The sequence below is a fragment of the Flectobacillus longus genome, assembly GCF_030056705.1.
GTDB classification, from domain to species: domain Bacteria; phylum Bacteroidota; class Bacteroidia; order Cytophagales; family Spirosomataceae; genus Flectobacillus; species Flectobacillus longus.
Genome location: NZ_JASHIC010000011.1, coordinates 57,672 through 115,342, shown reverse-complemented (window position 1 = coordinate 115,342; position 57,671 = coordinate 57,672). Strand labels below are relative to the sequence as shown.

The 57,671-nt window shown below is 36.2% G+C and carries 53 protein-coding genes (1 of these 53 only partly in view); 17 read left to right on the top strand and 36 right to left on the bottom strand.

Features of this window, described 5'->3' with window-relative positions; translation table 11 throughout:
* Positions 1–108 precede the first annotated feature (108 nt).
* The 3 genes from QM491_RS09375 to QM491_RS09365 all read left to right on the top strand — a co-directional run bounded on the left by QM491_RS09375 (position 109) and on the right by QM491_RS09365 (position 2,993).
* A complete protein-coding gene (locus QM491_RS09375; protein ID WP_283327246.1) occupies positions 109–1,143 on the top strand; it encodes an acyl-CoA reductase in 1,035 nt (344 codons plus the stop codon).
* A gap of 390 nt (positions 1,144–1,533) precedes the next feature.
* Positions 1,534–2,352, top strand: a complete 819-nt coding sequence (locus tag QM491_RS09370; protein ID WP_283327245.1) for a helix-turn-helix domain-containing protein — start codon at positions 1,534–1,536, stop codon at positions 2,350–2,352.
* 71 nt (positions 2,353–2,423) lie between these two features.
* A complete protein-coding gene (locus QM491_RS09365; RefSeq protein WP_283327244.1) occupies positions 2,424–2,993 on the top strand; it encodes an NAD(P)H-dependent oxidoreductase in 570 nt (189 codons plus the stop codon).
* Between the two features lie 139 nt (positions 2,994–3,132).
* On the opposite strand, the gene QM491_RS09360 is transcribed toward QM491_RS09365, so the two are convergent.
* From QM491_RS09360 to trpS, 3 genes are all read right to left on the bottom strand, one after another.
* A complete protein-coding gene (locus QM491_RS09360; protein ID WP_283327243.1) occupies positions 3,133–3,567 on the bottom strand; it encodes a DUF2147 domain-containing protein in 435 nt (144 codons plus the stop codon).
* A 16-nt stretch (positions 3,568–3,583) separates the two neighbouring features.
* On the bottom strand, positions 3,584–4,153 hold the full coding sequence (locus tag QM491_RS09355) for a phosphatase PAP2 family protein (protein WP_283327242.1): 570 nt from the start codon (positions 4,151–4,153) through the stop codon (positions 3,584–3,586).
* Positions 4,154–4,273: 120 nt separating this feature from the next.
* Entirely contained in the window at positions 4,274–5,248 is a 975-nt protein-coding gene (gene trpS / locus QM491_RS09350; RefSeq protein ID WP_283327241.1) for a tryptophan--tRNA ligase, read from the bottom strand.
* A gap of 164 nt (positions 5,249–5,412) precedes the next feature.
* Between trpS and QM491_RS09345 the strand changes: the two genes are divergently transcribed.
* Together QM491_RS09345 and dnaE are read left to right on the top strand one after the other, a co-directional pair.
* Positions 5,413–6,099 carry a DUF2461 domain-containing protein gene (locus QM491_RS09345; protein ID WP_283327240.1) on the top strand — a complete coding sequence of 229 codons (687 nt, stop codon included), beginning with the start codon at positions 5,413–5,415 and terminating at the stop codon, positions 6,097–6,099.
* 66 nt (positions 6,100–6,165) lie between these two features.
* Entirely contained in the window at positions 6,166–9,738 is a 3,573-nt protein-coding gene (gene dnaE / locus QM491_RS09340) for a DNA polymerase III subunit alpha (protein WP_283327239.1), read from the top strand.
* A gap of 274 nt (positions 9,739–10,012) precedes the next feature.
* Here the strand turns inward: dnaE and hmpA are convergent, their stop codons facing one another.
* From hmpA to QM491_RS09310, 6 genes are all read right to left on the bottom strand, one after another.
* Positions 10,013–11,200, bottom strand: a complete 1,188-nt coding sequence (gene hmpA, locus QM491_RS09335; protein WP_283327238.1) for an NO-inducible flavohemoprotein — start codon at positions 11,198–11,200, stop codon at positions 10,013–10,015.
* A 185-nt stretch (positions 11,201–11,385) separates the two neighbouring features.
* Positions 11,386–11,820 (bottom strand): RrF2 family transcriptional regulator, encoded by a 435-nt coding sequence (locus tag QM491_RS09330; protein WP_283327237.1) that lies wholly within the window; start codon positions 11,818–11,820, stop codon positions 11,386–11,388.
* 125 nt (positions 11,821–11,945) lie between these two features.
* Complete coding sequence (locus QM491_RS09325; RefSeq protein WP_283327236.1) at positions 11,946–13,310, bottom strand: APC family permease; 1,365 nt, start codon at positions 13,308–13,310, stop codon at positions 11,946–11,948.
* A gap of 226 nt (positions 13,311–13,536) precedes the next feature.
* Positions 13,537–14,604, bottom strand: a complete 1,068-nt coding sequence (locus QM491_RS09320; protein WP_283327235.1) for a mandelate racemase/muconate lactonizing enzyme family protein — start codon at positions 14,602–14,604, stop codon at positions 13,537–13,539.
* A 9-nt stretch (positions 14,605–14,613) separates the two neighbouring features.
* Positions 14,614–15,654: an N-acetyltransferase DgcN family protein gene (locus QM491_RS09315; protein ID WP_283327234.1), complete on the bottom strand. Its 1,041-nt coding sequence runs from the start codon at positions 15,652–15,654 to the stop codon at positions 14,614–14,616.
* Positions 15,655–15,744: 90 nt separating this feature from the next.
* On the bottom strand, positions 15,745–18,270 hold the full coding sequence (locus QM491_RS09310) for a serine hydrolase (RefSeq protein ID WP_283327233.1): 2,526 nt from the start codon (positions 18,268–18,270) through the stop codon (positions 15,745–15,747).
* A 149-nt stretch (positions 18,271–18,419) separates the two neighbouring features.
* On the opposite strand from QM491_RS09310, the gene QM491_RS09305 reads away from it, so the two are divergent.
* The 7 genes from QM491_RS09305 to QM491_RS09275 all read left to right on the top strand — a co-directional run bounded on the left by QM491_RS09305 (position 18,420) and on the right by QM491_RS09275 (position 27,258).
* Complete coding sequence (locus tag QM491_RS09305) at positions 18,420–18,875, top strand: Lrp/AsnC family transcriptional regulator (RefSeq protein ID WP_283327232.1); 456 nt, start codon at positions 18,420–18,422, stop codon at positions 18,873–18,875.
* A gap of 58 nt (positions 18,876–18,933) precedes the next feature.
* Positions 18,934–20,565: a M28 family metallopeptidase gene (locus tag QM491_RS09300; RefSeq protein ID WP_283327231.1), complete on the top strand. Its 1,632-nt coding sequence runs from the start codon at positions 18,934–18,936 to the stop codon at positions 20,563–20,565.
* Positions 20,566–20,778: 213 nt separating this feature from the next.
* Entirely contained in the window at positions 20,779–22,155 is a 1,377-nt protein-coding gene (locus tag QM491_RS09295; RefSeq protein WP_283327230.1) for an MBOAT family O-acyltransferase, read from the top strand.
* Between the two features lie 54 nt (positions 22,156–22,209).
* Complete coding sequence (locus tag QM491_RS09290; protein ID WP_283327229.1) at positions 22,210–23,193, top strand: SGNH/GDSL hydrolase family protein; 984 nt, start codon at positions 22,210–22,212, stop codon at positions 23,191–23,193.
* Positions 23,194–23,329: 136 nt separating this feature from the next.
* Positions 23,330–24,475: a hypothetical protein gene (locus QM491_RS09285; RefSeq protein WP_283327228.1), complete on the top strand. Its 1,146-nt coding sequence runs from the start codon at positions 23,330–23,332 to the stop codon at positions 24,473–24,475.
* Between the two features lie 204 nt (positions 24,476–24,679).
* The gene (gene trxA / locus QM491_RS09280; RefSeq protein WP_283327227.1) at positions 24,680–25,003 is read left to right on the top strand and encodes a thioredoxin; all 324 of its coding nucleotides are present in this window, start codon (positions 24,680–24,682) and stop codon (positions 25,001–25,003) included.
* Between the two features lie 341 nt (positions 25,004–25,344).
* Positions 25,345–27,258 carry a YgiQ family radical SAM protein gene (locus QM491_RS09275; RefSeq protein WP_283327226.1) on the top strand — a complete coding sequence of 638 codons (1,914 nt, stop codon included), beginning with the start codon at positions 25,345–25,347 and terminating at the stop codon, positions 27,256–27,258.
* Between the two features lie 236 nt (positions 27,259–27,494).
* On the opposite strand, the gene QM491_RS09270 is transcribed toward QM491_RS09275, so the two are convergent.
* The 4 genes from QM491_RS09270 to scpC all read right to left on the bottom strand — a co-directional run bounded on the left by QM491_RS09270 (position 27,495) and on the right by scpC (position 33,335).
* Positions 27,495–29,075, bottom strand: a complete 1,581-nt coding sequence (locus QM491_RS09270; RefSeq protein ID WP_283327225.1) for an efflux MFS transporter permease — start codon at positions 29,073–29,075, stop codon at positions 27,495–27,497.
* Between the two features lie 25 nt (positions 29,076–29,100).
* Positions 29,101–30,150 (bottom strand): HlyD family secretion protein, encoded by a 1,050-nt coding sequence (locus tag QM491_RS09265; RefSeq protein WP_283327224.1) that lies wholly within the window; start codon positions 30,148–30,150, stop codon positions 29,101–29,103.
* Between the two features lie 83 nt (positions 30,151–30,233).
* Positions 30,234–31,589: a TolC family protein gene (locus QM491_RS09260; protein ID WP_283327223.1), complete on the bottom strand. Its 1,356-nt coding sequence runs from the start codon at positions 31,587–31,589 to the stop codon at positions 30,234–30,236.
* Between the two features lie 240 nt (positions 31,590–31,829).
* Positions 31,830–33,335, bottom strand: a complete 1,506-nt coding sequence (scpC, locus tag QM491_RS09255) for a succinyl-CoA:acetate CoA-transferase ScpC (protein ID WP_283327222.1) — start codon at positions 33,333–33,335, stop codon at positions 31,830–31,832.
* Between the two features lie 140 nt (positions 33,336–33,475).
* Between scpC and QM491_RS09250 the strand changes: the two genes are divergently transcribed.
* On the top strand, positions 33,476–34,282 hold the full coding sequence (locus tag QM491_RS09250) for a helix-turn-helix domain-containing protein (protein WP_283327221.1): 807 nt from the start codon (positions 33,476–33,478) through the stop codon (positions 34,280–34,282).
* A 519-nt stretch (positions 34,283–34,801) separates the two neighbouring features.
* On the opposite strand, the gene QM491_RS09245 is transcribed toward QM491_RS09250, so the two are convergent.
* From QM491_RS09245 to QM491_RS09235, 3 genes are all read right to left on the bottom strand, one after another.
* A complete protein-coding gene (locus QM491_RS09245) occupies positions 34,802–35,257 on the bottom strand; it encodes an Ivy family c-type lysozyme inhibitor (protein ID WP_283327220.1) in 456 nt (151 codons plus the stop codon).
* Positions 35,258–35,463: 206 nt separating this feature from the next.
* Positions 35,464–36,102 (bottom strand): ankyrin repeat domain-containing protein, encoded by a 639-nt coding sequence (locus QM491_RS09240; RefSeq protein ID WP_283327219.1) that lies wholly within the window; start codon positions 36,100–36,102, stop codon positions 35,464–35,466.
* An 87-nt stretch (positions 36,103–36,189) separates the two neighbouring features.
* Positions 36,190–36,579: a DoxX family protein gene (locus QM491_RS09235; RefSeq protein WP_283327218.1), complete on the bottom strand. Its 390-nt coding sequence runs from the start codon at positions 36,577–36,579 to the stop codon at positions 36,190–36,192.
* A gap of 116 nt (positions 36,580–36,695) precedes the next feature.
* Between QM491_RS09235 and QM491_RS09230 the strand changes: the two genes are divergently transcribed.
* On the top strand, positions 36,696–37,034 hold the full coding sequence (locus QM491_RS09230; protein WP_283327217.1) for a winged helix-turn-helix transcriptional regulator: 339 nt from the start codon (positions 36,696–36,698) through the stop codon (positions 37,032–37,034).
* Between the two features lie 167 nt (positions 37,035–37,201).
* Here QM491_RS09230 and QM491_RS09225 read toward each other — a convergent pair whose 3' ends face one another.
* Both QM491_RS09225 and QM491_RS09220 read right to left on the bottom strand, forming a co-directional pair.
* Positions 37,202–37,744 (bottom strand): cupin domain-containing protein, encoded by a 543-nt coding sequence (locus tag QM491_RS09225; RefSeq protein ID WP_283327216.1) that lies wholly within the window; start codon positions 37,742–37,744, stop codon positions 37,202–37,204.
* 75 nt (positions 37,745–37,819) lie between these two features.
* Complete coding sequence (locus QM491_RS09220; protein ID WP_283327215.1) at positions 37,820–38,653, bottom strand: helix-turn-helix domain-containing protein; 834 nt, start codon at positions 38,651–38,653, stop codon at positions 37,820–37,822.
* Between the two features lie 283 nt (positions 38,654–38,936).
* Here QM491_RS09220 and QM491_RS09215 point away from each other — a divergent pair, with 283 nt between their 5' ends.
* A complete protein-coding gene (locus QM491_RS09215; protein WP_283327214.1) occupies positions 38,937–39,584 on the top strand; it encodes an NAD(P)-dependent oxidoreductase in 648 nt (215 codons plus the stop codon).
* 165 nt (positions 39,585–39,749) lie between these two features.
* A complete protein-coding gene (locus QM491_RS09210) occupies positions 39,750–40,832 on the top strand; it encodes an acyltransferase family protein (protein ID WP_283327213.1) in 1,083 nt (360 codons plus the stop codon).
* Positions 40,833–40,939: 107 nt separating this feature from the next.
* Here the strand turns inward: QM491_RS09210 and QM491_RS09205 are convergent, their stop codons facing one another.
* Both QM491_RS09205 and QM491_RS09200 read right to left on the bottom strand, forming a co-directional pair.
* Entirely contained in the window at positions 40,940–41,377 is a 438-nt protein-coding gene (locus QM491_RS09205) for a DUF1801 domain-containing protein (RefSeq protein WP_283327212.1), read from the bottom strand.
* Positions 41,378–41,440: 63 nt separating this feature from the next.
* Positions 41,441–42,055 carry a YqhG/Tai3 family protein gene (locus QM491_RS09200; RefSeq protein ID WP_283327211.1) on the bottom strand — a complete coding sequence of 205 codons (615 nt, stop codon included), beginning with the start codon at positions 42,053–42,055 and terminating at the stop codon, positions 41,441–41,443.
* 183 nt (positions 42,056–42,238) lie between these two features.
* Here QM491_RS09200 and QM491_RS09195 point away from each other — a divergent pair, with 183 nt between their 5' ends.
* Positions 42,239–43,099, top strand: a complete 861-nt coding sequence (locus QM491_RS09195; protein ID WP_283327210.1) for a ThuA domain-containing protein — start codon at positions 42,239–42,241, stop codon at positions 43,097–43,099.
* On the opposite strand, the gene QM491_RS09190 is transcribed toward QM491_RS09195, so the two are convergent.
* The 16 genes from QM491_RS09190 to QM491_RS09115 all read right to left on the bottom strand — a co-directional run.
* Positions 43,077–43,832, bottom strand: a complete 756-nt coding sequence (locus QM491_RS09190) for an alpha/beta family hydrolase (RefSeq protein ID WP_283327209.1) — start codon at positions 43,830–43,832, stop codon at positions 43,077–43,079. The genes QM491_RS09195 and QM491_RS09190 overlap by 23 nt on opposite strands.
* A gap of 241 nt (positions 43,833–44,073) precedes the next feature.
* A complete protein-coding gene (locus QM491_RS09185) occupies positions 44,074–45,054 on the bottom strand; it encodes an HTTM domain-containing protein (protein ID WP_283327208.1) in 981 nt (326 codons plus the stop codon).
* Positions 45,051–45,593, bottom strand: a complete 543-nt coding sequence (locus tag QM491_RS09180; RefSeq protein WP_283327207.1) for a hypothetical protein — start codon at positions 45,591–45,593, stop codon at positions 45,051–45,053. Before QM491_RS09180 ends, QM491_RS09185 begins: the two co-directional genes overlap by 4 nt.
* 438 nt (positions 45,594–46,031) lie before the next feature.
* A complete protein-coding gene (locus tag QM491_RS09175) occupies positions 46,032–46,748 on the bottom strand; it encodes a hypothetical protein (RefSeq protein WP_283327206.1) in 717 nt (238 codons plus the stop codon).
* 679 nt (positions 46,749–47,427) lie between these two features.
* Positions 47,428–48,609: an exo-beta-N-acetylmuramidase NamZ family protein gene (locus QM491_RS09170; RefSeq protein WP_283327328.1), complete on the bottom strand. Its 1,182-nt coding sequence runs from the start codon at positions 48,607–48,609 to the stop codon at positions 47,428–47,430.
* A 118-nt stretch (positions 48,610–48,727) separates the two neighbouring features.
* Entirely contained in the window at positions 48,728–49,222 is a 495-nt protein-coding gene (locus tag QM491_RS09165; RefSeq protein ID WP_283327205.1) for a YdeI/OmpD-associated family protein, read from the bottom strand.
* Between the two features lies 1 nt (position 49,223).
* Positions 49,224–50,177, bottom strand: coding sequence for a hypothetical protein (locus QM491_RS09160; RefSeq protein WP_283327204.1), 954 nt, complete (start codon positions 50,175–50,177; stop codon positions 49,224–49,226).
* 109 nt (positions 50,178–50,286) lie between these two features.
* Positions 50,287–50,697, bottom strand: a complete 411-nt coding sequence (locus QM491_RS09155; RefSeq protein WP_283327203.1) for a lipocalin-like domain-containing protein — start codon at positions 50,695–50,697, stop codon at positions 50,287–50,289.
* A 179-nt stretch (positions 50,698–50,876) separates the two neighbouring features.
* Positions 50,877–52,064, bottom strand: a complete 1,188-nt coding sequence (locus QM491_RS09150) for a S41 family peptidase (RefSeq protein ID WP_283327202.1) — start codon at positions 52,062–52,064, stop codon at positions 50,877–50,879.
* A 139-nt stretch (positions 52,065–52,203) separates the two neighbouring features.
* Positions 52,204–52,737, bottom strand: a complete 534-nt coding sequence (locus QM491_RS09145; protein WP_283327201.1) for a hypothetical protein — start codon at positions 52,735–52,737, stop codon at positions 52,204–52,206.
* 62 nt (positions 52,738–52,799) lie between these two features.
* Entirely contained in the window at positions 52,800–53,519 is a 720-nt protein-coding gene (locus QM491_RS09140; RefSeq protein WP_283327200.1) for a GNAT family N-acetyltransferase, read from the bottom strand.
* Between the two features lie 232 nt (positions 53,520–53,751).
* On the bottom strand, positions 53,752–54,402 hold the full coding sequence (locus QM491_RS09135) for a nucleotidyltransferase domain-containing protein (RefSeq protein ID WP_283327199.1): 651 nt from the start codon (positions 54,400–54,402) through the stop codon (positions 53,752–53,754).
* 101 nt (positions 54,403–54,503) lie between these two features.
* Positions 54,504–55,046, bottom strand: coding sequence for a YcxB family protein (locus QM491_RS09130; RefSeq protein ID WP_283327198.1), 543 nt, complete (start codon positions 55,044–55,046; stop codon positions 54,504–54,506).
* A 249-nt stretch (positions 55,047–55,295) separates the two neighbouring features.
* Entirely contained in the window at positions 55,296–56,045 is a 750-nt protein-coding gene (locus QM491_RS09125) for a hypothetical protein (RefSeq protein ID WP_283327197.1), read from the bottom strand.
* Positions 56,046–56,327: 282 nt separating this feature from the next.
* Positions 56,328–57,092, bottom strand: a complete 765-nt coding sequence (gene map / locus QM491_RS09120; RefSeq protein ID WP_283327196.1) for a type I methionyl aminopeptidase — start codon at positions 57,090–57,092, stop codon at positions 56,328–56,330.
* A gap of 155 nt (positions 57,093–57,247) precedes the next feature.
* Positions 57,248–57,671, bottom strand: the 3' portion of a protein-coding gene (locus QM491_RS09115; RefSeq protein WP_283327195.1) for a DUF1569 domain-containing protein. The gene runs 35 nt beyond the window's last position; the window shows 424 of its 459 coding nt (coding positions 36–459); its start codon lies off the right edge, out of view; its stop codon occupies positions 57,248–57,250.

The following is a 57,671-nucleotide window of genomic DNA, read 5'->3' as shown; positions in this document are numbered from 1 at the left end:
AGCCACAAATTTAATAACTAAACAGCGAATAGACTAGATAGTTTGAAGACTATTGTAAAAATTTTATTTCCTCTTTTTGATTACCTTTGTGAAAATTATCGAATAATTATGACATTAGAAGCAAGAATTGAGGCTTTTTGGGCGCTTGGACGCTTTTTAAAAGACCCCAAAAATCAATCAGAAATTGAACTTTGGGTAGATTTAGCCTACCATCAAAATAACTGGTTTACTCCCGAAAATACTCGTTCAGCTATCGAGGCTATCGCTAATTACTTCTTGGATGAAACGGCTATTAGCCAATGGATTGGTAATTATCAAATCCCAAATGAAAACCCAAATCCTCAACGTGTAGGATTAATTATGGCTGGAAATATTCCAGCGGTAGGATTCCATGATTTATTCTGTGTGTTGATGTCGGGGCATATCTGCGTAGTAAAACTTAGCACACAAGATACCGCTTTGATGAGAGGGCTTATCTCTAAATTATTAGAGTTTGCACCAGAACTTCCCATTGAATTTGCTGAACAAATGAAAAATGTGGATGCTTTGATTGCAACTGGCTCAGACAATACAGCTCGTTATTTTGAATATTACTTCCGAAACAAACCACATATTATTCGTAAAAATCGTAGTTCGTTAGGCATAATCAAGGGCGATGAAACTACAGAAGAGTTTTTGGCGCTAGGACAAGATATTACTTCTTACTTTGGGTTGGGCTGTCGCAATGTTTCTAAATTATATGTACCAAAAGGCTACGAGTTCATCAGTTTCTATGATGCCATTGAGCCATTAGGTGACATTTTCTTGAATCATAAATACAAAAATAATTACGACTACAACAAGTCTATTTATCTGATTAATGGCGTAAAACATTTTGACAATGGTTTCTTAGTAGCTACGCCAAGTGAAAATTTGGTCTCTCCTATCTCCGTTATTTTCTATGAGGAATATGAAAATGAGCAAGATTTGGCAGAGAAATTAGCCCTCCATGAAGAAAAAATTCAGTGTATCGTTTCAAAAGATGGTTGGTATCCTAATTCAGTTCCATTCGGAGATGCGCAATGTCCCAAATTGGCAGATTATGCCGATGGTGTAGATACTATGAAGTTTTTGTTGGAAATGGGAAATGTAACAAAGCAATAGGGTTTAGTAAAAAGTATTCAAATAAAATAGTCTCTAAGAGGTAAAAACCTAATGGAGAAACCACATAAACGACTCCCAAAAGCTCCGATAAGACTTTGAGTCATACTACTAAGATATAGTTCACTTGAGGCTACATCTTAGTAGTTTTTCTTTTGGTAGGTTCAACTAGATAGAATTCTTTATTGTCATTATAAATTTTGAAGTTAAATTGTCCTAGAAATTAATTCTTTTGTTAACAAATTTTTATTCAATACAGGTTTTGCCACAATGAAGGGTAAAATTGTTAGCTGAAAAATCTGACTCACCTCAATTTTTATGGTTTAATAACTGTTTCGTATTCAATAATCTACATTGGTTATAAAACAAAACGACAGAACTTCTGAGAAAATAATGATACACAATAAGACATATTCCAGCTTCCGAATAGTTGTTCATGCAGCATACGAAAACGTATTTTCACATTTCTATTTTGCCCATAATCAATCGAGCGAAACCATAACAAAAACGTTATTGCCTTCTTATCAAACCATTATGATTTTCAATTTTGGAGCCAAAGCATTATTGCATTCACTACAAAACACACAAATAGAAGTTGAAAAGTGTTTTGTGTTAGGAACAATTAAGAGGGCATTTTCTTATTCGTTACCTCCCAAATCAAAAATTTTGGTTGCCAATTTCAAAAACGATGCTTTTTTTCGATTCTTCGGCAACGTTTCGCTTACCCAAAATGTACCGATAAACCCCGATGACTTATCAGATGAGAATTGTTTTACGGCGTTATGGTATAAACTCAATACAATCGACAATGTAAACCAACAGGTAAACTACATACTTGAATTTTGTGAACCTTATTTGCGTGAACGAAATGTAATAGCGGAAGAACTAACGAATCTCAAAGAAAAATCATTAAACTCAATAAAAGTCGTTGCGAGCAGCACCAAACAATCTGAACGCAACATTCAAATCAATCATAAAAAGTATTTTGGATACTCAGCTAAAGAGATTAATCGCTATCAACGATTTATAAAAGCTGTTGAGATGATAGAAAATAGTACTTCAATGTCATCAAAAAATGATTGGTTCACTATCATCAACGAATGCGGCTATTACGACCAAAGTCAACTTATCAACGATTTCAAGCATTATTTGAATATAAGCCCAACAAAATACCTAAAATTCCAGCAGGACATTTGTAATCCTATCAACTGATTTCGTTTTCTTACAATTTTAGCAGGCAGGACTATTCTACTTTTGTGTCATCACATTTAAAAAGTAGAACAATGAAACATTTGATTATTTACGCTCATCCAAATACTCAGAGTTTGAACGGGCATTTCAAAAAGGCAGTAATTGAGAAGCTTACCACCAATGGACATGAAGTGGAGGTTAGGGATTTGTACCAACTCAACTTCAATCCTGTTCTTTCACTAGAAGATATTGCAGGACAACACAAAGGGCAAGTTGCAGAAGACGTAAAAACGGAACAAGATTTTATTTCTTGGGCAGATTGTATTACGTTTATTCACCCTATTTGGTGGACAGGTTTACCTGCTATTTTGAAGGGCTATATTGACAGAGTTTTCAGTTATGGCTTTGCTTACCGTTATGACCAAGGTATTCAAAAAGGGTTACTAACAGGAAAACAAGCCGTAATTATTAACACACACGGGAAATCACACGCTGAATATGGTGAGATAGGAATGGACAAAGCTCTATCACTTACCTCGGACAAGGGTATTTACTTGTATTGCCGTTTGGAAATCAAAAAACACTTTTTCTTTGATAAAGCAGACCGTGCCAATGCTGATACTATCGACCAGTGGACACAGCAGATTGCAGAAATATTTTAAAGGCTGCCTTTCAATTGGTACTCCTATGTATAAATTTTCATTTGATTAAGTTCATAAAAAAAACGGGGAAGCCTTAGTGAGACTTCTCCGTTTTATATGCTTGAATTTAATATCAATTAAAGAATAAATTTCTTTCCTTTTATTCTCTTGTAAACGTTACCGACTTCCCAAAAATTGGTTTACCAATATATCCTCTCACATCTAATGTATTACTGTTTTTGAGTGTTAAAACACAGTCATACGTTTTCCCGCTTCTTGGGTCGTAGATAGTGCCATTTCTCCAAGTATTTTTTGATTCAGCAATAAAGTTTTTCAGTAGTATCAAACCTAACATGGGTTTGTTGCGCAATGACTCATCTTGGTTTTTATTATCTAACACAGGCTTTCCGTTAATAGAAGGTTGTTTTAGCCAAGCTATTTTTCCATGATACTTCCCATTTTCTTCATAAATTAAAATTTTGGAAAGCTTATCTGCCGTTAGCCACATTCCTTCAACAGAAGTACTTTCTGTTTTATAAAAATGAGAGAATAGCAAAATAAAGCCTATTCCAAAGAGGTTAATGAGCATTTTCATAGATTATCAATTATTGTTAATGAGTAAACTTTTTTGAGCGTTGAATGTTATGAAGAACTTTTACAACCCCATAAGCTGCAAGTGAGCCAATCAAAGCTCCACAAATTACATCGCCAGGGTAATGAACTCCAACATAGATACGGCTGTAACTTACAATTATTGCCCAAGGAAATAAAAATTTGACCCAAGCGTGTTGCTTTCCATATTGTAGATAGAAAAATACGGCTAAGGTAAAACTATTAGCAGCGTGCGAACTGCAAAAGCCATATTGTCCTCCACAACCTCCTACCAAATGTATCACATTAGCTAAACTGGGCTCATGGCAAGGTCGTAATCTAGCGACCCAAGGCTTGAGCAAACCAGAACAAACTTGGTCTGAAATCAAAATACATAACAGTATAGCAACAAGTATCTTCCAGCCTGATTTATCTTCTTGTTTTACAATAAAATAGAGAAAAAAGAGATACAAAGGAATCCATGTAAACTTATTGGTCATCAAACTCATAAAACTGTCCATGACAGGATGATGAATACCATTCAACAAAAGAAAGGCTTGTGTATCTAATGATTTGAGAGCTTCCAACATAAAAATGAGGCTATTCTTATCTGATGAGGAGAAAATTAACCGTGTCAAAAGTGTAATCATAAAATTACACTCAAAACTCAGTACTCACAATTCAGCACTCACTTGACACGGTTTGATATTTTAAACAAATCTTAAAACTTTACGAACACGCTCAATCGTTGCTTTAGCGATTTCTTCCGCCTTAGCTTCTCCGATTTTCAATTTTGCTTCTAGCTCGTCCAAGTTATTCATATAATACTCAAACAAACGTCTTTCTTCAGCAAACTCACGAACTAATACTTCATGCAATGCTTGCTTAGCATGACCATAACCAAAACCTCCTGCCAAATATTTTTCACGCATTGAAGCAATCTCTTCGGCTGTTGCCACCAATTCATATAACTTAAATACATTACAGGTATCAGGGTCTTTCGGTTCTTCCAATCCTTTTGTATCTGTAACAATTTTCTTGACAACTTTCAATAATTCTTTTTCAGGTAAAAATACGTCGATGAAGTTGCCATAAGATTTACTCATCTTTTGTCCATCAATTCCAGGAATTGTCATAACTGACTCATCAATTCTTGCTTCTGGAAGCACCAAAACCTCCTCCTCATACTGACGATTAAATGCAGAAGCAATATCACGTGTCATTTCAAGGTGTTGACGTTGGTCTTTCCCCACTGGCACTAAATGCGCATCGTATAGTACAATATCTGCCGCTTGTAATACTGGATAGGTAAACAAGCCAGCATTGACACTTGCCAACTTTTCAGATTTCTCTTTAAAGCTATGAGCATTAGCCAACATCGGAAATGGCGTAAAGCAATTAAGATACCACATCAATTCGGTATGATAACCAGCCAACCTTGATTGACGATAGAAAAAGTTTTTCTCAGGGTCAAATCCGCAAGCCAACCATGCGGCTGCAATAGCATAAGTATTTTGACGAAGTGCATCACCATCTTTCAAACTTGTTAAAGTATGTAAGTCGGCAATGAACAAAAATGATTCATTATTTGGTTCTTTAGACAAGGCTACGGCTGGGCGAATCGCTCCCAAAATATTTCCCAAATGTGGACGCCCCGATGCTTGAATGCCTGTTAGTATTCTCATGCTAGAAGGATTAATTGGTTCTTTGTGATATTGAAGCCTTCGCAAGCTTCGAGTCCATTTTTATACAAAATTCCACAAATTCCTCCAATCCGTCAAATCATGGTTTGAACATTTTGAGTAACTTCACAAATAAGAACTGATACAAATCTATAAAAAGTAAACACATGGCCATTACTCAACAAACTTTTGACTTCCTTAATCAACTCAAAATCAACAATAACCGAGAATGGTTTCACGCCAACAAGAAAGAATATGATGGGGTAAAAGCAAGTTTTGAAGAAAGCATCCAAGAATTAATTAATAGTATTGGAACATTTGAAAACCTGTCTGGCGTAAAAATTAAAGACTGTAATTACCGAATTGCCCGTGATGTGCGCTTTTCGGCAAACAAAGATCCCTATAAAACATGGCTTTCGGCTAGTTTTTCGGAAGGCGGACGCAAGTCTGGAAAAATGGATTACTATTTACATATCGAAAATGGTGGTTCATTCCTTGGGGGAGGTATGTATTCGCCAACTGCCGAGCAACTCGCCGCTTTTCGTCAAGAAATAGATTTTAGTCCAGAAAGTTTAAAAGGTATTATCTTTGACCCACTTTTTGTCAAAACCTTTGGAACGCCCGAAGGTGAGAAAGTAAAAACGTCTCCAAAAGGTTATGATAAAAACCATCCAGAAATTGAGTTATTGAAATGGAAACAAATGTTTTTCTGGAAAAAATTCACCAATGAAGAGGTGCTTTCACCCAACTTTGTGGAACAGGTAACTGAAACGTGTAAGATATTAAAACCTTATTTGGATTACCTGAACGTAATTTTCTTTGACCACGAAGAACCAGATATTCAGTTGTTGTAGAAATGAAATTAATTCTGAAATAGGTTTCTTTAAACTATTTCTTTGCCAATATTACCTTTAGAAATTATGCAATTTAGTCACTTACACTGTCATACACAGTACTCCTTACTTGATGGAGCTTCAAAAATTTCGGGGCTTTTTGCCAAAGCCAAGGCTGATAATATGCCTGCTGTGGCCATTACTGACCACGGGAATATGTTTGGAGCATTCCAATTTGTCGCGGAAGCTGGAAAACATGGAGACGTAAAACCTATCGTAGGTTGCGAGTTTTATGTCGTGGAAGACCGCCACAAAAAAGCTTTCTCCAAAGAACAAAAAGACCGTCGTAATCACCAATTGATGCTTGCCAAAAACCGCAAAGGTTACGAAAACTTGGTAAAACTATGTTCATTGGGCTACATCGAGGGTTTATACGGTAAATATCCTCGTATTGATAAAGAGTTGATTCTACAATACCATGAAGGGTTAATTGCCACAACATGCTGTATCGGTGCGTCTGTTCCTCAGGCCATTTTGAGACACGGGGAGGAAGAAGCGGAGAAAGAATTCAAATGGTGGCTGGATTTATTTGGTGAAGACTATTATATCGAGGTACAAAACCACGAAATTCCCGACCAGTTGAAGGTCAATGAGGTTTTGTTAAAGTTTGCGAAGAAATATAACGTAAAAGTTATTGCCTCCAATGACTCTCACTATCTCGACCAAAAAGATGCCAACGCCCACGATATTTTACTTTGTATCAACACTGGCGAAAAGCAATCTACGCCAACTTACAAGGATGTTGATGATGGCGAAAGCGTGAAGGGAAAGCGTTTTGCTTTTTATAATGACCAATTTTATTTTAAGTCAACACAAGAAATGACTGACCTTTGGAGTCATATTCCAGAGGCAATTGATAATACCAACGAAATCGTTGACAAGTGTGACCATTTGAAATTGAAGCAAGATATTTTGCTTCCTAACTATCAAATTCCAGCTGGTTTTGTTTCTCAAGATGATTACCTCGAACATTTGACATGGGAAGGCGCTCGTAATCGCTATGGTGAAAATTGGGAGGAACCTCATATCAAAGAACGTTTGGCGTTTGAGCTACACGTAGTTAGAACGATGGGATTTGCAGGTTACTTCTTGATTGTACAAGATTTCATCAATGCAGGTCGAGACTTAGGCGTATTTGTAGGGCCTGGTCGTGGTTCGGCGGCTGGTTCGGCGGTGGCGTACTGTATCGGTATTACCAATATTGACCCGATTAAATACAACCTCCTATTTGAGCGTTTCTTGAATCCTGACCGTAAATCAATGCCCGATATTGATACGGACTTCGATGATGAAGGTCGCCAAAAGGTAATTGATTATGTAGTAGATAAATATGGTAAACAGCAAGTTGCGCACATTGTAACGTATGGTACAATGGCTGCCAAAATGTCTATCAAAGACGTAGCTCGTGTAATGGATTTACCACTGAATGAATCCAATGAACTAGCAAAATTAGTCCCTGATAAACCAGGCACTAGTTTGAATAGAGTAATGAATGCCCCATTAATTGGTGAAAAATCACTTGCAGAAAAAGAACAATTACAAGCTGAAGATATAGAAAACGTTAAGAAACTCCGTGAAATACGTCGAGAAGGTTCTTTGCGTTCAAAAGTATTAGAAGAAGCCTTGGTTTTGGAAGGTTCTGTTCGTGGTACGGGTATTCATGCTGCTGGGATTATTATTGCGCCCAAGGATTTAACAGAAATTTTGCCTGTTGCTACTTCAAAAGAAGTAAACTTATTGATTACGCAATTTGAAGGTAAAATCATTGAAGATGCAGGAGTAATCAAAATGGACTTTTTAGGTCTGAAGACCCTTTCTATCCTGAAGGAAGCACTTCGTTTGATTAAACAAAATTATGGTGTAGTTATCGATTTAGATACTATTCCTCTTGATGATGTAAAAACTTACGAACTGTACCAAAGAGGCGAGACAAACGCTACCTTCCAATTTGAATCTGGCGGGATGCAAAAGCACTTGTTGGATTTAAAGCCCGATCAATTCTCGGATTTGATTGCCATGAACGCCTTGTATCGTCCTGGCCCGATTGCCTATATTCCCAACTTTATTGCTCGTAAACATGGTCGTGAGGAAATCTCTTACGATTTGCCCGACATGGAGGAATACTTGGCGGATACCTACGGAATTACCGTTTATCAAGAGCAGGTGATGCTTTTGTCTCAGAAATTAGCAGGATTCTCGAAAGGAGATGCCGACGTTCTGAGAAAAGCAATGGGTAAAAAAGACCGTTACACGCTTGATAAAATGAAAAGTAAGTTTGTGGATGGTGCCAAAGAAAAAGGGCATCCTGAAGACAAACTCAACAAAATCTGGACAGACTGGGAAGCCTTTGCACAATATGCCTTTAACAAATCTCACTCGACTTGTTATGCTTTTGTAGCTTACCAAACTGGCTATCTAAAAGCCCACTATCCTTCGGAATACATGGCTGCTGTGATGTCTAACTCTTTAGGCAACATTGAAAAGATTACCTTTTTTATGGAAGAGTGTAAGCGCATGGGATTGCCTGTATTGGGACCAGACATCAATGAATCTTACCGCTCGTTTGCTGTTAACAAGAAAGGAGAAATTCGCTTTGGATTAGGTGCCATCAAAGGAACTGGTGATGCAGCTGTAGAATCTATTATCGAGGAGCGTGACAAAAATGGTCCTTACAAGGATATTTATGACTTTGTGACTCGTGTAAATTTACGTACCGTAAACAAGAAAACACTCGAAAGTTTGGCGTATGCAGGTGCGTTTGACTGCTATCCAGAAATTCACCGTGCTATCTATTTTGAAGAAAGTGAAGGCTCTACTTTTATTGAAAAAATTATCCGTTATGCCAACAAATCTTCTGAAATAGCTTCTTCGGCACAGGCATCATTATTTGGAATGCTGGGTGAAGGTGGTGGAGCAGATATTGCAAAACCCAAAATTCCAAGTATTGAAAAATGGTCGCAAATGGAGCGATTAAAGTTCGAAAAGGACGTTGTGGGCATCTATATCTCTGGTCACCCGCTCGATAGTTATAGACTTGAGCTTGATAGTTTTTGTACCACTACACTTGATAAAGTCATGGATCCTGCCTACAGAGGGAAAGAAGTAAGTGTAGGAGGTATTGTTACAAAAGTAGTAGAACGCTATTCCAAAAACGGAAATCCATTTATGTTGTTTACACTTGAAGACTATAATGGTAGTTATGAATTTGCGCTTTTTGGTGAGGATTTTGTCAACTTATCCAAATATGTTTCACAAGATAGATTCTTGTATGTAAAAGGTACTATTCGCAACCGTTGGGGCAAACCTGATGATTGGGAATATAAGCCTATGAGTATGCAATTGCTCTCGGAAATTAGGGATAAATATACCAAAGAACTAAGTATCACTTTAGGACTGCAATCAGTAAATGCGATGATTGTGGATTCACTCAATCAACTTTTTCTCAAACATCAAGGTACTTGTAGTGTTTCTGTAAAAGTTGTCGACCCTGAAGACAAAGTTGAGGTTACTATGCTTTCAAGGAAAAATAAAATATCTCCAAATAATGAATTCTTGGAGGAGCTTCAGCAAATCAATGGAGTGACTTTTAAGTTGAATTAATTGGAAGGGCATAGTTAGGAAGGAACAAAGGCACAAAGTGAATAATCTCGAATTGAGTGATTTGCGCTTTAGTAATTATGTTAAAATTTGTAATTAATGGTAGAGAGGTTACACTTTACGTTTAAAGCAGAAATAGCATAACAATATCAAAAAAGCGGTTGAAAATGAATTTCAACCGCTTTTTTGATGTAAAATCATAGAATCATCTCAGCTTTAAACTGTTTCTATTGTGTAGGCACTTTCAACTTTTACATCCACCTATTTGATTGTTTTATTACAAATCTCCACTTGGCCCAAAAAACTCATAATGTAATTGCCCTTCTGGAATTTCTAATGCTAAAAGCATTTGTTTGACTTGTTTCATAAATGGTACTGGACCGCAGAAATAATATTCAGCATCGAGTGATGAGATATTTGCTTTAAGGATTTCAGGCGTAAGTAAACCTTGATAATCTGGTTGGTCGGTCGATGATGGCTCATCGTAGATTGAAATCACTTTCAAGCTCTCCTTTTTACCCGCTAACTGACGACTTCTTTGGTCAAAAGCATGAACAGCTCCATTTTTGGCACATTGAATAAACAAAACTTCGTTTTCGGCGTGATGAAATAAATTCATGTACATACTCATCAAAGGTGTAATTCCAACACCCCCAGCAATCAATACGATTGGTTTTTGTGTAGGTTCTAGTACAAATTCACCCGCAGGAATCCCCAAATTGATGGTATCTCCAACCTGAGCTATCTCATGCAAATAATTTGAAACAACACCTGCGGGCTTACCTGTTTCCTTTTTAACCGAAATTCTTAAGGTATTTTGAGTTGTACAACCTGACAAACTATAATTTCGTGTAAAAGTATTTTCAGCACCAGCAATAGAAACATTTACTGCTACATATTGTCCAGATTTGAATTGTGGTATTGAAGTATTATCAGTAGGTTTCAGATAAAAACTAGTAATGATACTAGACTCCTCTTCTTTTTTTATAATTGTATAACTTTTCTGTCCACGATAACCACCCTCCTGCTGCTCAGCTTCTTGATAGATTTTTTCTTCAATGCCAATCAACAAATTAGCTAACTCTTGATAAGCTTCAGCCCAAGCATTTATAATATCATCGGTAGCTGCATCTCCCAAAACAACCTTTATTGCCTCTAATAAATTAGTTCCTACGATATCATACATTTCAGGAGTAACCGACAAACTTGTATGCTTTTGTGTGATTTGAGTGATAGCTTTTGCCAACACTGCTGGATTTTCGATATTAGCAGCGTAGGCGTACACGGCATTTGCCAAGGCACGCGGTTGGGTTCCGTGTACTTGGTGAGTCATATTAAAAACATTTTTGAGAGAAGGATTTCTTTCAAATAACAATTGATAAAAAGTTTTCGTAATTGCCTCTCCATGAACGGCTAACACAGGCACGGTAGCCTTTACGATTTCTATAGTTTTTGCACTTGCCATAATATTACAATAAAGAATAAAAGACCTTTTAATCTTTTATATGATTAAAAAAATGTGTTTTATGAAAATGATTACATGGTGATATTGCCAACATCATAACGATTCCTCATAAACGGTTCTTTGTCCTTATCTGAAGGATTACCATTTACGAAAAAAAAATATTTATTTACAACTCACCAATAAGCTTACCGCTTCAAAAAGGTCAATCCATCGGCCAAACCTGTAGCTACATCGTACAGCGAGGTAGTTTCGAGAAGTTTGGTAATGTCGGCTCTAATTTTAGCAAATTGACTATGTAAAGGACAAGGATTAGCTCCGGAACACTCCTTTAGTCCTAATCCACAACTTTTGAAAATATCGTCGCCATCCATTGCGCGCACCACCTCTGCCAATCGTTTTTCTTTCATCGCCGATTCGGGAATTTCAAATCCCCCATGTGGTCCTTTTACCGAATCTACAATATGATTTTTGGATAAAACCTGCATGATTTTTCCAGTAAAAGCTTCAGGCGATTCTATGGCTTGGGCAATATCTTTTATCCCCACCCTTTTTTGTACTAAAGACTGAGAAGCAATATAAATACAGGCTTTGATAGCATATTCGCAAGTTTTAGAAAACATAACTACTTTTGTTAATTAACATGACAAAGATAAATCATTAATAAAAGATAAAAAAGTCTTTTATTTGATTTTTTATATAATCACCCCAAGAAAGTTTTCCTAAAGTACGTTTACATTTCTAGAATTTAACTGCTTTTTTTATTCCAATAAAAATAAAATGGTATGCCTGAGGCAATTAGACCCAAACCAGAAATGGCCTGTACAGGTTGAGTAAACAACGTGACTGTGACCAATACCAAACAAAATAAGATAAAAACCATTGGTATATATGGATAACCCACTACTTTGTAAACTCGTTTGAGCGCTGGTTCTTTCTGTCGAAGCAGTATAACCCCATATGCTGTGGCGCCATAATAAATAAAAGACGCAAAGACTAACATATCTGTCAGTTGGTCAAAACTACCTGACCAAATCAATAGAACCGACCATAATGCTTGAAAAAGAAGTGCATAAGCAGGTGTTTGATATTCTGGGTGAATATGAGCTGTTTGTTTAAAAAATAACTTATCTCTTCCCATGGCATAAAACAACCTTGCTGACATCAAAATAGTGCCATTGGTGGCGTTTAGAGTAGTAAGCAAAATTAAACACGCCAATAATATCGTACCAATTGGGCCAATCATTATTCTCGCCACCTCAATTGCTGCAATGGTATTAGGAGTTTCATTCATACTAATAAATGCTTCAATGGGTAGTATTCGAAGATATACCAGATTGAGCGATACATAAATCAGTATGACAGAAAGCGTCCCAAAGGTGAGTGCCAAAGGCAAATTTTTTTGAGGAGATTTGACCTCCTCTCCGATAAATCCTATATGATTCCAACCTTCATACCCCCAAAATGCGCCTAAACAGGCAGCAAACAAAGCTTTTATCCACGACCCTGAAGTTCGATTGTGATATACTTCGAGATTTGAAGAATGGTTTAAATTTTGCCAAGAGCCCTGCGGACTCCATAAGCCCCAGCACACAAAAACGGCTACTGCCAAAAACATCAAAAATGTCAGTCCATTACTCAATTTCTCAGCAATTGTTAATCCTTTATAGTTGACATAGCTAAGCGATGCGACCAAGAGCGTTGCTATTACCTTGATTAAAATAGGTGCATCGATGGAAAATATCTGTAGATGTTGGGCAAAAATTGAATAAAATGATTCTGCAAAAACATACGCTAGGGCTGCAATTGAGGCTGTTTTCATCACAGTAAAATTACCCCAACCATACAAAAATGCAAAAAATGAATTATAGACTTTTCGGTAATACTGATACTCCCCTCCCGAATCAGGAAAGAGACTTGCCATTTCGGCAGTTGTTAGTGCCCCAGCCAAGGTGATAAGTCCTGCCACAATCCAACACAATAGCACCAACCAAGGCGAACCCAACTCGGCCGACATAGGGGCTATTTTTTTGAAAACTCCCGAACCAACAATCACACTTACTACAAGCAAGCTTGCCGAACGAAGTCCTATTTTGGGCTGGAGAATAGACATAGATGAGTGCTGAGTTAGAAATACTGAGTTTTGAGTTTTTTTGAATGATATTAGATTATTCGATTATAAATAAAGTTGATACTTCATAAAACAGACTTTTAAACTAGTGGTGTGCTTTAGAAATTCTTCGTTCTATTTAGCAAGTTAAAGGATAAATAAAGTAATACCTTTATCAATGGTTCACCTTGAAGATATCCGTTAACTAATAACTGATAACTTCAATTTATTACTTTAACAAAGAAAACCCAAATCCACTTTTTTTGTTGAGATACATCAAACCATTTTTGACTTCAAAACCTCCTGTTACCAAATCTTCTGCCAAGTCAAAACTGCCATCCAAGTCAAGGTATTTTGTATTTGGACAAGCATAGGCAAGATGTAATGCAGCCGTAATGCTGGCAATACTTTCGTCATTGCAGCCCCAAAACAGACTAATTCCAGCATTTTTGGCAATTTGAGCAATTTCAATAGCGGGTAAAAGTCCACCACATTTCATTAGTTTGATATTAAAAATACCAAATCTTTGAGGCTCTGAAGCAAACTTAATGGCGTAGTTAGCATCTTTCAAACTTTCGTCTGCGGCAATTACTGAAGTATAATCTAAGGTTTGATACAAGCTCTTTTCTTGTCCTACTTCAATAGGCTGTTCAATTAATTCAATATTAAGACTTTGGGTTTGTTCAAACCATTTTTGAAGCGTATCTATATCATATCCTTGATTAGCATCAACACGAATTGTTATGGTATTGCCAAATGATTTACGTAGGGCAATTACTCTTTCTACATCTTCTTGCAAATCTAATCCTGTTTTAATCTTCAGTGTCGTAAAACCTCCAGAAAGGTATGCTTTTGCTTCATCTAGGGTTTCTTCTACACCTTTTATGCCAACTGTTACTGAAGTTGGCAATACTTCGATTTTTCTTCCGTAGAAATCTACTACAGGTATTCCTAAATATTGACAAAAAGCATCATGAAGCGCTAAATCTATAGCAGCTAAGGTGCCAGGCAGATAGCCAAAATACTGCTGCGCTTCAAAAATAATTTGTTGAAAATGTCTTATATCACTTCCGATAAGGTTTTGAACAAAATCAGTTTGTAATGAAGACAATGTCTGAACTGGATTTTCACCAACAACCTCCTCAGCAGGACTTGCCGACCCTACACCAATAATCCCATTTGCTAATTCAATTTCTAAAAATACCAATTGTACATCAGAGAATGTACTATAAGCAATAGTATAAGGTTTGGTAAGTTTCAAATACTTGATATAAGCACGAATAGCTACAATTTTCATGGTATTGGGTTAGTTTAAAATTAAATTTAAAACCTCCTCTACCCCTTCCTGTAGTGGCAAAACAACAGGGATTCCTAATTCTTTTTGATAGCTTTCTTTAAATCCAAGATATTCCTCCTCTGTACAATCTTCTGTATTAAGTGCCAAAGCTATCACCTCAGCTCCAAGTTTTTGTATCAATTCAATTTCTGAACTCACACTTGGTATTTCGCCCCAATGGGGCTCGTTGTCATAATATTTTCTCTTGGGTGCATGTACTAATACAACCTTTTTGGCATTTCCTGAAATAATAAACTCAAATCCACAAGGACCACTTGGGTTTCTTAACGCAGATTGCCCTTCGAGCAAGATAAAGGCGGGCTTAGTTTCTTTCCAGCAAGTGACAATGGCATGTTCTAATTCGCCCGAAACAAAATCATTGAGTGTCGAATCAAATACAAAGCCGTATTTTCCACCTTGCAACCAGCCCGTTTGACCTGTATAAATCATTTCGGCTGATATACCCTTTTGAGCTGCACTTTGGCGTAATAATCTGGCTGTGGTACGTTTTCCCAAGGCACAGTCCATACCCATAACCGCTACAATAGGCACATCTACTTGATTGATTTCTCCTGACCAAAAGTGTAAATCTTGACGTTTTTTAGGTTTACGAATATCTATGAGTTCCAAGTTTTTTTCCTCTGCTAATTTGACAAAAACTGGATTATCAGTCAAATATTCATGAAGTCCGTTTACTACAGAAATACCTGCTTTCAGCGCCATTTCAACAACTCCAACCATCGATGGAGGCAAAACCCCACCCACAGTTGCTACTCCTATAATTAAAAAACGAATCTCGTTTAATTGTTCAATAGCTTCTTCTAATGAACCATATATGGGAATATTTCGATGTTTTCCATCCAAAATTTCTCCAGCATCTTTGCCCGACAACTTAGGGGAGTCAATTACACCAACAATGTCAAATCGCTCAGTGCCTCTTATCAAGCCATGTGCTGTTTTGGCATCGTTTGTTTCCAATAAACCGTTGGCTAATACTACAGCTGTGTTCATACTTATGAGGTGATAGGGTGTTAAATAAGGGCAAAAGCAAATCAATGCGATTGCCCTATTAGGATTAGATATTAAGGTGAAAAATGAATACTATTTAATAATTATTTGTCCTGACAATTTCCCTGTAGGTATTTGGTCTTGCCAAACTAATTCACCATTGACCCAAACCATTTTGATGCCTGAAGAAATGGCTTTTGGGTTTTTCACATCTGCATGATCAATGACTGTTTCAGGGTCAAACAGCACCATATCAGCATAATAATCTGGTTTGATAAGACCTCTGTTCTTGATACCCAAATTTTCAGCAGTAAGACCCGTCATCTTGTAGACGGCTGTTTCCCATGAAAATAGCTTTTTCTCTCGAACATATTTACCTAAAACTCTCGTAAAAGCCCCATGCCCTCTCGGATGTCCACTTCCTGCCCCATCTGAGCAGATATTGGTGTGTGGCCAAGCCAATATTGCCTCCACATCTTCATCATCCATAGATTTTCCCATAATCGCTTCAATTCCTTCGTCATAATCAGGGTTCTTCTTATCAAACTCCTCCGCTTCAGCAACTAAATCCATTAAAGTTTGAGCTTCAGTTTTTCCTCGTAAACTAGCGATTTCTGACAGCGTTTTACCTGCATAAGATTTATTAGGAGCAAACCTTACAATGATAGATTCTTTTGGGTCAAAAAGCTGTTCTGTGGCCATTTGGGCACTCTCAAGATTGGTATAATCTCTTTTGGGAAAGAGAACCCTCAAGGTTGAATGCCAAAAAGTATAAGGATAGCAGTCCGCTGTAATTTGAATACCTTCTGCACGAGCTTCTTGAAGTTTTGCTAAAATTTCGTGTGCAGATTTCCATTGAGAACGAAGGGCTATTTTTCCATGAGAAATTTGAACAGGAATTTTTGCTTCTCTGCCAATGTCAATAATTTCGTCGATAGCTTCTGTCAGATTTATATCTTCGCTTCTGATATGGCTCATATATCGTCCGCCGTTTTTGGCAGCTACTTTTGCTAATTCGAGAACTTCATTTCGGTTTGAGAAAAAAGAAGATTCATACTCTAGCCCTGTATTTAGTCCAATAGAACCTTTTTGAAGCTCACTTTCTAACAACACTTTCATTTTATCGACCTCCTCTGGCTTGGCTGTTCGATACAAACCTCGCGGTCCCATCACTTTTTGTCGGAGCGTGGCATGTCCTGTATAGGAAGCAACGTTAACCGCAACAGGTTTTTCTTGCATCCATTTACTCAAACTATCCATGGCATAACTACTACCATCTTGTCCAATGACAATCGTCGTAATGCCTTGACTGAGCATTGGTATGGCAGTAGGAGTTTTGTCCAAACTTCCAAAATGATGGCTATGCGAATCAATAAAGCCAGGTGCAAGAATTTGTCCATTTCCATCAGTAACAGTCTCGCCCACAAAAGGTTCTAATTTGCCAATTTCCCAAATTTTGTTATCTTTAATCCTAACCTGAACTTGTTGGCTTGGTAAACCTGTACCATCTATCAACTTGACATTTTTGATTAAATGTGTTTGGGATAAATGAAAAGGTTTATCCGAAAGAATTTTTTTCAGGATATTTCTAAAAATGGGATTTGTCCCATTGGATAATAAAATAGCAGTTGTTTGAGATTGATTATTTCTGAAAATAGCATTTTGAAAACCAACCCAAGAACCTGTATGTTCAAAACCATTTTTAGTAATTCCCCAACCAAAACCATAAGGATAGGTTGTGCCATCATTGAGGATAACAGGTTTGAAAGCCTCTGCCCAAGTAGCAGGCTTTAGTACTTTATTTTCAGAAACTAATTGAACCCATTTATTCAAATCCTCGGCACTAGCATAGATATTGCCATCGCCAACAACCCCATCCAAACGAATGAGGTCATTGGAAATGGATTTCCCATTTTTCCTTTCAAAACCTAAAACACGTTTTCTGTTTTGATTAGGGCCATTCAGAAAATAAACAAAAGTGTTTTTTAGTCCGAAAGGCTGGGCAATTTGAGTGCTGAAGAAGTGTTCGAAAGATGTTCCAGAAGCTTTTTCAATAATACTTGCCAAGAGCAAATAACCTGTATTACAATACTCCCATTTTGCTCCAGAGGCAAAATTTAGCGGAGGATGTTTTTCGACCAGTAATTGAATGAGCTTATCGTTGGTGAGCGTATCGAGGGTATTGAGATGGCTCATTGCCAAATCAAAATATTCTGGCAAACCAGAAGTATGAGTCAATAGTTGACGAATTGTAATCTCTTGATAAGGGAAATTTGGAATAAAATTTATGACTTTCTGGTCATATTCCAATTTCCCTTGCTCAAAGAGTTTCATAGTCATCGTTGCTACGAATTGTTTAGTAATTGAGGCAAGATTGAAGGGCTGAGCCGCATCTAGCGCATTGCGCTGTAAGTAATCAGTCCACCCAAGTGCCTTTTGAAACTTGATTTTTCCTTTTTCGGACAAAAGAACCACTCCGCTAAATTGACCCTGAGCATATAAGACTCGCATGGCACTATCCACTTGGGCAATTTTTTGGGGAGTTAACTGGGCAGTTGTCCTACAAAAAGGATAAAATGCTGCCATAAGCAACAATAACAAGTTTCTTTTTAGAGGCATTTTATCAGATGTTTATGCTGATTACTTATTCGAAATTTATATTTTATTCTTTAAAGTAATAAAAATCACTATACTAATTTTTGTCATTTTCAGAAAAATAAGCATATTTTGCTTTATTAACATACAATTAAATTATCAAACAGAATATTATGCTGGACCCTACCGACCAACAAATTCTTCAGTTATTACAGCAAAATGCCAAACTAACCATTAAAGAATTAGCCGAAATGTTGAATTTGACCACATCTCCTGTATTTGAGCGAATCAAACGGTTAGAAAAAGACGGTGTTATATCGGGCTATGTAGCCTTGGTAAATCCCGAAAAAACGGGGCGTGGACAAGTGGTTTTTTGCAATATTTCCATGCCTATTTATACCCACGAAAACATCGATACCTTTGAGCAAATCGTACAAAATATGTCAGAGGTAATCGAGTGCTATCACTTGGCTGGTACGGTTGACTACCAGCTCAAAGTATATGTTAAAGACATTAAAGAATATGATGGTTTTTTGCGCAGAATGGCCGAAATCCCTTCTATTAAGGTACATAGTAGTACCGTTGTTCTTCATCATGTAAAATATACAACGGCAGTTCCCGTAGATTAAAACTTGTATCTTTATAAATCAAACTAAATTTTTCATAAAATCGTCAACACAAAAACCAATGAAATTATTTTTTATTTCGGCAAGTGCAATGGCTTGCCTTTTGGGTTTTTCGGCTATTGGACAAAAAGGTGGTCCTGAAGTGAAAAACCTAAAAAATATCAATCCTAATGCTATCAAAGCAACTATGACGTTTTTGGCAGACGACTCGGTGGAAGGTCGCCAACCTGGCACTAGAGGCTTTTCGGTTGCGTCAAAATTTGTTGAAACACAAATGATGCGAATTGGCTTAAAACCAGCCATGCCCGACGGTGGTTATATCCAACCAGTTCCCTTGAAAAAAGGGATTGTTAGCGAAAAACTCACCGCCATGACTCTAGGCGAAGAAACATTAACTTACGGTCAAGAGTTTATTGCTAGTCCGTATATGCCCCAAGCAGAGTCGTCAGTATCAGCGCCTTTGGTATTTGTAGGTTACGGTATTTCGGCACCAGAAATGCAATATGATGACTATAAAGGCATTGATGTAAAAGGCAAAATCGTTGTATTTTTCAATGCAGCTCCTGAAAGTTTTCCTTCTAATCAAAGAGCCTACTTTACGACAAACCCAGTAAAGTATAACGAAGCTATCAAGCGTGGTGCTGTGGGCGTTATCGCTGTCAACTTTCCCAACGACAAGCGTTCTACGTGGGAAGCTACCGTTCGCAGAACTAAACAGGGTACTTTTAAATGGTTGAATAAAGAAGGACAGCCGAACGATGCCTTCCCAGCCTTGAAAGCTGTAGCCACCTTTAATCCTGACAAAGCTGAAAAATTATTTGCTAAATCAGGAAAAACATTTGCTTCGGCTGTAGAAAGTACAAAAGCAGGTAAAGCCGAATCTTTTGATCTAAATATTCAGGCAAATATTAAAGTGAATACACAGTTTACTTCTGTGGCTGGTTCAAATTTGGTGGGGATAATCGAAGGTTCTGATCCAAAATTGAAAGATGAATATATTGTTTACACTGCCCACCTTGACCATTTTGGAATCGGGGCGCCAGTGAAAGGCGATTCGATTTATAATGGTGCACATGACAATGCATCGGGTGTGGCGATTTTGTTAGAAATTGCTCAAACCTTCAAAAATTTACCAGAAGCCCCAAAACGATCTATTGTTTTCACAATCGTTACTGGTGAAGAATTTGGCTTACTGGGCTCTGATTATTTTGCAAGTAACAGTCCTCTTAATGGGAAAATCGTAGCTGATTTAGCGATTGATATGCCTTTCTTCTTCCATCCTGTTCTAGATATTGTTCCTTATGGTGCACAACATTCAAGCTTGAATCAACAAGTAGAAAAAACAGCAAAGATTTTGGGATTAGGTATTAGTCCAGACCCATTTCCAGAACAAGTGGTATTTATTCGTAGCGATCATTTTAGTTTTATCAAAAAAGGTATTCCTGCCTTATTTATCAAAAGTGGTTTTAAAACTATCCCAAGCGACACGATTGATAGAAGCAAATCGGATGTAGGCTGGAGAAGTAGCATCTACCATACACCACAAGATGACATGTCTCAACCCTTTGATTTTGATGCAGCAGCTACACATGTAAAAGTAAATTATTTGATTGGTTACTATGTGGCGCAAGATTCAAAATCACCTGATTGGAATGTTGGAGACTTCTTCGGAGGAAAATTTGGAAAGAAATAGCTAAAAAAGGAATGACAATCGTCATTCCTTTTTTTATTGGCATTTTTTTTGTGCGATTTTTACCATCCTCTGCTTATCGATAATCTTATCTTTTTTTACTTCTTGCTCCTATAAATAATATTTTTTATTAAATTAGGCAACGCTCATCATTATTTTTCAGTCATTGTCATTAAGAACCATACCTTACTAAATTATAACACACAAAAACCATATATGCCGTTTAACTCAATTCATTTTATCTATTTCTTTGGTGTAATATGTCCAATTTATTGGCTTTTTAAGGCGAACTATAAAGTTCAAAACTTAATACTCCTTGTTGGGAGTTTATATTTCTATTCACAGGTCGACCTAAAGCTATGTGTATTATGGGGTGTTATTTTCATGATAACGTCGTCATTAGGAAAATCCATTGAAACTTTTCAGCTCCGAAAGGTTACCTTAACATTAGGTCTTTTACTAATTTTCTCGCAGTTATTTATTGCAAAATATTACAACTGGCTAATAGGTGATTTTTCGCATACAATTTCTATCTATAAGTTTGTTTCTACCATCGGACTATCTTATTATACCTTGGCAGCATGCAGTTATCTGATCGATATTTATAGAAAAAAGTTGTCTCCAGTAACAAACCCAATAACCTTGGGGGCATACCTATCTTTTTTCCCTCAGCTCTTGTCAGGCCCGATTCCAATTGCATACAAAGACTTACCTCAATACAGTCAACCAAGAAATATTACTATAAACTCCGTTGAAGATGCTGGTCAAAGAATTTTATGGGGAATATTCAAAAAAGTAATTGTCTCAGGACTATTAGCAAAGCCCGTAGACTATATTTTTTACAATCACAGCGAGCTAGGGATTATCTATCTTTGGCTTGCGATTATCCTCTATAGTTTTCAGGTATATATGGATTTTTCAGGATACTCAGATATGGCTTGGGGTATTGCCAAACTCTTGGGGATTAAAATCAATGCGAATTTCAACTCTCCTTTCATTTCAAGAACCATAGATGAATTTTGGAGAAGATGGCATTTATCGCTCAGTGCATGGCTCAAAGAGTATATTTACCTTCCTTTGGGGGGTCGAGGCAACAGCAAATGGCAATATATGGTCAACATATTTATCGTGTTTTTCATGAGTGGCGTATGGCACGGTGCCAACGCCAATTTTATTCTATGGGGAAGTTTCAATGGACTCTTATTTCTATTTGCAATTCTGACAGGTTGGACTAGAGAAAAAAACGATGTACAATATGGTATCAAAGGCTTTACTTCAATGTTTTTAGTTTTTTTATCTATCGCTTTCACCAGAGTTTTCTTTAGATCTCCTGATTTTGCTACGGCAATCACGTATTACAAGGAAATGTTCCGATTAGGTGACTATTCGATACCAGACATAGGGCTCGAAGGATTAGGCCTATCCCTGTTAATAGTGCTTATTGAATGGCTTCAGAGAAACAGAAGTCATCCTGCTGATATTTCAGCATGGTCATTACCATTCAGAATAGCATCTTATGCCTCCTCTATCATTATAATATATTGGGCATGGCCAACACAAAATCCTACTGAGTATATCTACTTTAAATTTTAGTATTACAGACAATTATAGATTTATAAATTACCAACCCGTTAAAACAGTTTTGACATGATGAAAAAAACAAATTTGGCTTTTGCCTTGACAACAGGAATTTTGATAATGGCTTGTAGCGACAAAAAACAAACTACTGTGGAGCAAACGACCAATTTAAAAGAAACGGTTCAAGCAGAATATCCTGAAATTCCAAGAGAAGAAATCTTGGAAGATGATACCCTTTCCACTAAGGTGTACAATGAACTAAAAGAAAGATACAAAAACCAGTTAACAGAACTTCAAAAAGCCGTTGCTGCCAACGGAGCACAACTTATTATTACTTTTTTGAGTCCAGAAGTAGGCGAAAGTTTGACCAAAAGTAATCGCCTTGGCAAAGAATTGGTAGAAGGATACGCTAAAGATTTACATGTTCCATTTTATGATTTAACACAAAAACTAGCTAAGCTAGATCCCAAAGTAGTCACTCAAATCCCTAAAGATGGTCACTGGTCAAAAGAAGGAGCCAAAATTATTGCAGAGGAGTTAACTCCAATTATCAAACAATACAGCACGGTTAAATCAACAAAGACTTTTACGGAAAAACCTGAAACTTTTGGGGATTTATTGCCTTCAAATGACGAAATTTTGGATGGAGGAAAAGGATTGCCTTATCGAGTAAAAACTAATGCCCAAGGCTTGAGGATGGATACAGAGGTATCAAGCACTAAAACCAAACAACGTGTCTTGTTTTTGGGGGATTCTGAAATGTATTTTCCTTTCTTGGATAATAAAAATATAGGTACCAGTCTGCTTCAAGTAGCATTCCCAGATAAAGAAATGTTAAATGCTGCCAACTGGGGTTATTCCATCGACGATTATGTGAGTCTCTACAAAGAAAAAGCTCAATTTGCTGAACCCGACGTTGTCATTCTGACTGTCAATGGAAATGATATTTTAGACATGTTTTTCTCACACAGAAATCGTTTTTCAAGAAATAAACAACCCCAAAATCCATCACAGGTAGAAAAGAGTTTTTATCAAAAACATTATCAGAAATAAAATAATCGGGGTAAAAAGCGTTGCTTTTTACCCCGATTATTCATTTTGCCCTTGCATTCTAGGATATTTGAAGAAACTTGACAAAGTTTGCAGTTTTAATAGACCTACAAAATTTTAGAACTCGAATCAAAGCTCTATGAATTCAAAACTTTATACCATATTTCTTGGGTTGGCCTTAAGCGCCTGCTCAACAGGAAAAAAAGCTTTAGAAAAAGGAAATTTCGACGAGGCAGTTTATACAGCTGTCGAAAGACTTCAAAAAAGCCCTACCAATAGCACCTCACAACAAGTTCTGAAAGAAGGGTATCCCTTAGCTCTCAATTATCATCAAGGCAGAGTTAATAACTGGGAAAAATCGTCAGAACCTTTTCATTGGGAAAAAGTCATCACCGAATATGATGCCATGAATCAGCTTGGTTCGGCTATTGATAACTGTCCTCCTTGTATTCGTGTTGTTGGTGATGGCAAAAAGTTTGTCGAACCCCTTCAAGCAGCACGTAATTTGGCAGCAGCCGATCGATATGATTCTGGAAATTTCCATTTGAGCAATGCCAAAGGTAATCGACAAGAGGCAAAAATGGCATTTTTAGACTTTGAACGCTCTTCTGAGATTATTCCAGGATATAAGGATGCTTCTCGCAAAATGGACGATGCCTATTCGTATGCAGCCGTAAATGTAGTGGTTGAACAAGTTACAGTCACTTCAAAAATATATCAGTTGAGTAACGAATATTTTCAGGATAAGGTGAATGAGTTTTTGAGAACAAATCCTAAAATGAACATTTTTGTACAGTTTTATGGCCCTCAACAAGCGAGTGATATAAAACTCAAGCCACACCAAATCATCCGTTTGCAATTCGATGAATTTATGGTTGGACAAACTTATATGAATACCAATACCGAAAATATTACGAGTAAGGATAGTGTAAAAGTAGGCGAAGCTACGGTCAATGGTAAGAAAGTGCCTGTTTACAATAAAGTAACAGCCAAATATACCAAAAGTCGCAAAACGGTAACTTCAAATGGCATTTTGGATATGCAAATTATTGATTTTCAAACCAAACAAGTCATTTATAGAGATAAAACTCCAGGTAGCTTTGTGTGGGTAAATGAATGGGCTAATTTCAATGGTGACGAACGCGCCTTGACCAAAGATCAATTGAATCTTTGTAAAAACAAAGAATTACTTCCTCCAGCACCACAAGTACTATTTACCGAATTTACTAAACCAATCTATGATCAGCTAACTCGAAAAATTCGTAAGTACTACGAGAACTATTAGTAAAAAGGTCTTGTTGTAAATACAAATATCTGATAAAAATATCACTTGATTCAGTCGATTTAGAATATTTTATAATCAACTATAAATGAACATTTTGAATAATTAGTACGCAGATTTTATGATTATTTCTAGAAATGTGAACCAATATTGTTGAATAAAATGTTTTAACTTTGACGAAATACATTAACTATAACGATTAAAAAAATGGGAAATTACGTAGTAGCTACTGACGCAAACTTTCAGGAGCTTATTAACTCAGACAAACCTGTATTAGTAGATTTTTGGGCAGAATGGTGTGGACCTTGTAAAATGATTGGTCCAGTTGTAGAGGCTCTTGCTGAAGACGTAGAAGGTCAAGCAGTAGTAGCTAAAATGGACGTTGATGCAAACTCAGTAGTTCCTGCAACTTTAGGTATCCGTTCTATCCCTACTTTGATGATTTTCAAAAATGGTGAATTGAAAGAAAGATTAGTAGGTGGTAATATCCCTAAATCTGTATTGGAACAAACTCTTTTGAAACACGCATAATAAATAGATTGAATCGTATTTGATACTTTCAATCCTAATTTTATTCGATTTCAATTGTTTTTATATAAGGGCGAAGTTAGACGTTTCTAACTTCGCCTTTTTATTTTCAAAGAAAAAGTAATTATTATCCGCAACATTCAATAAATTTTACGATTCTTTCAAACTTTTTTGCTTCTCAGATTGTTTAGCAATCGAGCTATCAAGGTTAATAGCTCATAATCTATCACCACTGTATGCTTCTGTGCAGATTTTTTTGCACCATTTAAAACATTCATACCACTTGTTAGCCTGTATCTCTTAAGGGCGTTACGACACACGCATTTTTTGCGTAATTTTACATTATGTTAGAAAGACCGATTACCGACTGGTTGCCTCTTACCAAAAAAGAGATTGAAAAACGTGGCTGGGACGATGTAGACGTAGTATTGATTTCGGGAGATGCCTACGTAGATCACCCTGCTTTTGGGACTGCCGTAATCGGCCGTATTATCGAAAGTGAGGGCTTTAGAGTAGCAGTTGTGGCACAACCCAACTGGAAAGATGATTTAAGAGATTTCAAAAAATTTGGTCGCCCAAAATATTTCTTTGGTGTAACGGCTGGCTGTATGGATTCGATGGTGAACCATTATACAGCCAACAAGCGTTTGCGTTCCAATGACTCCTATACCCCAGGTGGCGAAGCTGGCTACCGTCCAGACTACGCTACAACTGTTTATACCAAAATCCTGAAAGAATTATATCCAGACGTTCCCGTATTGATTGGGGGTATCGAGGCCTCTTTGCGTCGTGTAACGCACTATGACTACTGGCAAGATAGATTGATGCCAACAATCTTAGAAGATTCGGGTGCAGATTTATTGGTTTATGGCATGGGCGAACAACCTCTCAGGGAGTTGTTGAGATTGGTAAAACAAGGGATTCCGATGGATACCATCAAAAACGTGAACCAAATTGCCTATTTACAACCTTCCAATGAGCCTTTGCAAGAATTTAATGGATGGGAAACGGTTGAATTGGCAAGTCATGAAGTTTGTTTGAAAGACAAAATTAAATATGCTTCCAATTTCAAAATTGTAGAAGTTGAGTCAAATAAATGGCAAGCGAATCGTATCACACAACAAGTAGGAAATAAAACCTTGGTAATCAATCCACCATTCAAAACGATGGAGGAGACCGAAATGGATAAATCCTTTGATTTGCCTTACACTCGCCTACCGCACCCGAAATACAAAAAGAGAGGTACTATTCCTGCTTATGAGATGATTAAATTCTCCTTGAATATGCACCGCGGCTGTTTTGGAGGTTGTAGTTTTTGTACTATTTCGGCACACCAAGGTAAATTTATTGCTTCAAGAAGTGAAACCTCTATCATGAAGGAAGTTGAGCAAATCGCACAACATCCTGAATTTAAGGGTTATATCTCTGATTTAGGCGGACCATCAGCCAACATGTACCGCATGAAAGGTAAGGATGAGTCAATTTGTGCAAGATGTCAGAGTCCGAGCTGTATTCACCCTGTTATTTGCTCAAACTTAGATACTTCCCATAAGCCTTTGACGCAATTGTACAAAAAGGTAGATGAGCATCCGAAAATCAAAAAAGCTTTCGTGGGTTCTGGAGTTCGTTATGATTTATTGGTTGATGATTTCAACAAAAACAATCAAGACGGAAACCATGATGAATACATGGAGCAATTGATTACACGTCACGTATCGGGTCGTTTGAAGGTAGCGCCAGAGCATACTTCTGACAATACCTTGAAAATCATGCGTAAACCTTCTTTCAAATATTTCAGAAAGTTTAAGGAGAAATATGATGAAATTCAGACGAAACACGGCATGAATCAGCCTTTGATTCCGTACTTTATCTCGTCGCACCCTGGTTGTGAGGAGGTAGATATGGCTAATTTGGCGGCAGAAACCAAAGACTTAGGCTTCCAATTAGAACAAGTTCAGGATTTTACGCCAACCCCAATGACAGTAGCCGAGGTAATTTATTATTCTGGCGTACACCCGTACACTTTGCAGCCAATTGCTACCGCCAAAACGAAGGAAGAAAAATTAGCGCAAAATAAATATTTCTTCTGGTATAAACCAGAAATCAAAACTTGGATTAAGCAACGTTTGATTAAACTCAAACGTCCTGATTTGGCAGATAAATTGTTGGCAAATCCTAAAAAACAAGCAGCGGATCAGATTGCCGAATTTGATAAATCTTCTAATAACCAACGAAGAAAAAACAAATTTAGAAGATAAGCTTTTGAGTGCTGAGTTGGGAATGTGATATGAATTCCTGATTTCGGATTTCGGAAATGTGAAAATATAACTTGTTTTCGTACAGGTTTATTTTACAAATATTCATAAAAAAAGCGGTCGAAAATCAATTTTTTCGACCGCTTTTTTTGATAGGATAATGCTTAATCTCAAAGCATTTCTTCTTTACCAGTGAAGCATTGATTAAAAACAACCACTAACTCACTCAATAAGGACTTCTAAGAAAAGTATTTATTTTTCAGCAAATTAAAGGAAAAACGAAGGTGCCTGTTAAAAGCAATATATAACGCTACCAAGAATAAGCCGTAGCCCCAGATGGTAAAAAGCTCCATATTTCCCAATAAAAAAGACTGGGTCTGCACTCCTGCATTGACTTTCTTCATGGCCAATGTAGCCGCTGGCGCAAGGTCATATCCTTTTTGAACAAATGATTCTTGTATGGTACTCACGATTCCTGTTATGGTTGGATTTTCGGGCAATAGTTTTTCTAGAAAAATATATCGATGTTTATTGACAAAATACACTTGAAAATTTTGGACTAAACAAAAACCAATATTCGTGCCCCAAAATCTCCCAGCCACACCGATTGCACCTGCAAACGGAGCTAAATAAGCAGGTACAGCCGAAACGGTATTGAGCACCAAAGGCACAAACAATACCCCTACCCCAACACCCTGCAACATATAAGGAATCCACATTTGCGAAAGTGCCACATCGGGTAAAAACAAAAAAGTAAACCACCAATGGTAAATAGCCATCGTCAAAAAGCCTAGAATCAAAATCAGTTTGGTCGGCAACTTTTTTACCATCATCATTCCAGCAATAGTCATCCCGATAAAGACGCCCAACAAGTTCAGATATTGTACATGTGCCACCCTGAGCGGTTCCCATTGCCAGACTTTACTCATGGTAGTATGACATATCGTCAGCGTAGCTCTGGAGATATAGAAAACAATAAAAAGCAACAAACTCAAGCGTAAGTTTCGGTAAGAAAATACTCTCATATCAAAACAACTACGTCGATAGGTCATTTGCCGTATGATAAACAATGCACTCAATACCAAGCTAGTAATGGCACAAACTACTATATTGGCTGACTGAAACCAATATAGTTTTTCGCCATAATTGAGCACATATACACCTGTCAAGATTGAAATGGTCAATAAGACAAAACTTGTCCAGTCAACTTTATAAAGCGGTATTTTCCGATGAAATCGATTAGCAGTAAATGTTAGCCATATCAGGCTTGCTACCATAATTTGGAAAATAGCCGATCCAAAAGTCATGTATTTCCAATCGTGAGTATCGAGTAGCCAAACTGCAATATTGACAATAAATGGACTAGCTGCCAGCAATGCAGCATAAGTTATCGAGAATACGATAATGGTCGCATTAGGACTTTTAGTTCTAGACAACATCAAAATACGCAATGGTATCCAAGGCAATGCCATTAATATTCCTTCAAGTATTCGCAGAAAGGCAAAAACGACAAAATCATTAGTATAGGCAGAAACCACAAATAATATTGCCGAAAGCAAATAAATCGTAATAAGGTAGTTGCGTGGAGGAAAATATTTGAATAGTCGACTTTCTATTAATATTGTCGCCAGAAATGTGCCGTAGGTTAGGCTCATACTAAACTGTAAGTCTTCAGGCTCGATGTCGAAATAACTAGCTGCATAAGAAATATTGGAAGTGTATAACCCTAGCAAAGCCATGGTATGCAACATACAAATTACCAACACCACCTGAATAGCCCAATTAGGTACCCAAGGTTTGAAAATGGATGTTTTCTTCATGTTAAAAATAAAGGTATTTCCCCTTCTAATGTTTGGCAAAAACCTCTACATTAAGCCCAGCTCTCAACAAAGGATAGGAGACATCGGTTGTTTCTTGGATAGATATTTTTACAGGAACTCGCTGCTCGATTTTGACAAAATTACCTGTAGCATTATCGGGAGGAAGCAATGAAAATCGCGCTCCTGAGGCAGGAGAAAGAGATATAATTTGTCCATGCCATACTTTATCGCCCGTAACATCGGCTTTGAATTCGACCGTTTGACCGATTTTCAAAAAGCGAATCTGAGTTTCTTTAAAATTGGCAACCATCCATTTTTCCTTACTTACCACTGACAAAAGCGTTTGTCCTTCTTTAATCAATTGCCCAGACTGAATGGTTCGTTTTCCTACCCAACCGTCATACGGGGCTGTAATAACGGTGTATGAGTAAAATAATTTAGCATTATCCAAACTAGCTTTTTTCTGTTGAATAATGGTATTACCAAACGGAATTACAGAATTTGCCTCACTTGCCATCAGTTCAGTGCTATGGATTTTTTCGATTATCTCCTGATAATTGCTTTGAGCAGCCTCAAAAGCAGTTTTGGCACTTTCTACTCGCTGTTCAGTCGTGGCCTCCTCTTTCAACAAATTGAGCTGACGCTGATACTCCCTTTCCATTTCCCAAACTTTCGCTTTTAGTGCACTCAATTGTGCTTGATGAATTGCCACATTGCTTTGCGTGGTTTGTGCCTTTTTAGTAATAACATTTTCGTTTTTTAAGGCATTTTCAAAATCAGCATACGCCATATCTAGTTTAGCCCGATACTCACGCTCATCAAGTTGAATCAACGTATCTCCTCTATGAACAAAACTGTTATCCTGATAATTAACCGCCTTTACATATCCCGTCACACGACTCATGACGGGGGTAACATATTGCTCTATTTGGGCATCGTTGGTTTGCTCATGATTACGATAATACATGATATACCAGCCTCCTAAGGCAATGCCTCCAAGGGTAAGTCCGCTGGCAAAAACACTTACTACTGCATTAAAAATCCGACTTGTATCGTTTGGCTTAATTTGATTCATTGTAAAGAAAAGCCTAAGAGACAGTTATTAGAAAAACGGAATTTTCATCCGCAATCATCTAATAACTAACCTCCTATGCTAATTTAGTTGAGTTGACCTGAAGTGTAAAGAAGATCGTAGTATTTTGCCACAGCATCTATTTTCGCTGACAAAAGTTGATAGCGAGTTCGAAACAAAGCTGTATCCGCATCCATCAATTCGGTATGTAATGCCATTTGGTTAAAATACTTTTGTTTCAGAATTCTGTAGTTTTCATTGGCTTGCGCAATCGCTTTTTCAATTACCATTATCTTATCCTGTGTTTCGAGCCATGCCATATATCTACGATACATGGCATCTTGAATGACATCTTTCTGAATCTTTTCTTGTACTTGTGAAAGCTCAATCGACTGCTTTGCCATAGCCAATTTGGTCTTGACTTTAAACAAATGAGAAATACTAAAATTCATATCAATCCCAATTCTCCCAAGGCTGTACAGGTATGGATGTGGCGGAAAAAGGAATAACATATAGTTGGGATAGTTGTACCCGAACGTTCCAAACAAACTCAAAGTAGGCTTTGTAGATGCTTTAATGGCTTGGTATCCCAGCTCATTAATTTCAGTCGCTTGGTGCTTTATTTTTACCTCCTCACGATTCGAGGCACTTTCTTGAAGCTTATCTATCAACAATTCTATATGATTCATGCTGAGGGCCGACTTTGTGTCTAGCAACAAGGTATCTCTTTCAGGAATCTGCAAAAGGGTTTTCAAATCATTGAGCAATACTTTTGTATTTCGCTCATTGGTTAAAATATCGAGAGTTGAATTTGAGCATTGAAGACTTGCTTGTAACACTTCTTCTTTGGTGATTGTACCATTTTTTTTGAAAGCACTTACCAAATTAAGTCGCTCGTTTTGTTCTTTAAGGGTTTCTTTCAAAAGTGAGTCAAGCGCCACCAACTTACAAATCCCCAAATAGGTTTGTATGACTTCAATGGCTTTTTCTCGGTAAACTTGTTTCTCTTGAAGTTGAGCAATTTCTACTCTTTTTTCGGCTTGCTTAATACCAATTTTAATTCTTCCTCCTTGATAAAGAGGCATTTTGATATTGACAGTCGCATCATAAATATCAGGAATAGTCTGGTAATGAACTACTTGGTCAGCATGTTGATACTCGACCATATTACTCATACGATAATACGAAGCATGAAAATCTAAATCGGGCAACTGTATTTCTTTTTCTTCCTTTACTTTTTCGTGTGCTACTTCTGTCTGAATCCTTGCTTGTATGAGATAAGGACTGTTTTCTTTCAAGCGGTTCAGAGCTTCCGACAAATTTAAAGAAACTTTATTGCTTGTGGTATGGCTAATATGTTGTCCATAAGTGGTTTGGGCAAGCATAAGAAAACCTCCAAGGAAAAAACTCTTTCCTTGAATTGGCTGTTTGTACGTTGTCATAAATTCAACACAGATACTATAAATATATCCGATTGCGAGAGTGAAAAATGAAAATATGTTTAGGCGAAAGTTTATAAATTCCTCCACCAATAAATTTTTACTAATATCATTCTTAAAAACAGGTGCAAAACTATTTTACCCTCATGGCATGGGATATAAGTACCACAATATCGTACCATCCTCATACTCATTGTCCCAATTAACAAGTAATCTAAACCACTATCTTTTACTGGATTGACGCTACACTCTTTCTAATTCAGAGGTCATTCTACCTGTTTTTTGTAATCTTTCGTGCCAACTAAGTGCTTCGCCAAGTAAATGAGGCGTTTGTCCTCCTTTCTCCAAAGCTCTTGTATAATAATCCAACAAAGCTTCTCTATAATCGGGATGTGCGCAGTTTTCGATAATAACTTTGGCTCGTTCGCGTGGGGCTAAACCACGTAAGTCAGCTAATCCAAAATCAGTTACCAAAATATCAACATCGTGCTCAGTATGATCTACATGCGCAACCATCGGCACTACATGCGAAATAGTATCGTTTTTGGAAGCTGCTTGGCAAACAAAAATGCTTAAATAGGCATTTCTGGCAAAATCGCCCGAACCACCGATTCCATTCATCATTTTGGTACCGTAAATATGGGTAGAGTTTACATTTCCGTAAATATCAAACTCTATGGCAGTATTAATCGCAATAACGCCCAATCGGCGTATCACCTCCGCTGCGTTGCTAATATTCTGGGGTCGAAGCAGGATTTTGTCTTTATATCTTTCAAAATTGATAAAAAGTTTTTGATACCATTCCTTCGAAACCGTAATGGAAGACGCTGAAGCAAAATCCATTTTTCCTGCATCGATTAGCTCAAAAGTACTATCTTGTAATACCTCCGAATACATAGTAAGACCCTCGAAGGGACTATTAACAAAACCCTGTAAAATGGCATTGGCTACCTTACCTATACCCGCTTGTAGCGGCAACAAATGGTAGGAAAGTTTGCCTTTGTGAACTTCTTTTTCAAAAAATTCAATCAAATGTGCCGCAATAGCATCCGTTTTTGCCTCAGGTGGGGCGATTGTTGCTGCGCTATCCGACAAGTTTGTAAAGACAACCGCCACCACCTTAGCAGGATCAAATTCGATACCGATACTCCCTATACGGTCATCGACTTTTTCAATCAATATAGGCTTGCGAAAAGGATAACGTTCAGGGATATGAATATCATGAATCCCCGCGATACTTGTTGGCACAGCCATATTAACTTCAATAATCAATTGTTTGGCTTGTTGGACAAAAGTAGCTGAATTACCAACCGAAGTAGTCGGAATCAATAGTCCATCGGCTCTAATCATAGCAACTTCAATCACCGCCAAATCTACAGGGCGAATATTTTCGGCTTGTAATAACTCGGCAGTTTCGCCTAAATGTTGATCTATAAAAAGCACCTCTCCATCATTGATATGACTTCTTAAGCCATTATCTGACTGAAAAGGCATACGCTTGTAGAGTGCATGTGATTCGGCCAATAATCCATCGGTATCATGACCCAGAGATGCACCCGTTAGCAAGGTTATCTTAAGGGGAGTAGATTGGGCTCGTTCGGCTAATGCCTGCAAAACGGCCTTGCTATCGCCTGCACGTGTAAAGCCACTAGAGCCTATCACCATGCCATCCTCTATTAAGGCAGCAGCTTCTTGTGCAGTTTTTACCTTGGCTAGCAAAGTTGGAATTTGGATTCTCTCTGAATTCATTGTATGTACCTCTCGGAATTGGTTAGAGTTGGTTATGTTGTTTGTTTTGTTTCTTGTAATATGCTAAGACAAAATTAGGAAGTATCTTTGTGGTAGAAATATCTACAAAAGCCAACTATTTATCAATTTTTGCCAAAAAAATGACCCCACAACGATATTATCTTACAGAAGTAGATAAGATTGAAGATTCTATCTATTGTTTTCACGACGCTATGGGCGAAAACGATATTCAATTGCATCAGCACAAAAAAGCGCAGTTGTTATACACCGAAGGTGGAGTCGTACATATTTCGGTAGCCGACAAAACCTATTTTTTGCCTGCGAGACATTATATGTGGATCCCTCCCGAAGTACCACATAGTATTCATGCAAGCTCCCCCGAAATCATGATGCGCAATCTGTACTTTCCAATTCCAAACCAGAAAATTGACTTTTTCCATCAAATCGGTATCTATGCTGTCAATGATTTGTTGCTCCAATTATTACTATTTTCTAATCGCTGGCATGGAGATATTTTGACAAGTTCAAAGGAAGATTATATCATTGCAGAGGCTATACGTGCTATTCTACCCCAAATCAGTACCATGAATTTGCCATTGGCTTTACCTTTCTCAAATAACCAAAGACTAGAAAAAGTATTAGCATTTATGGCTAGTAACTTACATAACCCCATTGCTTTTCCTGAATTATGTGAAAGATTTGGATTTAGTCAAAGAAGTTTAGCTCGTTTATTTCATGCAGAATTAGGTATGACTTTTATTCAATACTACACGATTTTAAGAATATTAAAATCTTTACAATTATTACTAGAAGAAAAACTACCCGTTAGCGAGGTCGCAATTAGTGTCGGCTATAGCAGCATACCTACGTTTAGTAACACTTTTTGCAACTTAATTGGCTGCCGACCATCAGAATATTTAAAAATGCAGGCTAATATTTTAAAATAAACGAAGTTCAACTACAAATAATCAAAAAAAATAATTAGAAATCACTTCTACAAAATATAACTATTTTTATAAAAAATTACATTTATCTAAACAATCATTGACTTTTGTCAATGATTTTATTTATCTTAAACAACAAAAACATCAATTATCACTAATTTGCATCCAATATCACCAAATCATGTGATATAAATTTTTCCTCAAAAATTTTGTTTTTATTTTTTATGGTAATAACTTTCAGCCGTAGAAGAATCAAATAGTAAAATTCATAATAGAAAAGCTTCTTTTACCTTAACTAACTAACACCCAATTATGTTGACCAATCCTTTTTTCTGTTTTACGACACGAAAACAGATATTTAAGCGGTGTTTTTTAGGGTAAGTTAAAGGTTCTTCTTTCAAGAAGAAACCAAGCATCAATATTGGATTATATATTGAGTCTAACACATAAAAACTTTAACTTTATAGCCTTACTTTGTAAAAAAAGCCTCAGAGAAATCTGAGGCTTTTGATGTTTTTATGATTAGTAATTGTTAACCCATTGCAACACTCTTGGAGAGTTACTTCCATCTTCGGAGTATGTATTTACTTTATCTCCTTCACGAATACCAACTGAAAGGTTATTTTTAGTAAAGTCATAAACAATGATAAAGTTAGTTGCACCACAATTATGTTGCTCGCAACCACTTGCCACAAAAAGATTATTTTTCACTTCAATTGGCACCTCTACAGCCCAAGTACTTACCATAAATTGGTAGCGATTTCCAAGTAATTTCTTGAGGCGATTAGTCAAACTTTGCGCATTAAATAATTTTACATCAAACGGATACTTTCCTTGAAGCTTCCTCAGAAAAGCCATAGACGGTTCATCTCCTACAGTGTTTAGTTGCGATACTGCAATTTTAGCCACTGACTGTTCTGATACACCTACACAGCATAGGCACATCATAACGGCGGCATTCACGGTAATTTTTCTCATTTCTTATACGTTTATACCTATTTGGGTTCAATACATCATTTCAAATATAACGGATAAGTTCTGGAAACATGTATTAATTTTTTAAGTCTGTATAACAAATGATAAGTATGACTAACGTATCAAGGCAAAAATTAAATCATTCAAATCGCTATATATCAATCACTTAACTCAATATTACATTTGTAAGTCAAAATCTTATATGACTATTAGTGACGATTTAATATGCGTAAAACCTCCTCATCATCTTTTGCCAAATCAAAGATGGTATAACCTTCAATATTAGGAATATTTTTATCTACCCCAGCATTCACTAATAATTTTATACTTTTCAAATGAGCATTTCTTACCATATTTTTATCTTGATAAGTCCCATGAACAGCCCAAAACAGTGGAGTAGATTTAAACTCAATACATTTTTGATTCAAATCAAGGTCTTGTTGCAACAATACCTCCAATAATTCAACACCCCCACACCAAGCTGCCCAATGTAAGGCAGTCCCCCCAAAACAACCTTGGTGGTCTAAATTAGCACCTTTTGTAAGGTAATACTTCCCAAGTTGGTTGGCGTACAAACTCGCCGCTGCAATTATGGGTGTATCCTGAAGGATTTTTAGATTTTGACCATCGATATTTGCACCAAAATCTAGTAAAATTTCTGCCAACTCGATTCCTTTTTCTTCTGATATATCCTTTGTGAATATCCAATCAGCTATTCGGTGCAAGGGATGTGCCAAGGCTGGATTAGTATCGTCGAGTGGCACTCCTTCATTGGCCAACTCAGGGTGTGACTTGAGCGTGGAATAGAGCATTGCTGTATCACCCGTTTTTAATATTGCTTGCAACATAGTAAAGATGGTTAAAGGTTAGAATTACCAAATTTACTATTTTTTGAAACGAAACGGTGTTAGTCTTAGTAGATTTATAGAGCGCTATTATGACTTCCAAAGCCGTAATAAAATTATGGTTAATACTATCATAAAAATATTGAAACCAATAACCGTCGCCTCGCCACGTACAAGATGAAATACGATTGCAGACAGCATTAATAAAAGGATACCAAAGGCAGCCCAGCGACTGATTTGAGGTTTTATGTAAAGCAGACTAGGCAATAAAATACCGATTGCTCCAAGTAAATCCAATATGGCTGTTCCCCATACCACAAAAGTAGGCACTTGTACAACCCATGGCCACATCTGAGCTAGTTGGTCAATAGGAGTTGCTAATTTCAAAACTCCTCCATAGGCAAGGCTCAATGCCAAAAGAAATTGCAGTACCCAGGCAGTCAATGTTTTGAACTTGGAATTGTGTTTGTGTGTTGTCATGATTGTAAATTTAATTTTACCAAAACTACCCACTTAGCTTTTACAAAACATGGATACTTTCTTCGAGGAAAGCGCTTACTTGCAAGAAAGTAATACAAATACTAAACCCTAAGACGATGATAAACGGCATTGATTGTCCCAAAAATATACTTTCTATCAAGGATACCTTAGAAACCTTACAAGGCAAATGGAAGTTATTAATTCTGTTTGCCTTGGGGGCTGAACCTAAAAGGTTAAATCAAATTGCAAAAGAAGTGAAGGGTATTTCAGATAAAGTATTGTCCAACGAGCTCAAAAGTCTTGAAACGAATACTTTAATTACTCGAACCGCCGTAGATACTTATCCACCGACGGTGGAGTATTCTATCACGCCACACGGGCAGTCGCTACAAAGGGTGGTTGAAGAGTTACATCTATGGGGTATCGAACATAGAAAGGTGATTATGGAAAAGTAAATCATATATAAAGAATATTATCCTACCATTTACCTATCAAAAAGCGGTCGAAAAATATTTTTCGACCGCTTTTTTGATGTTACCATACTCTCGACATAAGACGCAATCACTGCGTCTCTACCAGTAAAATTCATATTAAAAATAATCCCTTGTTTTTCTACAAAAAATCAAAACTGCAATGGTGGTCCTACCACCTGCATATCGTGTGCAGCAAATATTCGTGCTCCTTCCTCAGGAGTTGGTTGAGTTTTAAGCGCACCAAGCGCTCGAAAAAAATCTTCCATTTTTCCAGAGGGTTGAAACATAAAAAATAACTTTCCATTTGAAGAAGTTTGTGCGAAAGCATGAGGAATATTCCTTGGTAGAAATATCGTATCACCAGCTTTTAATCTATGTTGTTCTTTCCCAACTTGAAAAAGATACTCTCCTTCTACAATAAAGAATATTTCATCCTGATTGGGGTGAATATGTAAAGGAGGTCCACCTTTTTCTTTTCCTACATATTCAAATACAGTAAGAAGCCCATTAGTATCTTTCGAAGATACCTTAATGTTATTAGGACTAAGTCCTACTTGAGTACTTTCCTGAAAACGACTCTCGCCAGAACGAATCACAAATGGAGATGTTGGTGCTTGATTGGTTTTAGCACTTGCCTGTGTTAAGTTAGAGCCTAATACCACTGCTGTTGAAAGAAAATTTCTACGTTGCATAGTTGTTTGGGTTATAAGTTATAACACAAATTTGCAAGGCATAAAATGGAATCTAGTGGTAAAAAAACGACATTTTTAGTAGGTATCTGCCTGCCCAAAGCTTCTTTCAGGAGAGTTCAAGTCCAACAAATGGAATTCTGTAGGCGATTTTAAGGTCAACTTTTGGTAAGTCTTTGATAAATGTTGGTAGTCGTAGTATCCACATTGCACTGCTATTGTTAACCAGTCTAATTGTGGAAATTTGTTTTTCATTCGAAACGCATTTTCAAAACGAATCAAGGAATTATAATACTTAGCTGATACACCCATTCTCTCCAAAAATTTACGCTCAAACTGACGAGTGCTCAAACAAGATTCGTTAGCTAGCCAATCGATATCAACTACGGTTGATTGGTTCAATATCTGGTTGGTGATAATATCTAATCCGTGGCTAGGCTTTACCTTTCTGGACAATAAACTTATCAGAAAGGATTCAACGATATTTACCATATCGGTATAATTCTTTGTTTCTTGTAACTTCAGGTTAACTTCCTTAATACACAATGGAAATATCGCCTCAGCATCGATATAGGAATTATTGAGTTCGAAAGACGGTATTCCTGTAAGGCGAAATAAAGCTCCAGGACGAAAAACTACTTGAAAAACCAAAAAATCTCGCCCAACGTAACGGTGAGTAACCTCGGTTTGCTGACCAAATACCACAGACTTAAGTTTTGCTTTGGTCTTACCAGAAACTGCATAATCTACCGTTTCGGTATCACGTGGATAAAAACTTAAACAATGTTCTGGCTTGGGAGGATAAGGTTTGTAGGGAATGATTTGATTTGCCGCAAAAACAAAATCTACAATTCGGAAAGTGCGGACAAATTCCTTAAAAATGGGCGATGGAGGAAATTCAAGCAACACCATAGTTTTAGTTACAGCATAAGTATTAATGAAGAATTACGAGTTATAAAATATACTTTACTTTAAGGAATCAATTGTTATACCTTAAAACAATACACTTATAGCTAGTTTGGTAAATAGCTAATATTCTTTAACTAATATACATTATTTCAGCAAAAAATCGATATTTTTGACCTATTAAACTCTGATTTACATACTACCTATCGAACCTCGCTGGCGAAGTTCTCCTTTTCGCAACATACTTTTTGTTGTGATATTTTTTGTTGTATTAAAAATCAGAGAAATTATGACATCTTCTTATAAAATCGCTGTTATCGGCGGAACAGGCAAATCTGGCTCATATCTAATTCAAGAACTTTTTTCTAATAACTTTCAGGTAAAAGCATTAGTCAGAAACTCACAAAAAATCAATCAAATTCCTGCTGGAGTAGAAATCGTGTTAGGCGATGTAACAGATATTGATGCTGTTAGACGTTTGCTTAATGGATGCACTCATGTGGTGAGTATGTTGGGTATAGGTACTCCTCCTAGCGAGCCCACAATTTTTGCTCAATCGACACAGCACATTTTGGATGCTATGCAACAAGAAGGCATTCTGAGATATATCGTAACGACAGGACTGAATGTTGATACGCCGAGCGACCAAAAAGGTGAAAAAACAAAGTTTGGCACTCAGTGGATGAAACAAAATTTTCCTATTTCGACTGCTAACAAGCAAATTGAATACGATTTACTGGTCAACTCTACGATAGACTGGACGCTGATTCGTCTTCCGTTGATTGAATTAACTGATGAAAATGTACCTGTCAATACGGATTTGAAGGATTGTACAAGAAATAAAATAAGTGCAAAAAGCTTGGCAAAATTTGTCGTTATACAGCTTTTCTCGAAGGAATTCTCAGGACTGGCGCCATTTGTATTTAATCAAGATTAGTAATTTATCGACAAGGATTGTTTCCATTAATGCTAAAATTATGGGACAATCCTTGTCGATTCAATTCAATTCTTTTTCAAATTGTTTCAAAAACCTACAAATCCCCACAAAGAAGCCTACTAACTGTACTTTCTTGTGCCAACATTTCAATTTTTCTCTAAATCAATGAGCACACAAACCACAACTAGTACAATACCAAACACCAAAAATCATTTTGAAGTACTCGATGGACTTCGAGGAATTGCCGCAATAGGCGTAGTAGTTTTTCACTTTTCAGAGTGGCTGTTTCCAGATTCGAGCAAAAACTTTATTGGTCATGGTTTTCTTGCCGTAGATTTTTTCTTTTGTCTTTCAGGTTTTGTCATCAGCTATGCTTATGACGATCGAATTCAGCAAATGAGTTTAGTGCAATTTTTCAAATTACGTCTTATACGTCTTCACCCCTTAGTTGTGATTGGCTCGTTACTAGGTATTATTTTTTGGTTTTTGGCTCCATCGGCTTTTGATACAAGCAAGTATTCTATTACTCAAATTATTTTGCTTTCTGTCACATCATTATTGCTCATTCCAATGCCAACAATGGCCGATAGACTACTAAACCTATTTGGACTCAATGCTCCTTCTTGGTCGCTTTTTTGGGAATATATCGCCAATATTCTCTATGCTACTATTCTACACAAATTGTCTGTAACAGCCTTAAAAATATTACTTTTCTTTGCGACAGTATTTCTTACCTATACAGCTTATGATAAAGGCACACTCACAGGTGGCTGGGGAGGCACTACCTTTTGGGATGGCTTAGCTCGTCTTGGCTATTCATTTCTAATTGGCATTTTGATTCAAAGAAAGCAATGGATTATTCAAAATAAAATAGGATTTATAGGGCTTAGTTTTATGCTATTGTGCATGATGATGATGCCTTATGTTGGGAAGTATTGGGTTTCTGAATTATTGGTTGTTTTATTCTATTCGCCTTTATTAGTATCACTTGGTGCTGGAACAATCAATTATGTTTCTACTCAAAAAATAGCGAAACTATCGGGTGAAATCTCCTACCCTCTCTATATGTGTCACTATTGGACTAACTGGTTTTTTGCAGAATATTTGGCGAAAACAAAACCTAGTACAATCGACATTGTCCTTGTTGTCATTTTGGGTACTTTGGCATTGATTTTATTTGCCTATATTATCATGAAGTATGTAGATAAACCTATTAGAAAGTATTTACTACAAAAATATGGAAGGTAAATATTAACGTAGAATTATGAGTGATGAGTTGTGAGTTGTCCTTGCCTAAAATAGGTTGCCCTCAAAAGTAATATTTGGATTTAAAGACAAACCTAAAACTCATCACTTTAAAGTATATCTGTTTGAGTAGGATATTGTTCAAGTGTTAATTTGATGGTATCTTTCAAAATTTCAGACAAAATATTTAGGTCTATATCAGCTACTTTTTTCACATAAATACATCCTTTCTCCATTTTGTATTTCCCTAATTTGGACAACCAAATAGAGTCTTCTTTGTTTCCTCGGAATACATAAAGCGAAAAAGCTGCTTTACGAGGTGAAAATGCTATTATTGGGGCATCACCTTCTCTTCCACTATCGTATACATAATGGTATGACCCAAAACCAATAATGCTTGGCCCCCACATTTTGGCCTCATAACCTGATACTTTCGACATCAAATCTATTAAAATTTTGCTCTCTTCCCTTTTGGTTTCATTAGCTACAAATTCATCCAGAAATTCAGAGACACTTTTTTCAGTTTCGAGGGTTTTATTTTTTGCCATTTGAAAGAGGTTTAAACAGCACGTATAAATTATTAAAGCACGAATATTGGATAATTTTAAGACTTATTTTTTCAAAAATATATTTTTATCAAAGCCTTGTAAATAGCTGATTTTCCACTGGCCATTTTCTTTTTGAAGACGAACTTTGTAAGAAAACCCTTTTGAAAAAACAGCGTCACCCCAAGTCCACCAAACAGTTGCCGTTTCTCCGAGAATATCTAATTTCTTTAAGATGATTTTATCCCAAGGGTTATCATTAGGGTAATCTTGGCAACGACACCAAGGATTTGCATCCTCGCCAAAAGGAGGCATATCGCCCACCATCCATTCGTCTTTGTTAGATTTTAGTCGAGCATCAATTCCTTTTGCAATGGCATCATAATTTTGAAGAAACTCTTTTGAAAAATAGCCTGTACCTTCCAAAGACACCATTCTTTTCTGATGGATTTTGTAATTCAAACCTATATAGCGTTCTTCCTTTTTGTCACTAATAGGCTCAAAATCAACATCAGAAGTATTTGCTTCTTGCCACTTATAAGCTTTGACTAGTACATCTCTTATTGCTTTTTTATCTGAAGATACAACAGAGCTAGCATTCTTTTTAGGAGTTTCTTGCGCATAAATCGATAACTCAAAACTAGTAAGAAGCATGGTCAAAATATATATTGAAATTTTCATGGTTTTTGTTTGTTACATAGTTGTGTCAAATACTAAAAATTGAGGGTAATTTAATTCTTAGAAGATGAAATAAAAATATTTATGAGAATATTTTTATGCTATTTTATTGTCCCAATCAGGGACAATAAAATAATAATACCTATATTTACTTAAACTAAACTAGTAATTATAGGAAAAATTATTATGAAAAAAGCAGTCAAAATTATAGGTTTTACCTTACTCACAATTATTATCTTGCTCGGAGTAGCAATGGGGCTTTTCATTTACAAAGTCAAAAACGGTTTTCCAGTATCTTACGAAACCGAAAAACCTAAAATCAATTTTCCAAGCAATCAAAAAGCTGTATTAGTATTTTCAAAGACTACAGGGTTTAGACATGCTGCATCAATAGATGCCTCTAAGCCAGTATTGGAACAACTTGCTCAAAAAAACAATTGGTTTGTTTATGAAACCGAAGATGGTGGTGTTTTTAATTCAGAGCAATTAGCCAAATTTAGTACAGTAATTTTTAACAATTCGACAGGAGAAGTAATCAACGATGAGCAAAAAAGAGCTTTAGAGCAATACGTTGAAAATGGCGGAGGCTTAATTGGGATTCATGGAGCAGGTGACGACTCCCATCACTGGGATTGGTACGAGCAAAATTTATTGGGTGCTAAGTTTTCTCATCATGCTCTTGCACAACAGTTTCAAACCGCTGAAATTCAGAAGGATATTAAAGCTGACAGCACTATAAGTCAGGGATTACCAACTAGCTGGAAGCATGCAGATGAATGGTATGTATTTTTTGAGAATCCTCGTGCTAAAGGTTTCAATATTATTTACTTTATGGATGGAGATAAGATAGATGCTAATGGTTCGATTCCGATGTTGGCTCCGAATAAAAATTTTGGAATGGGCAACGACCATCCTTTAGCATGGTGTAAAAGCATTGGTAAAGGTAAAACATTTTATACCTCTTTTGGGCACAACGAAGTTGCTTGGAAAAATGAGACATTTGTCAAACTTATCGAAAATGCGATTAATTGGACACAAATGAAGTAGTAGGAATCAGGTCAAAACTAGATAATGTTTTGACCTGACTTTTTGGTAAAACCTCCTCTATTTTATCAAATAATTGCTGCCATTGTGGCTTTTGCATGTTAAAACCATGATCTGTATCCACTAAGAATACCGTAGTGTTTGGATTAAATATGTATTTTTCCAATATTTCACTACCACCATACTCGTCTTTCTTTCCTTGAATAATCAAAAATGGCGTATGTACATCTGGCAAATGTTCATAACGCTCAGGTTCTTTACCATTTTCAGGATTTTGAAATGGGTAACCTAGGCAAATCATATATTTAACGTCAGCATTGTCAGCTATTAATGAAGCTACCCGTCCGCCCGAAGATCTCGAAATTATATAGACTTCATATTTTTTACTAAGAAACTTTATGCGAGAAGCTACTCGCCGACAGCGCCCATCTATCGTGTGATGTTGATTATCATTAAATTGTCGAAACAAGTGCTGACAATATCGCCAGTTTACAGTTGCAAACAATAATTGTACACCACGAACCATTAATTTATCCCAAAATTCGGAAATATTAAAGAAACGATTTAAGGTATGTCTCATCCCCCAGATTGCCCCACCAATTGGATCTTCCCATGCAATAGCTATACCTTTTTTTTGAATATAATGCACCAAGATATAGTTCAGATTGATATCTTTTTGCCAGTCATCTCGACCAAGCAATAAAATAAGAGGCGGTTTGGTTGATGTGCGATGCATGATTGTATAGAGATACAAAACTAACTCTTCATATAAGGTTCTTTTTTTGTAAAATCTCCCATTTTTATTCATTTATTTCTTTGAATAAATGAGTTTGTTCTGGATTCTAAGCTCAATAGAGTGTTGTTGTTTTTCTATTGAGTTTTTTATTTTACGTACATTAAGATACTTCATATTTCTTTCATACAAAACAAATATGATGAAAATTCATGAAGAGTGCGTGATTTTATACTAAATAAAGCTATGTCCATTTTCCAAGATTTATCTTGATATTAAGGGAAGATTGGAATCCCAAAGCGTTCAAATTGGTACAACGTGTTTTGAAGGTATCCCAGAAAGTCGGAAAAATTTGCCACCAAAACGCCCCAATATTGAGTATTATCATAATGAGTGCAAACATATTCAAACCCATTAAGAGACCAATCCCTATATGTAAGAAAATGATATTGATAGCCCATAAACGTCGGCTAGGTTTCCAATAAATAAACACAAGAAAAGCCGTTTCAATTACCAAAGTCCACCATGACATAAGCTTCGGAATTATAGGAATTGAAGCCAAAAAGCTTAAATCAAATTGTGAATAATTGGTATTGCCAATTACATACCAAACGGCCTCCCCTTGTAGCCAATCATCGCCCATCATTTTGGCTATACCTGCATTGAAATACACCAAACATAAGTGTATTTGAATTATTCGGATAATAAATTTAGCGTTCGGAGTTACACTTACTTCTGCGCCCCTTCCTTGAAGCTTGTCAAGAGAGAGATAAAAGTTACAAGGCGCAAAAATGAGATAGAAAAGTCCTACATGCAAGAAAGTTTCGACACCATACCCAAATGTCATTGCAGTATTACAAAGCATAAAATGACTAAGCCAAGCAGTCACAACCATGATTTTGGTATGCCACCCTAGTGTTACGCCCAACAACGCAACTACATAAATACAAGTGATTAAAATCACAACCATATTATCAGTAATACCCAAAGGCATCAGAAAATTAGCTAAACCAACGATAGATGGTAATTCTTTGATTGAAAACAAATCGTAGGAAATAAACCATTCAACATATCCATTGACACCATATAGATTAAGCCATTCAGATGATAAAAATCCGCACTGTAACAGACCAAAAAGTCCAATACTTATTCTTAAAAAAACCAGTGGAAATTGGTCAACTGGCTTGAAAAAAAATTGATGAAAATTTAGCATGAGATTTTTCATGGTTGCGACAGAGAGATTGTAGGTTCGGCAGTTTGAAAAACAACTTCTAGCATTTTTTCAGGCTTGTTTCTTTTACCTTGAGCAAACTTTGACATTTCTGGAATTTTATTACGCTCAATTTTTACGGTAATTTGTGCCGCATCAGGATGTAAATCAAGCGTTCTTGCGGCCCAAGATTTTACCATGATATCCTGCAAATCGGGAGGAAGATTACTTAGTGCTAATACACAAGTATGAAATCTTTTTTCAACCTCTGTGTTCGAAAACTTAAAAGAAGCATCCTTACATCTTCCTTTCAAATCTTGCACCTTGATACTCACCAAAAAATCAGGGGAAATATTGGGTGAAAAAAAACTATAATCTGCCTGTAAAACAGCCATTTCGGTATAATATTCCGATACATTTCTGAGAGGATGAATCCAAGATTCAATCACTTTCATAGCGCTATATTCTCTGAATGATTTAATACAAATCATTGAAAAATGAAATGTAAAAAAAAGCAAGAGCAATATCTGTGACTTGGTAAAAGGATTTTTCATAAGTTGATAATGTGTTTTACCGATTTAAAAAAATTCACCCCTCCTGAATATTATTAAAGAAAACTACATTTAAGTAAGTAGGCAAAATTAAAATAAATTTTACCTGCTTTAAGCTCTAGGCTTTATGCAGTAGGCAAAAAATTAAATAGTATTTCTCATGAAATAATAGAAACTTTTTTGCCTAATGCCTACGGCTTACAGCCTAAAGCCTATTAATGCAATTTTATTTTGCATTAATACTTAAGTAATCGCGCAAAATAAGATTTAATTTATGTGTTTAGGCAACAGGCACAAGGCAAAGAGTGTTAAAATGTTTTTTAATAACCACAGCCATGCTTTTTTCCAAAGCCCACCGCCCAAAGCCGTTACCTGAAAGCCCAAAGCGCAATCTTAAATTTTATTTTGCCTACTAACTTAAACACCAGTCTTTTTCATTTACTAACGTTTGGCAGCCGCCTCCATAATGGCATTAATAGCCTTGACTTTTTCAGGGTATCTTGAAGCAAAACCACTTGTCCAGATAGTTTTTATGTAATTGCCCACAGAGGTCACAATTTCATTAGCGCGAACTCCTGCACCTACTTTATGATAAGCCGATACTGTACTTAAATTGCGGATACTTGCACTGCCCAAGCGAGTAACTTTGCCCGATTCTTCTATCGAAAGGTTATACGAAGACGCATCTACATCTTTCAATATATCCTGAATTTTGGATAGGTCATCCTTCGTAAAATTAGCCGCCTTTATGTTCGGACGAACAGCAATGACTCTGGTATTTTTAGCGCTTTTCTCTAAAATTGTATTGATTGCCTTTACCTTTTCTGGATACATCGATGCAAACTTGCTAGTCCAAACAGTCTTGACATAATTACCTACTGTAGTAATAATTTCATTGGCGGCATTGGCTACTCCACCAGCCTTATGATACGCCGAAATCGTACTAAGATTTCTGATACTTGCACTACCCAACCTTGTAACCTTTCCGCTGTTTTCTATCGAAACACTGTAGGTTGAAGCATCTGCTCCTTTCAGAATTTCTTCGATTTGTGCTAAATCTTTTTTAGAAAGATTTGCAGATTTTACTTGAGGTGCCTGTGCTATTACAGACATCATTGAGGCGACTATCATCGCAAGAAATAAGGCTATCTTTTTCATTTTTAAATAAAGTTATATGAGAATTATTGGAGGGGTGACATATCTTTCACAAGGCAATTTTGTCTCTATTTTTCTCTCGAAAAAGACAACAAAATTTCTCAACACCATTTATACAAATGGATAAGCCTTGGGGTATTAATAGCCATAAGTTTTCAGTACAAAATCGGTGTATGTCTTAAGATTAACTCTTAAATTTTGTGGTGAAATGAATGGTATCTACAGAAATGATATGCTCAAGAGTAGTGATTAGTATCAGATATGATATGTGTATGGAAGTGGTGTAAACGTAGAAAATTTGATGTATGAAAATTAACGACTCTAGAAGTCATCACCAAATTTAGAAGCGATATTTGAGTAAACGGCTTACACTAAGTTAGCAGTGAATGGTGATTTAGCAGTCTACCAAGGATTGTAGAAATTACCCATTTCGGATATTGGAAGTGTAAGTAATCTTGCATAATAGGCTTGAATAAAGGAGAATTATCTTGTTTTCCTTTATAAAAGCTCTTAGGGAGCTGATGAAAAGATTGGTTTGTGAAAAAATATAATTGATAACGTCAGTTAAGCTCGAATACATTACATCAATTATTTAGATCATAATCAAAATGATATATTGGAAACCTTTTACAAAAAGTAAACGGTCAACTTGAAGGATATTTTCAAATTGACCGTTTTACCTTTACTTATATAACAAATACTTCTTTCTCATTTTTTTGTAATCACTCAGTCCTGGCTCCCACGAGGCTCTGATTTCTTTCTCAGTTTTCCCTTCTTTTAATTGATTTTTAAAATCAGCAACACCAATCAAATAATCTATATTGCCAATTTGTTTGCTCATACTTCTATCAAAAAACTTATCTTTTTCTGGATAGTTATTATACAAATCAATCATCCATTTAAGGTTGATTTGACAAGTTTTTCTTAATTCTTTTGTATCATATTTACGCAAATCTATCCCATAACATAGCTCATCCATATACAGCGGTGACTCGCTCATACCTTTGATGCTGACTGGGGTGTACGAAAAATCGTAGATTCCTTTGTACAATGGACTACCCAATATGGTAAAGGCAAAATATGTTCCCCTTCCATGATTGAGGCGGGTGCCTTCAAACAAACATGTGGAAGGATACAGTAAAATGCTTTGTGGGGTATTCAAATTTGGTGATGGATTGACAGGTAACACATATTCCATATCGTGTTTATAGTTCAAGACCTTCACGATTTTGAGCTTACAGTTTTTTTTCTCAGGCAACCATCCTTCACCATTAATCATTTGAGCAAATTCTGCAATTGTCATACCGTGGGCAATTGGGACAGGAAACTGACCAATACCAGATTTTAGTTTCATATCTAAGATCGGGCCGTCGACTACATAACCGTTGGGATTTGGGCGGTCAAGAATCAATAATTCTTTATTAAATTCGGCACATGACTCCATAACATCTCTTAGGACGTTGATATAGGTATAAAAACGGCAGCCTACATCCTGAATGTCATAAATCATTAAATCAATATCAGCTAAATCCTCTTTTGAAGGCTTGCGTTTTTTGCCATATAAGGAAATAATTTGAATACCTGTAGCAGCGTCTTTTTCATCCGAAACTTTTGTACCATTACTGGCATTTCCTCTAAAGCCGTGCTCTGGGCCAAATACTTTTACGATATTAATACCACGAGTTAAAAGGCTATCGACTAGGTGTTTTTTACCAATTATAGTAGTAGGATTTGCAAGAATACCAATACGCTTTCCTTTAAGATATTCGAAATATTGGTCTGTCTGGTCAGCACCAGTCACTATAGTTTTGGGAGCTTTGGAGGTTGGCTCATTCCAAGCAAATAGAGTCGACGAACCAAGCATAAGCAATACTGAAAGTAAAAATTTCATAGGCTTTCGGATGAAGTAAAATGAAAATTTAAAATTGGGTTTGTAAATAAGTCTCAAACATACGAAGATAAATAAAAAACACTATCCCTTTTTAAGGTTTATCTCTTCCGATAAACCGTTCATTTCCTAATAAAAACTGAATAGCTCTTGCGATATTTCTCTCTCGGCTTTCTTCAGACTTTAGGTTTGCGATATATCTTATTATTTCCTTTTGAAGCGATGGTGAGAGTTTTTCAAATACTTGCTGGGCTTCAGAATTTGAATTTAGTGCCTTCAAAAGGTCAGGATGAATGGCTATTGCTCGACTTTCTTTATCAAATGTAATTTCAATATGTATAACTTCTCCAATTCGTTTGGGCGAATTTTTCAACATAATGGTATTAACGTAAAAACGCCATTCGCCAGCATATTTTACTAAAGTTTGCCGAAACTCCTGTTGGTTCACTTTTCCACAAACGGGAATTGGCCCTTTATCTTTTCCAGCTTGTACGAAAATTTCATCCAAAATTTGTGGTGGTATATCTACATAAGGATTAACGCCAATGATTTTTAATTCAGCTTGAAACGAGTAACCAATAGTCTTCATATTAATCAAAAGCATTATTAAGTTCAGCAATAAAAAGGTTCAAATTTTGCTTAATTGAACGAACCACAGATTGAAATTGATTAATCATCTGACTTCGTGCATGAAGGTCATCCGCAATGTAAATACCCCCTTCTGAAAAGTTCACCGATTTGTTGGCTTTAGTTAGATTCTCATCAAATTGGTACGTTAACCACCTTTCCTTAGTGTTTTGTAATAAAGTTGTTTTGCCTGAATTACTGAATTGCGGTTCGGTAAGCATATACCACACAAAAGGCGATATTTCATGCCGATTTTGGTTCAGCCATACGTTACGTAATAAGTTTCGATTAGTTTTTATTTCAACCTTTTTTCCCTTAGGATTTAAAGTAGCAAATCCTAGACTTGCACCTAATACCCCTGCTCCAATTGCTACGCCATTGTTTAATGATTCATTTGATATTAACACCGTTGCAATACTTGACGCTGCTCCAATTACGATAGAAGCAACTGTCAATTTGGTCGTTTTGCTCAAATTGGAATTATCTACAAAATTAGCAATTTGGTCAATACGCTCACCTTCGCAATCTAGTTCGGCACTGAGAGCATCTATTTCAGAATTAGCCATCCATACTCGGTTATCGATTTGTTGCTTGAGAGTATTCAATCTAACCATCGATTCGAGGCTTTTTTTGTTGGTTTTATTAACTATTTCATGAATCTCATCATTAATTCTCAAGGCATTCATAATAAGAATACTGGACTCTGAAAACTTTGGTTTGAGTGAAATATTAGCTTTCAATACCGAGTCCGAATTAGTAGTAATACCATACCTAAAATCTGTTGTACTCTGTGGAGGAATACAATAGCTTTCTTTGGCAATAGACAGTAAGGTAGCGTTTTTTTGAACCACACATGAAAAGTTCAAAAAAAGCAAACTCAGATACCCAATGACTCGGACGCTTGAAAAAGTTTTCATAACGAAATAACTTCATATTGAGGATATTATTCAACAATGAAGCTAAATATAGGCAAAAAATAAAGGGCTTGCATCGAAATACAAGCCCTTTATTTTGCAAAATCGTAACTTATTTTTTACAATTCAACCAACTTTCTCCAACATCATTTCCACTCACTCTTTTTTCATAAAGAACCAAACTAGTAGAGGTTAAGGTTTGGATTTCTACAGTTGAAACCTCTTTATCAGAAGAGGTCATGGTGATTTTAGTCCCATCTAATTTGTAAGTAAAATTCTCAGTAGTTAGAGGTTGACCTGTATTTGCTGAAGCCGAAACACCTGTACCATCCGAGTTAAATTGAATATAACTATCGGCTGATAAGTTGAACGTGATATCCATTGAGAAAGTACCCGTTGATTTAGATCTTAACGAAGTGATAGTCCATTTGCCAACAACAGTTGCAGGAGCAGGATCATCATTTTTCTTACAAGATGTAACGAACAACAGAAAAAGAATTGGTAAAATTAATTTGATTTTCATAAAAATTTATTTATTAAACATTAGATAGAAACTACAAGCCTAAAACATATTATTCCACAATAATAAAATATAATTTTTCATATAATCTTTATTATTGTGCATTGAATTTATAATCAGATTTTTCTTTGCCGTAAAATTACGACATTTATAAATACAAATTAATTAAACTTATTAAACGGTTATTTTGCTTTCAAAACACTTTCCCAAGTCTGCTTAGAATTTTGAGTCTGTAATCTAGGAGCAAAACTCTCACGAGGTTTTCCATCAACATGATAAAGCCTCTCTGTGGGAATTTGAAAATTAATATTCGTTTCCTTTAAATGAAAACCGTCAATTGCACCTAGCAAACCTGCCATTTTAGTTCCCACAACTATCGGCTTTTTAAAAGAGTCAAAACCTATGGCCATTCCCTCTCCCATACTTCCAGTCCAATGCCCTACCATAACATATAAACGTCCTTTAAATACTTTCTTTCTTGGATATACGTACTCTATCCAGTGACGTTTGGTGTCAAAGTCAGTTTCATCATATTCATGTTGCTGATAACCATAAGGTTTATCAATAAATCTTCCCATAATAGCTCTGGCAACAGTAGAATTGCCACCACTTGGGGTATCAGTCAAATCCAAAATAAGTATTGGAGTCGTTAAAAGTGAATCTAGCGTCTTATCAAAAGCTGCAATTAGGTCATTATTCCATAGACAGTTATTGATTTTTATACAGACTTTTGATGATGATACGCGTTTTACCGTTAATATGGCTGTATCCTTAATAGAACTTTTGTTGTCTAATTCAATCGTTTGTTCTCTACCATTAATCAATACCCCAATACTTCTTTTCTTGTCATGTGTCCCTGCAAATAACATATCAAGAGCAAACTGCTTCATGGCATTCGTGTAGCTGTTGGTAAACCTTGGCAAGAAATTAGAAAGTTGCTCCTTTATTTCCCTACCATTAAATTTGATTACCTCACTACCAATGAATACGCCTGCAAGGTCTGCATTGCTACCTTTTTTCACATCTGTAATCCAAAATTTTCCTTTTATTTCTTCAACATAAAGGTCTTGACCAGATGGAATCAATCTATTAGAGGTATTCAAATTTACATTTAAGGAGGAATGACCGTTGTGGAGTTCAAGCAGCATATTTTCAAGTAATCTTATAAACTCTCTGTCATTTTGAATATTCACAATTTGTGGTTTGTAGATATTTTCTACTTTTTCCCAATCAATATTTTGTTGGTTTAGATAAGCATAGTTTTTATGAATAATATTCGTAAATGACTCAAAGTCTTTTTCATATTTTGTTTGTCCAGCAACACCAGTACATGTAATAGTCAGAATAAATAACAGTAATAATCTAGTCATGAGTGAGAAAATAAAGTTTATTCTCAAAAATAAAATAAATCCAAATTGAAATCTTATTACTTCGTATAAAAGGTCGATTGCTTTGAGAAGTGGTGCTGTACAAAAAAAATGCCAGATTGCTCTGGCAAAAGGTATTTAATTATTGGTTAAAAAGTTCTTTTTGTAAGCGCTCAAAGCCTTTCCATTGGCATGTTCCATCAACTTTTATCATGCTAAAACGTATAGAGTTAAAGACGTAAGTATCAGTCGTTGAACACCCCTTATCTCTAATTGAATTTAAACTTATTAGAAAACTCATAAAGTAATCCATTTCTTTGTTACTCAAGGTATGTGTTTCCTTCAAATCGCCATTATTGGGGTCAAATGGCATTCTGATAGCGCTGGTTTGTGATGTTATCGTTGGGTTAAAATAGAGCCTAGTGATAAATAATTCTTTTTCTTTCGTAATCAACAAAAGCTTTGAGTGAGCGGTATAACAACCATTAGATTGAACCAAAAGAGAAAGTGTTTCTCCTTCTTTGAGATCAAATATGGGATTTCCGAAGTTTACGGTTATGGTATCAGTTTTTATTTTATGATGAATACTGGTGTATGATGCAATTGCATCTTGAAAGTTTAATCCCCAGCAAAAAGTGGTGAAGATAAAGATTAAAATAAGTGGAGTCTTTTTCATAATGAACTATTTTTTTGATAAAGACTCCTGATTTTTTCAAATGTTGCAGGCAACCCGATTTTTTATTCTTTTACTGAAAAAGTCTGTAATTCGCCATAGGTCTTGAAACCAAGTTTTGCATAAATAGGCTCACCCATTACAGAGGCATTCAAAACAGCGATAGAGCATCCTTCGCTTTGGGCTTGTGTCAACAAACGCTCGGTGATTTTGCGTCCTATACCTTTATTTCTACCAGCTGGAAGCGTGCCAATTGTATGTAAACCTGCCACATTGTTAGCATCAATAAAAAGTGTTCCACAACCCAGAACCTCCCCTTCTTCGACATATACAAACGCTTTTACCTGCTCTGATTGATGCAATACATTCGCAAAAACATCGGCATTGAAATGGTATTTAAAAGCTACCGTAGCCACATGTGCATAGGCTAATATTTCGTCTGTGTCTACTACTTGATGTATTTCAGGAGTTTCTTGATAAGGAAACTGGGCGTCGTTTAAAGACATAGCCATATTTTGTAGACCAAAATTAAACTGAAAACGCTCATCATGCTGGATAGTGTGTAAACCAGAGGTGGTAATTCTAGCTGGAAAATTGGCAGTTGGCAAAAGCTCAATAATTGCATCCAATGCCTCAGGAGTGTTTTCTAGCTCAAAAACACGTTTGGGCCAATCAGAGTTTTGAATAGGATTATATTTGAAATAAGGCGTTTGTCTGAGTGACTGATTGAGGCTGCCTACCACAGTCCAATATTCGAATAAGTTTTTGACAATAATATTGTTCATAAAAGCTAAAGAGGATGTTTAATATTTGGTAACAATCTTTTCTTGAATCTAGGAATAATGATAACTTCATTTTCAAGAGAAAGATTCCCTTTAGCTTTTATTCATTATTAATTTTCGAGAGAATAGAAATATTTCAGCACAGCAGTTTCCACCTTGGGATTGATAACAATAGTGTCGTCAAACTGCTCTTTTCGTAACTTTTGATACAAAACAACGACATTTCTTAAGCTTTTTAGTAAATCAGTTTTTGGTAAGTCGGAATTGTCTCAATCAAACTCTGATAATCTAACGCATCTAATTCCATCTCAACTTTTCGAACACCTCTTGGCAAATTACCATTTTTAATATGTATCATTGGCCCCAATACAACCATTCTTAAAAAGCCAAAAAAATCTAAAGCTTCAAGGTGTTCGCCGCGTCCAATTTTGAGTAACGCATAATGTATCCAAGTCCAAAAGCGGTCTTCGATCCACTGATAATCAGGATAAGGAAATTGTGCTTCAGAATCATTAATGGCTTGTTGGAGGGCTCCGTTTTTATCTAATAAAATAAACGGTGTTTCCACTCGAATCTTAAATTCGTCAAGTGTGACAAATTTTAAATCCACATGCAATAAAGGATTGTCATAGAGGCAAATAAGCAAACGAGGTTCACCTACGTGCTCTCCTTTAAACCCAGATAAAAAATTACCCAACGACTCTGCAATAGCAAGCATATTTGGCTTATGAGGCGCTATTTTTTCTTTGGTAACAATCTCCAAATCTAGATCTGAGAATTCATCTATTTGTTGAGCAATCCACGAACCTCCCACGGCTACACCAAGGATACCGTCGTTTTTTTCGAGAATACTTTTAACACGATTAGCAAAATCAATTTGTATCATGGTTTTATATGTTGTGTGGCAAAATATACCAAAAATCCCAACCACTGAGCTTTTGATGCCTTTGTGATTGGGATTTTGGTCATTTATCTATTTCCTATTTTTTACCAAGTCCAATCTAACTGTTCGTAATATGGAATTTTCGACTCTTCACAAATATTCAAAAGTCTTTGCTTTACAGGACGTGCATTGCCAATTCCAACTTTAGGAATGATGATGTGCGAGCTTGACTGGATTTTGGCATAAAAATAATCACTAGTCTCTGTCACATTTTCAATTTGATTATACGCAATAGTGGCGGCACGTTCGCCATCACCCATAAGCATATTATCCATAAAGAACTCACATTCTATTTCTTTTCCAGAACTATTGCCAAAGGTGTTCTGAACATACTTAGTAATTTCATTTTTGTAATACCCTCTCACCAAACGTGGTAAAGCCATAATCACTGCACCACCTACCACAATAGAAATCAATGCTACTGTCAAATGGTTTTGTGTGTACAAATAATACCCAGAAATCGCAGAAACAGCTAAATAGACTCCTAAGATTTTAGAAGGCGAAAACTTAAACAATTTGTTTTCAGAAGCCACAAAAAGCTCGTGTTGAAGGTAGTCTTCTTCTTGAAGTATAAAACGTATGTTCATGGTAAGTTATATTTATTGTGTATTTATTACTTTGTTTTACTGCAAAATAAAATTATATTAAAAGGCTTTTGTTTGTTGGCTTTGAGCACTGGGTAAAAATGTCTTTATGGTCTCCTACAAGAAACATTTTAAACTTTCCATCCTTTGTCCTTGAGCGGATAAAATCAATTTAATTTTGAACATTAGTAAGATTGAATAGATCTGAATAATCAAAATTTACACGCTTCACTCATAACGCAACACTCACATTTAATTGATAAGGCAGCCATCTCCAAATACTTCGCCTCGAAAGCGAATGGGAGTTACGTCTATTCCATCTTTAATAACCACCACTTGGTCCCAACTTCCTTTGGTGTACATATCGGTACTAAAATGAATAGTATCAAAAGGTAGTTTGTCTCCCAAGATATATTTCCTAACAAGCATTTCGGTTTTGTCAGACGATGAAGATTTATAAAATTTCCCTCTCAAAATATAGGTATTTCGATCAACAATAAAGGGTTTGGCATTTTTAGTAATTTGACCTGTATTGGTATTAAAATCGATTTCGTTGAATTCAAATGTTGCGAGTGAAAAAGTTGAATCATTTTTTGCCAAATCAAAATCCTCAAGCGCCCATTTAACTTGCTGACCAGTGCGTGTAACATTACAGGAATCTTTGACTAAATCTGATAAGTTATAACTCATCACTTGTTTGCCTTCATGAAAAAAACGAAGTGCTATTTTTTTAGTTAATTTTCCTCCCGAAATTAAATCATCCATCACAACCACATTTTTGCCATCGTTGGTTATAAATACAGACATGGCCGCGAAGCCTTTCTCTGGAATTGAATACAATAGATTCCCTTTTGAATCTGTCATATTCCAATTATTTTTCTTCAATTTAAGAGTAAATTGTTCATTTCTCGATCGCACAAGCGTTTGATTTCTAGGCTCATCAGCCCAAGCATTTCCGATAGTAAGACCGATAAAAAAGAGCGTAAAAAGAATATTTTTCATTCGTAATTTTGGATAATAATTGCTGAATTTTCTGAACGAATATACAAATTTGTTTGAATTTTGCTCTTTAATACGTCAAACCAACCTTAAAAAATATTCATTTTATCATAAGTTTTATCTAATTTCAAAACTAAGACATTTTAATTAATTTGTACCCCTATCTATGAAACTATTTTTTTAGTTACATTTTTAAACATTTAGTTTGAACAAAAAAAAGTCCTCTCAAAATATGAGAGAACTCTTATAAAAAATCGTAAAATGTAACTTTATTAAAAAATAAAATCAATCCCAAACGCCATTTCCTGTTGTAAGGATAAGCGGTGCGCCATCGGTTACTACAATTGTATGTTCGTGCTGAGTCATGTATCCTCCTTTGTTTCCTACCATCGTCCATCCGTCTGAAAGAGTTTGGGCAATGGTAGAATGAGTAGAAATAAAAGTCTCGATAGCTACTACTGAGTTTCGCTTAAATTTCTCGTAATTGAGACGATTTTTATAGTTCAGAATCTCATGAGGAGGCTCATGCAATCTTCTACCAACGCCATGTCCTGCCAAGTTTTTGATTACTTTGTATCCTCTTTTTTTAGACTCTTTTTCAATCATTTCACCAATATCAGCAATCCTAACACCTTCTTTGATATGTTCGATGGCTATTTTCAGAATTTCTTTTGATGCATTTACAAGAGGTTGATGATTGTGCACATCCTCTCCTACTACAAACGAACAGCCGTTATCAGAGTAATATCCGCCCAGTTCGGCCGACACATCGATATTGATAAGCTCGCCCTCACGCAAAATCCTTTTATCTGAAGGGATTCCGTGACAAAACTCCTTGTCGATACTAATACAAGCCCAGCCTGGAAATTTATATGTTGCATAAGGCGCAGATTTTGCACCATAGGATTTTAGTACCTCCGCACCAAAATCATCCAATTCTTTGGTTGACATACCAACTTTGGCATATTCACACATCTTTTTGAGTGTTATGGCAACCACTTCACTAATTTTCTTAATACCAACTAATTCTGATTCATTTTTGATGAGCATGTTAATTGCTTGTTGTTTTGATTTGGTAAAACTCGCTAGATAACTAAGCTTCCAAAGGAAAACCCGTTATTCAAATACAAAATTACTTTAAAAATCTGAAAGTAACAGAGCTATTCCCAAACCAAGCAAGAATTGATGCTCATAGTCATGGTTGCTTAAACTCCAAATTGTTTTAAATGATGGTCTAGATGTTTATAAAACATATTATTCCATTCAGTCTTATTTAATTTTCCGAATGAATGTGATTCCTTTTGGTCAAAAAAGTCCTCTCCTTGTTGTTGGGTTTGAGAAATAAAATTGATAAGTCTATTTTTTTCAGTCTCAAAGTCCTTTTGTTCTGTAATAATAAAAGCTGGAGCTGTTTTTAAACTTTGCTTATATGGCACTTCATTTACTACAAAATTTTTCACAAATGATTTCAAAAAGAATTTAAGTAGGAAATTAGGCTTAGGATGCTTGTCTTCATAAACTAATTCATAAGTTACACAGCAGTGTGCGAGCATTTGAGAAACGCTCATTTTACCCCATAATGGTTGTGAATCTTTATGAAGTGTATTAATTCTTTGAATAACTTCTTTC

What these genes read in the sequence shown, in the direction of transcription:
- QM491_RS09135 (WP_283327199.1), bottom strand. Translation starts at nt 54,402, where the DNA reads ATGATACAAATTGATTTTGCTAATCGTGTTAAAAGTATTCTCGAAAAA.
- scpC (WP_283327222.1), bottom strand. Translation starts at nt 33,335, where the DNA reads ATGAATTCAGAGAGAATCCAAATTCCAACTTTGCTAGCCAAGGTAAAA.
- QM491_RS09170 (WP_283327328.1), bottom strand. Translation starts at nt 48,609, where the DNA reads ATGCTTGGTTCGTCGACTCTATTTGCTTGGAATGAGCCAACCTCCAAA.
- QM491_RS09320 (WP_283327235.1), bottom strand. Translation starts at nt 14,604, where the DNA reads ATGAAAATTGTAGCTATTCGTGCTTATATCAAGTATTTGAAACTTACC.
- QM491_RS09175 (WP_283327206.1), bottom strand. Translation starts at nt 46,748, where the DNA reads ATGAAAAAGATAGCCTTATTTCTTGCGATGATAGTCGCCTCAATGATG.
- trpS (WP_283327241.1), bottom strand. Translation starts at nt 5,248, where the DNA reads ATGAGAATACTAACAGGCATTCAAGCATCGGGGCGTCCACATTTGGGA.
- QM491_RS09150 (WP_283327202.1), bottom strand. Translation starts at nt 52,064, where the DNA reads ATGACTAGATTATTACTGTTATTTATTCTGACTATTACATGTACTGGT.
- QM491_RS09155 (WP_283327203.1), bottom strand. Translation starts at nt 50,697, where the DNA reads ATGAAAATCAAATTAATTTTACCAATTCTTTTTCTGTTGTTCGTTACA.
- QM491_RS09195 (WP_283327210.1), top strand. Translation starts at nt 42,239, where the DNA reads ATGAAAAAAGCAGTCAAAATTATAGGTTTTACCTTACTCACAATTATT.
- QM491_RS09330 (WP_283327237.1), bottom strand. Translation starts at nt 11,820, where the DNA reads ATGTTTTCTAAAACTTGCGAATATGCTATCAAAGCCTGTATTTATATT.
- QM491_RS09145 (WP_283327201.1), bottom strand. Translation starts at nt 52,737, where the DNA reads ATGAAAAAGACTCCACTTATTTTAATCTTTATCTTCACCACTTTTTGC.
- QM491_RS09130 (WP_283327198.1), bottom strand. Translation starts at nt 55,046, where the DNA reads ATGAACATACGTTTTATACTTCAAGAAGAAGACTACCTTCAACACGAG.
- QM491_RS09260 (WP_283327223.1), bottom strand. Translation starts at nt 31,589, where the DNA reads ATGACAACGTACAAACAGCCAATTCAAGGAAAGAGTTTTTTCCTTGGA.
- QM491_RS09295 (WP_283327230.1), top strand. Translation starts at nt 20,779, where the DNA reads ATGCCGTTTAACTCAATTCATTTTATCTATTTCTTTGGTGTAATATGT.
- QM491_RS09125 (WP_283327197.1), bottom strand. Translation starts at nt 56,045, where the DNA reads ATGAAAAATATTCTTTTTACGCTCTTTTTTATCGGTCTTACTATCGGA.
- QM491_RS09190 (WP_283327209.1), bottom strand. Translation starts at nt 43,832, where the DNA reads ATGCATCGCACATCAACCAAACCGCCTCTTATTTTATTGCTTGGTCGA.
- QM491_RS09345 (WP_283327240.1), top strand. Translation starts at nt 5,413, where the DNA reads ATGGCCATTACTCAACAAACTTTTGACTTCCTTAATCAACTCAAAATC.
- QM491_RS09300 (WP_283327231.1), top strand. Translation starts at nt 18,934, where the DNA reads ATGAAATTATTTTTTATTTCGGCAAGTGCAATGGCTTGCCTTTTGGGT.
- trxA (WP_283327227.1), top strand. Translation starts at nt 24,680, where the DNA reads ATGGGAAATTACGTAGTAGCTACTGACGCAAACTTTCAGGAGCTTATT.
- map (WP_283327196.1), bottom strand. Translation starts at nt 57,092, where the DNA reads ATGCTCATCAAAAATGAATCAGAATTAGTTGGTATTAAGAAAATTAGT.
- hmpA (WP_283327238.1), bottom strand. Translation starts at nt 11,200, where the DNA reads ATGGCAAGTGCAAAAACTATAGAAATCGTAAAGGCTACCGTGCCTGTG.
- QM491_RS09370 (WP_283327245.1), top strand. Translation starts at nt 1,534, where the DNA reads ATGATACACAATAAGACATATTCCAGCTTCCGAATAGTTGTTCATGCA.
- QM491_RS09240 (WP_283327219.1), bottom strand. Translation starts at nt 36,102, where the DNA reads ATGTTGCAAGCAATATTAAAAACGGGTGATACAGCAATGCTCTATTCC.
- QM491_RS09160 (WP_283327204.1), bottom strand. Translation starts at nt 50,177, where the DNA reads ATGAAAACTTTTTCAAGCGTCCGAGTCATTGGGTATCTGAGTTTGCTT.
- QM491_RS09275 (WP_283327226.1), top strand. Translation starts at nt 25,345, where the DNA reads ATGTTAGAAAGACCGATTACCGACTGGTTGCCTCTTACCAAAAAAGAG.
- QM491_RS09360 (WP_283327243.1), bottom strand. Translation starts at nt 3,567, where the DNA reads ATGAAAATGCTCATTAACCTCTTTGGAATAGGCTTTATTTTGCTATTC.
- QM491_RS09325 (WP_283327236.1), bottom strand. Translation starts at nt 13,310, where the DNA reads ATGTCTATTCTCCAGCCCAAAATAGGACTTCGTTCGGCAAGCTTGCTT.
- QM491_RS09265 (WP_283327224.1), bottom strand. Translation starts at nt 30,150, where the DNA reads ATGAATCAAATTAAGCCAAACGATACAAGTCGGATTTTTAATGCAGTA.
- QM491_RS09290 (WP_283327229.1), top strand. Translation starts at nt 22,210, where the DNA reads ATGATGAAAAAAACAAATTTGGCTTTTGCCTTGACAACAGGAATTTTG.
- QM491_RS09180 (WP_283327207.1), bottom strand. Translation starts at nt 45,593, where the DNA reads ATGAAAAATCCTTTTACCAAGTCACAGATATTGCTCTTGCTTTTTTTT.
- QM491_RS09305 (WP_283327232.1), top strand. Translation starts at nt 18,420, where the DNA reads ATGCTGGACCCTACCGACCAACAAATTCTTCAGTTATTACAGCAAAAT.
- QM491_RS09310 (WP_283327233.1), bottom strand. Translation starts at nt 18,270, where the DNA reads ATGCCTCTAAAAAGAAACTTGTTATTGTTGCTTATGGCAGCATTTTAT.
- QM491_RS09225 (WP_283327216.1), bottom strand. Translation starts at nt 37,744, where the DNA reads ATGCAACGTAGAAATTTTCTTTCAACAGCAGTGGTATTAGGCTCTAAC.
- QM491_RS09375 (WP_283327246.1), top strand. Translation starts at nt 109, where the DNA reads ATGACATTAGAAGCAAGAATTGAGGCTTTTTGGGCGCTTGGACGCTTT.
- QM491_RS09210 (WP_283327213.1), top strand. Translation starts at nt 39,750, where the DNA reads ATGAGCACACAAACCACAACTAGTACAATACCAAACACCAAAAATCAT.
- QM491_RS09230 (WP_283327217.1), top strand. Translation starts at nt 36,696, where the DNA reads ATGATAAACGGCATTGATTGTCCCAAAAATATACTTTCTATCAAGGAT.
- QM491_RS09220 (WP_283327215.1), bottom strand. Translation starts at nt 38,653, where the DNA reads ATGGTGTTGCTTGAATTTCCTCCATCGCCCATTTTTAAGGAATTTGTC.
- QM491_RS09250 (WP_283327221.1), top strand. Translation starts at nt 33,476, where the DNA reads ATGACCCCACAACGATATTATCTTACAGAAGTAGATAAGATTGAAGAT.
- QM491_RS09270 (WP_283327225.1), bottom strand. Translation starts at nt 29,075, where the DNA reads ATGAAGAAAACATCCATTTTCAAACCTTGGGTACCTAATTGGGCTATT.
- QM491_RS09200 (WP_283327211.1), bottom strand. Translation starts at nt 42,055, where the DNA reads ATGAAAATTTCAATATATATTTTGACCATGCTTCTTACTAGTTTTGAG.
- QM491_RS09235 (WP_283327218.1), bottom strand. Translation starts at nt 36,579, where the DNA reads ATGACAACACACAAACACAATTCCAAGTTCAAAACATTGACTGCCTGG.
- QM491_RS09215 (WP_283327214.1), top strand. Translation starts at nt 38,937, where the DNA reads ATGACATCTTCTTATAAAATCGCTGTTATCGGCGGAACAGGCAAATCT.
- QM491_RS09140 (WP_283327200.1), bottom strand. Translation starts at nt 53,519, where the DNA reads ATGAACAATATTATTGTCAAAAACTTATTCGAATATTGGACTGTGGTA.
- QM491_RS09315 (WP_283327234.1), bottom strand. Translation starts at nt 15,654, where the DNA reads ATGAACACAGCTGTAGTATTAGCCAACGGTTTATTGGAAACAAACGAT.
- QM491_RS09165 (WP_283327205.1), bottom strand. Translation starts at nt 49,222, where the DNA reads ATGAAGACTATTGGTTACTCGTTTCAAGCTGAATTAAAAATCATTGGC.
- QM491_RS09365 (WP_283327244.1), top strand. Translation starts at nt 2,424, where the DNA reads ATGAAACATTTGATTATTTACGCTCATCCAAATACTCAGAGTTTGAAC.
- QM491_RS09205 (WP_283327212.1), bottom strand. Translation starts at nt 41,377, where the DNA reads ATGGCAAAAAATAAAACCCTCGAAACTGAAAAAAGTGTCTCTGAATTT.
- QM491_RS09285 (WP_283327228.1), top strand. Translation starts at nt 23,330, where the DNA reads ATGAATTCAAAACTTTATACCATATTTCTTGGGTTGGCCTTAAGCGCC.
- QM491_RS09355 (WP_283327242.1), bottom strand. Translation starts at nt 4,153, where the DNA reads ATGTTGGAAGCTCTCAAATCATTAGATACACAAGCCTTTCTTTTGTTG.
- QM491_RS09185 (WP_283327208.1), bottom strand. Translation starts at nt 45,054, where the DNA reads ATGAAAAATCTCATGCTAAATTTTCATCAATTTTTTTTCAAGCCAGTT.
- QM491_RS09245 (WP_283327220.1), bottom strand. Translation starts at nt 35,257, where the DNA reads ATGAGAAAAATTACCGTGAATGCCGCCGTTATGATGTGCCTATGCTGT.
- dnaE (WP_283327239.1), top strand. Translation starts at nt 6,166, where the DNA reads ATGCAATTTAGTCACTTACACTGTCATACACAGTACTCCTTACTTGAT.